This is a genomic window from uncultured Aquimonas sp. (assembly GCF_937888285.1).
Lineage (GTDB): Bacteria > Pseudomonadota > Gammaproteobacteria > Xanthomonadales > Xanthomonadaceae > Aquimonas.
On the sequence record NZ_CALART010000109.1, the window covers coordinates 1 to 57,419 of the forward strand.

Annotated in this window: 50 protein-coding genes and 3 tRNA genes (1 of these 53 running past the window's edge); 35 read left to right on the forward strand and 18 right to left on the reverse strand. The window is 69.1% G+C overall.

Going from position 1 to position 57,419, the window contains the following annotated elements; genetic code table 11:
- From Q0654_RS19315 to Q0654_RS19350, 8 genes are all read left to right on the forward strand, one after another.
- A partial coding sequence (locus tag Q0654_RS19315) for a biotin/lipoyl-containing protein (RefSeq protein WP_298856633.1) occupies window positions 1-1,047 on the forward strand: 1,047 nt, incomplete at its 5' end.
- Entirely contained in the window at window positions 1,047-1,670 is a 624-nt protein-coding gene (locus Q0654_RS19320; protein WP_298856634.1) for a hypothetical protein, read from the forward strand. The genes Q0654_RS19315 and Q0654_RS19320, both read left to right, overlap by 1 nt.
- A gap of 14 nt (window positions 1,671-1,684) precedes the next feature.
- Window positions 1,685-2,593, forward strand: a complete 909-nt coding sequence (locus Q0654_RS19325) for a hydroxymethylglutaryl-CoA lyase (protein ID WP_298856635.1) — start codon at window positions 1,685-1,687, stop codon at window positions 2,591-2,593.
- 60 nt (window positions 2,594-2,653) lie between these two features.
- Window positions 2,654-2,899, forward strand: coding sequence for a hypothetical protein (locus tag Q0654_RS19330; RefSeq protein WP_298856636.1), 246 nt, complete (start codon window positions 2,654-2,656; stop codon window positions 2,897-2,899).
- 175 nt (window positions 2,900-3,074) lie between these two features.
- Window positions 3,075-5,393, forward strand: a complete 2,319-nt coding sequence (locus Q0654_RS19335) for a serine/threonine-protein kinase (protein WP_298856637.1) — start codon at window positions 3,075-3,077, stop codon at window positions 5,391-5,393.
- Window positions 5,394-6,119, forward strand: a complete 726-nt coding sequence (locus Q0654_RS19340) for an ATP-binding protein (RefSeq protein ID WP_298856638.1) — start codon at window positions 5,394-5,396, stop codon at window positions 6,117-6,119. It abuts the gene before it with no gap.
- Between the two features lies 1 nt (window position 6,120).
- Complete coding sequence (locus Q0654_RS19345) at window positions 6,121-6,792, forward strand: response regulator transcription factor (RefSeq protein WP_298856639.1); 672 nt, start codon at window positions 6,121-6,123, stop codon at window positions 6,790-6,792.
- Between the two features lie 232 nt (window positions 6,793-7,024).
- Window positions 7,025-7,651, forward strand: a complete 627-nt coding sequence (locus Q0654_RS19350) for a trimeric intracellular cation channel family protein (protein WP_298856640.1) — start codon at window positions 7,025-7,027, stop codon at window positions 7,649-7,651.
- A gap of 74 nt (window positions 7,652-7,725) precedes the next feature.
- On the opposite strand, the gene Q0654_RS19355 is transcribed toward Q0654_RS19350, so the two are convergent.
- The 6 genes from Q0654_RS19355 to pmbA form a co-directional block, all read right to left on the reverse strand.
- Window positions 7,726-7,802: transfer RNA gene (locus tag Q0654_RS19355), tRNA-Arg, on the reverse strand.
- A 180-nt stretch (window positions 7,803-7,982) separates the two neighbouring features.
- Window positions 7,983-8,075 (reverse strand) — tRNA-Ser (locus Q0654_RS19360).
- Between the two features lie 83 nt (window positions 8,076-8,158).
- A complete protein-coding gene (gene csrA, locus Q0654_RS19365) occupies window positions 8,159-8,368 on the reverse strand; it encodes a carbon storage regulator CsrA (protein ID WP_298856641.1) in 210 nt (69 codons plus the stop codon).
- 208 nt (window positions 8,369-8,576) lie between these two features.
- Window positions 8,577-9,065: an 8-oxo-dGTP diphosphatase gene (locus tag Q0654_RS19370; RefSeq protein WP_298856642.1), complete on the reverse strand. Its 489-nt coding sequence runs from the start codon at window positions 9,063-9,065 to the stop codon at window positions 8,577-8,579.
- Between the two features lie 112 nt (window positions 9,066-9,177).
- Window positions 9,178-9,603, reverse strand: a complete 426-nt coding sequence (locus Q0654_RS19375; RefSeq protein WP_298856643.1) for a DUF4870 domain-containing protein — start codon at window positions 9,601-9,603, stop codon at window positions 9,178-9,180.
- A 90-nt stretch (window positions 9,604-9,693) separates the two neighbouring features.
- Window positions 9,694-11,019 carry a metalloprotease PmbA gene (gene pmbA / locus Q0654_RS19380; protein WP_298856745.1) on the reverse strand — a complete coding sequence of 442 codons (1,326 nt, stop codon included), beginning with the start codon at window positions 11,017-11,019 and terminating at the stop codon, window positions 9,694-9,696.
- A gap of 73 nt (window positions 11,020-11,092) precedes the next feature.
- Between pmbA and yjgA the strand changes: the two genes are divergently transcribed.
- The 18 genes from yjgA (at window position 11,093) to Q0654_RS19470 (ending at window position 29,304) form a co-directional block, all read left to right on the forward strand.
- Window positions 11,093-11,683, forward strand: a complete 591-nt coding sequence (gene yjgA / locus Q0654_RS19385) for a ribosome biogenesis factor YjgA (RefSeq protein WP_298856644.1) — start codon at window positions 11,093-11,095, stop codon at window positions 11,681-11,683.
- A gap of 45 nt (window positions 11,684-11,728) precedes the next feature.
- Window positions 11,729-12,886, forward strand: coding sequence for a methyltransferase domain-containing protein (locus tag Q0654_RS19390; protein WP_298856645.1), 1,158 nt, complete (start codon window positions 11,729-11,731; stop codon window positions 12,884-12,886).
- Window positions 12,887-12,963: 77 nt separating this feature from the next.
- Complete coding sequence (gene htpG, locus Q0654_RS19395) at window positions 12,964-14,853, forward strand: molecular chaperone HtpG (RefSeq protein WP_298856646.1); 1,890 nt, start codon at window positions 12,964-12,966, stop codon at window positions 14,851-14,853.
- Window positions 14,850-15,269 (forward strand): S4 domain-containing protein, encoded by a 420-nt coding sequence (locus tag Q0654_RS19400; RefSeq protein ID WP_298856647.1) that lies wholly within the window; start codon window positions 14,850-14,852, stop codon window positions 15,267-15,269. Before htpG ends, Q0654_RS19400 begins: the two co-directional genes overlap by 4 nt.
- Window positions 15,270-15,625: 356 nt before the next feature.
- Window positions 15,626-16,354 (forward strand): UMP kinase, encoded by a 729-nt coding sequence (gene pyrH, locus Q0654_RS19405; protein WP_091238000.1) that lies wholly within the window; start codon window positions 15,626-15,628, stop codon window positions 16,352-16,354.
- A gap of 106 nt (window positions 16,355-16,460) precedes the next feature.
- Window positions 16,461-17,018 carry a ribosome recycling factor gene (gene frr, locus Q0654_RS19410; RefSeq protein ID WP_298856649.1) on the forward strand — a complete coding sequence of 186 codons (558 nt, stop codon included), beginning with the start codon at window positions 16,461-16,463 and terminating at the stop codon, window positions 17,016-17,018.
- A 27-nt stretch (window positions 17,019-17,045) separates the two neighbouring features.
- On the forward strand, window positions 17,046-17,804 hold the full coding sequence (gene uppS / locus Q0654_RS19415) for a polyprenyl diphosphate synthase (protein WP_298856650.1): 759 nt from the start codon (window positions 17,046-17,048) through the stop codon (window positions 17,802-17,804).
- Window positions 17,801-18,622, forward strand: a complete 822-nt coding sequence (locus tag Q0654_RS19420) for a phosphatidate cytidylyltransferase (protein WP_298856652.1) — start codon at window positions 17,801-17,803, stop codon at window positions 18,620-18,622. Before uppS ends, Q0654_RS19420 begins: the two co-directional genes overlap by 4 nt.
- Window positions 18,607-19,788, forward strand: coding sequence for a 1-deoxy-D-xylulose-5-phosphate reductoisomerase (locus tag Q0654_RS19425; RefSeq protein ID WP_298856746.1), 1,182 nt, complete (start codon window positions 18,607-18,609; stop codon window positions 19,786-19,788). Before Q0654_RS19420 ends, Q0654_RS19425 begins: the two co-directional genes overlap by 16 nt.
- Before the next feature lie 28 nt (window positions 19,789-19,816).
- Window positions 19,817-21,184, forward strand: a complete 1,368-nt coding sequence (rseP, locus tag Q0654_RS19430) for an RIP metalloprotease RseP (RefSeq protein WP_298856653.1) — start codon at window positions 19,817-19,819, stop codon at window positions 21,182-21,184.
- Between the two features lie 163 nt (window positions 21,185-21,347).
- Complete coding sequence (bamA, locus tag Q0654_RS19435) at window positions 21,348-23,723, forward strand: outer membrane protein assembly factor BamA (protein ID WP_298856654.1); 2,376 nt, start codon at window positions 21,348-21,350, stop codon at window positions 23,721-23,723.
- A gap of 34 nt (window positions 23,724-23,757) precedes the next feature.
- Window positions 23,758-24,339, forward strand: coding sequence for an OmpH family outer membrane protein (locus tag Q0654_RS19440; RefSeq protein WP_298856655.1), 582 nt, complete (start codon window positions 23,758-23,760; stop codon window positions 24,337-24,339).
- Complete coding sequence (gene lpxD, locus Q0654_RS19445) at window positions 24,336-25,388, forward strand: UDP-3-O-(3-hydroxymyristoyl)glucosamine N-acyltransferase (RefSeq protein ID WP_298856656.1); 1,053 nt, start codon at window positions 24,336-24,338, stop codon at window positions 25,386-25,388. Before Q0654_RS19440 ends, lpxD begins: the two co-directional genes overlap by 4 nt.
- Complete coding sequence (gene fabZ / locus Q0654_RS19450; protein ID WP_298856657.1) at window positions 25,385-25,852, forward strand: 3-hydroxyacyl-ACP dehydratase FabZ; 468 nt, start codon at window positions 25,385-25,387, stop codon at window positions 25,850-25,852. The genes lpxD and fabZ overlap by 4 nt, the downstream gene beginning before the upstream one ends.
- Window positions 25,849-26,622, forward strand: a complete 774-nt coding sequence (gene lpxA, locus Q0654_RS19455; RefSeq protein WP_298856658.1) for an acyl-ACP--UDP-N-acetylglucosamine O-acyltransferase — start codon at window positions 25,849-25,851, stop codon at window positions 26,620-26,622. Before fabZ ends, lpxA begins: the two co-directional genes overlap by 4 nt.
- On the forward strand, window positions 26,622-27,785 hold the full coding sequence (lpxB, locus tag Q0654_RS19460; protein ID WP_298856659.1) for a lipid-A-disaccharide synthase: 1,164 nt from the start codon (window positions 26,622-26,624) through the stop codon (window positions 27,783-27,785). Before lpxA ends, lpxB begins: the two co-directional genes overlap by 1 nt.
- A complete protein-coding gene (gene rnhB / locus Q0654_RS19465; protein ID WP_298856660.1) occupies window positions 27,775-28,407 on the forward strand; it encodes a ribonuclease HII in 633 nt (210 codons plus the stop codon). Before lpxB ends, rnhB begins: the two co-directional genes overlap by 11 nt.
- A gap of 84 nt (window positions 28,408-28,491) precedes the next feature.
- A complete protein-coding gene (locus Q0654_RS19470; protein WP_298856661.1) occupies window positions 28,492-29,304 on the forward strand; it encodes a GGDEF domain-containing protein in 813 nt (270 codons plus the stop codon).
- 3 nt (window positions 29,305-29,307) lie between these two features.
- Here Q0654_RS19470 and Q0654_RS19475 read toward each other — a convergent pair whose 3' ends face one another.
- The 4 genes from Q0654_RS19475 to proB are packed head-to-tail and all read right to left on the reverse strand — an operon-like array spanning window position 29,308 to window position 36,110.
- The gene (locus Q0654_RS19475; RefSeq protein ID WP_298856662.1) at window positions 29,308-31,575 is read right to left on the reverse strand and encodes a GGDEF domain-containing protein; all 2,268 of its coding nucleotides are present in this window, start codon (window positions 31,573-31,575) and stop codon (window positions 29,308-29,310) included.
- Window positions 31,572-33,686, reverse strand: coding sequence for a GGDEF domain-containing protein (locus Q0654_RS19480; protein WP_298856663.1), 2,115 nt, complete (start codon window positions 33,684-33,686; stop codon window positions 31,572-31,574). Before Q0654_RS19480 ends, Q0654_RS19475 begins: the two co-directional genes overlap by 4 nt.
- Window positions 33,687-33,711: 25 nt before the next feature.
- Window positions 33,712-34,992: a glutamate-5-semialdehyde dehydrogenase gene (locus Q0654_RS19485; protein WP_298856664.1), complete on the reverse strand. Its 1,281-nt coding sequence runs from the start codon at window positions 34,990-34,992 to the stop codon at window positions 33,712-33,714.
- Window positions 34,989-36,110 carry a glutamate 5-kinase gene (gene proB / locus Q0654_RS19490; RefSeq protein ID WP_298856665.1) on the reverse strand — a complete coding sequence of 374 codons (1,122 nt, stop codon included), beginning with the start codon at window positions 36,108-36,110 and terminating at the stop codon, window positions 34,989-34,991. Before proB ends, Q0654_RS19485 begins: the two co-directional genes overlap by 4 nt.
- A gap of 142 nt (window positions 36,111-36,252) precedes the next feature.
- Here proB and dnaE point away from each other — a divergent pair, with 142 nt between their 5' ends.
- Window positions 36,253-39,792, forward strand: coding sequence for a DNA polymerase III subunit alpha (gene dnaE / locus Q0654_RS19495; protein ID WP_298856666.1), 3,540 nt, complete (start codon window positions 36,253-36,255; stop codon window positions 39,790-39,792).
- Window positions 39,793-40,294: 502 nt separating this feature from the next.
- Here the strand turns inward: dnaE and Q0654_RS19500 are convergent.
- From Q0654_RS19500 to pdxH, 4 genes are all read right to left on the reverse strand, one after another.
- Window positions 40,295-41,728, reverse strand: coding sequence for a hypothetical protein (locus Q0654_RS19500; protein WP_298856667.1), 1,434 nt, complete (start codon window positions 41,726-41,728; stop codon window positions 40,295-40,297).
- 90 nt (window positions 41,729-41,818) lie between these two features.
- The gene (phaZ, locus tag Q0654_RS19505; protein WP_298856668.1) at window positions 41,819-43,102 is read right to left on the reverse strand and encodes a polyhydroxyalkanoate depolymerase; all 1,284 of its coding nucleotides are present in this window, start codon (window positions 43,100-43,102) and stop codon (window positions 41,819-41,821) included.
- Between the two features lie 220 nt (window positions 43,103-43,322).
- Complete coding sequence (locus Q0654_RS19510) at window positions 43,323-44,135, reverse strand: ABC transporter substrate-binding protein (protein ID WP_298856747.1); 813 nt, start codon at window positions 44,133-44,135, stop codon at window positions 43,323-43,325.
- A 5-nt stretch (window positions 44,136-44,140) separates the two neighbouring features.
- On the reverse strand, window positions 44,141-44,734 hold the full coding sequence (gene pdxH, locus Q0654_RS19515) for a pyridoxamine 5'-phosphate oxidase (RefSeq protein ID WP_298856669.1): 594 nt from the start codon (window positions 44,732-44,734) through the stop codon (window positions 44,141-44,143).
- Window positions 44,735-45,027: 293 nt separating this feature from the next.
- Between pdxH and Q0654_RS19520 the strand changes: the two genes are divergently transcribed.
- From Q0654_RS19520 to Q0654_RS19530, 3 genes are all read left to right on the forward strand, one after another.
- Window positions 45,028-47,184 (forward strand): thioredoxin family protein, encoded by a 2,157-nt coding sequence (locus Q0654_RS19520; protein WP_298856671.1) that lies wholly within the window; start codon window positions 45,028-45,030, stop codon window positions 47,182-47,184.
- A 35-nt stretch (window positions 47,185-47,219) separates the two neighbouring features.
- Window positions 47,220-47,846, forward strand: a complete 627-nt coding sequence (locus Q0654_RS19525; protein WP_298856673.1) for a redoxin domain-containing protein — start codon at window positions 47,220-47,222, stop codon at window positions 47,844-47,846.
- A gap of 349 nt (window positions 47,847-48,195) precedes the next feature.
- Window positions 48,196-48,735: a DUF2062 domain-containing protein gene (locus tag Q0654_RS19530; protein ID WP_298856675.1), complete on the forward strand. Its 540-nt coding sequence runs from the start codon at window positions 48,196-48,198 to the stop codon at window positions 48,733-48,735.
- 256 nt (window positions 48,736-48,991) lie between these two features.
- On the opposite strand, the gene Q0654_RS19535 is transcribed toward Q0654_RS19530, so the two are convergent.
- A tRNA-Ser gene (locus Q0654_RS19535) sits at window positions 48,992-49,082 on the reverse strand.
- Between the two features lie 236 nt (window positions 49,083-49,318).
- Between Q0654_RS19535 and Q0654_RS19540 the strand changes: the two genes are divergently transcribed.
- Window positions 49,319-50,020 (forward strand): PP2C family serine/threonine-protein phosphatase, encoded by a 702-nt coding sequence (locus Q0654_RS19540; RefSeq protein WP_298856676.1) that lies wholly within the window; start codon window positions 49,319-49,321, stop codon window positions 50,018-50,020.
- Between the two features lie 202 nt (window positions 50,021-50,222).
- On the opposite strand, the gene Q0654_RS19545 is transcribed toward Q0654_RS19540, so the two are convergent.
- Window positions 50,223-50,903 (reverse strand): M24 family metallopeptidase, encoded by a 681-nt coding sequence (locus Q0654_RS19545; RefSeq protein WP_298856678.1) that lies wholly within the window; start codon window positions 50,901-50,903, stop codon window positions 50,223-50,225.
- A gap of 149 nt (window positions 50,904-51,052) precedes the next feature.
- Between Q0654_RS19545 and rnt the strand changes: the two genes are divergently transcribed.
- A complete protein-coding gene (rnt, locus tag Q0654_RS19550) occupies window positions 51,053-51,721 on the forward strand; it encodes a ribonuclease T (protein ID WP_298856680.1) in 669 nt (222 codons plus the stop codon).
- A gap of 141 nt (window positions 51,722-51,862) precedes the next feature.
- Here rnt and Q0654_RS19555 read toward each other — a convergent pair whose 3' ends face one another.
- On the reverse strand, window positions 51,863-53,215 hold the full coding sequence (locus Q0654_RS19555) for a hypothetical protein (RefSeq protein WP_298856757.1): 1,353 nt from the start codon (window positions 53,213-53,215) through the stop codon (window positions 51,863-51,865).
- A gap of 1 nt (window position 53,216) precedes the next feature.
- Between Q0654_RS19555 and thiD the strand changes: the two genes are divergently transcribed.
- From thiD to Q0654_RS19570, 3 genes are read left to right on the forward strand one after another with little or no spacing between them, the layout of a single operon-like run.
- Window positions 53,217-54,092, forward strand: a complete 876-nt coding sequence (gene thiD / locus Q0654_RS19560) for a bifunctional hydroxymethylpyrimidine kinase/phosphomethylpyrimidine kinase (protein WP_298856748.1) — start codon at window positions 53,217-53,219, stop codon at window positions 54,090-54,092.
- 17 nt (window positions 54,093-54,109) lie between these two features.
- The gene (locus tag Q0654_RS19565) at window positions 54,110-54,481 is read left to right on the forward strand and encodes a hypothetical protein (RefSeq protein ID WP_298856682.1); all 372 of its coding nucleotides are present in this window, start codon (window positions 54,110-54,112) and stop codon (window positions 54,479-54,481) included.
- Window positions 54,478-56,805, forward strand: coding sequence for a hypothetical protein (locus Q0654_RS19570; protein ID WP_298856684.1), 2,328 nt, complete (start codon window positions 54,478-54,480; stop codon window positions 56,803-56,805). Before Q0654_RS19565 ends, Q0654_RS19570 begins: the two co-directional genes overlap by 4 nt.
- Window positions 56,806-56,922: 117 nt before the next feature.
- Here the strand turns inward: Q0654_RS19570 and Q0654_RS19575 are convergent, their stop codons facing one another.
- A protein-coding gene (locus Q0654_RS19575; protein ID WP_298856686.1) for an isocitrate dehydrogenase crosses the window boundary here: on the reverse strand, window positions 56,923-57,419 show its 3' end. It continues 514 nt past the right edge of the window; only the last 497 of its 1,011 coding nucleotides appear in the window; its start codon lies off the right edge, out of view — the gene reads right to left on this strand; it ends in the stop codon at window positions 56,923-56,925.

The following is a 57,419-nucleotide window of genomic DNA, read 5'->3' on the forward strand; positions in this document are numbered from 1 at the left end:
CCCCTGCCGAAGTCGCAGGCGCAGATCGAAAGCCGCGGCCACGCCATCGAAGTGCGGCTGTATGCGGAAGACCCCGAGGCCGGCTTCCTGCCGGGCTCGGGCCGCATCGAGCGACTGCAGCTGCCGCAGGGCCTGCCGGGCGTGCGCATCGACGGCGGCGTGATCGAGGGCGACACCGTCAGCGTGTTCTACGACCCGATGATCGCCAAGCTCATCGTGCACGCGCCCGACCGCCCGCAGGCGCTGGCGCGATTGGCCGATGCGCTGGCGCGCTCGCGCATCGAGGGCCCGAAGTCGAACATCGAATTCCTGGAGCGGCTGGTCCGCCATCCGGCGGTGGTCGACGCGACCATCGACACCGGCTACCTCGATCGTCATCTCGACCAGGTGCTGCCGGGCGCGCGCATGGCTTCGCCTGAGCTGCTGGCTGCGGGCGCCGCCGCCCTGCTGCTCGCCGAGGCGGCACAGGTGCACGCCGAGGCCGCGCGCAGCGCCGAGCCGGATTCGCCCTGGTCGCTGGCCGACAGCTGGCGCGGCGGCCATACCGGCGACCGCCTGCTGGTGCTGGAGGCGCCCGGCGGCCGCGTCGAGCTGCATGTCGCCGGCAGCGCCGGCAGTTACGACATCCGCCTTGGCGGCACCCGCATCGAAGTCCGCGACGCCCAGCTCGGCGCCGACAGCCTGAGCCTGCGCATCAACGGCCAGCTGCGGCGCTTCCTCTGCCAGCTCGATGGCTCGCGCGCGCTGCTGCACGACGGCGTCGAGCGCTGGAGCCTGCAGCAGCGGCCCTCCTTCGAGTTCGAGGGCGAGGCCAGCGGCGGCGACGAGGACCGCCTGCGCGCGCCGATGCCCGGCCGCATCGTGCTGGTGCACGTCGAGGCAGGCGCCAGCGTTGAAGGCGAGCAGGTCCTGCTGGTGATGGAGGCCATGAAGATGGAGCTGAGCCTGCGTGCGCCGCGTGCCGGTGTGGTCGAGGCCGTGCAGGTCGCGGCCGGCGATTTCGTCGAGGCCGATGCGGTGCTGCTGCGGCTGGAGACCGCCGAATGATGCGCCCGCTGCTGCTCGCGCTGTGTGCGCTGATGCTCGCGGGCTGCGTCGAAACCCGCTTCGAATCGCCGCCGGGCGAGCGCATCCAGCGCTGCGACGAGACCTGGAAGGGCGTCTGGCTGGATCGCTCCGAGGACAGCCAGGTGGCCGGCCTGCTGGTCGACGAGCAGTGCCGCAGCTTTTTGCTCTCCCAGCTCGAAGACGGCGGCCCGCTGCGTCAGGCGCCGGTGCCGCTCAACTACGTCGAGCACCGCGGCCAGCGCTACGTGGTCGTGGCTGATGCCGCCCTGCAGGATCTGGTCACGCTGCCGCCCGTGCATGGCGTGTCGCCAGTGCCTACGCGCAACTTCTTCATCGCGCGCTACCGCCTGCGCGGCGCGAAGCTCGAGATCCACAAGGTCGACGACCGCGCGGCAGCACGCATGATCATCGACGGCGTGCTCGAAGGCACGGTCTCATCCACGCTCAACGAGCTGCACGTCTATGTACGCGGCACCCGCGGGGACATGCTGCGCATCGTCGAAACCCCCGGCCTGTTCGAGCGCAAGGCCTCGATCGTGCTGGAGCGCAGCCGCCGCACGCTGGCCGAAATCGAGGCCGAGCTGATGCGCGCGCGGCGCTGAACCAAGGAACTCGAATGGACCACGTACGCATCGTCGAAGTCGGCCCGCGCGACGGGTTGCAGAACGAGAAAACCCTGCTGCCGGCCGCACTCAAGATCGAGCTGATCGAGCGCCTCGCCGCCACCGGCCTTCAAACCGTCGAGGCCACCAGCTTCGTCAGCCCGAAGTGGGTGCCGCAGCTGGCCGATGCCGCCGAGGTGTTCAGCGCGATCGCGCGCCGGCCCGGCGTGCGCTACCCGGTGCTGGTGCCGAACCTTCAGGGCTATGAGCGCGCCAAGGCGGTCGGCGTCGAAGAGATCGCGGTGTTCGGCGCGGCGTCGGAAGTCTTCTCGCAGAAGAACATCAACGCCAGCATCGAAGAGAGCCTGCAGCGCTTCGCGCCGGTGATCGAGGCCGCGCGCGCGGACGGCATCGCCGTGCGCGGCTATGTCTCGACCGTGCTCGGCTGCCCCTACCAGGGCGAGGTGCCGGTGGCGGATGTCGTGCGCGTCGCGCAGCGCCTGCACGCAATGGGCTGCTACGAGATCTCGCTGGGCGACACCATCGGCGTCGGCACGCCGCGGAAGGCCCGCGCGATGCTCGAAGCGGTCGCGGCGGTGGTTCCCATGCAGGCGCTGGCCGTGCACTTCCACGACACCTATGGGCAGGCCATCGCCAACATCGCCGCCTGCCTTGAGGCCGGCGTGCGCGTGGTCGATTCAGCCGTCAGCGGCGCCGGTGGCTGTCCCTATGCCAAGGGCGCTTCGGGTAATGTCGCCAGCGAGGACGTGCTGTATCTGCTGGAAGGCATGGGCTTCATATATGGCGTCGATGCCGATGCCCTCGCCTCGACCGGCCAATGGTTGGCCGAGGCGCTGGGCAGGCCCAACGGCAGCAAAGCCGGGCGGGCGCGGATCGCTAACCGCGCCGCCCAGCATGCATAAGGTCTCCCTCGAAGGCTTACCAACACAACTTGTTTCGCCCCAGTCCTAGGAGAATCCAGAATGAATCGCATCTCCGTTGCCATGTTCGCCCTGTTGCTGGCTGTTTCCGGCGCGCAAGCCGCCAACGCGCAAGAAGGCACTTCCTGGAACGCATCCGAGCACTCTTCGAGCTATCTCGAGTGGCTCGTGAACTGGTTGCTCGGAAACACCGAGGGAACGCCGGAGGATGAGATGACTGTCCAGCAACGAACCGAATCCGCCGAGATCCAGGACGAGTCTCGCTCCTTCACCTCCATCATCCGATGAACTTCGCGAACTGATTCCGACCGGCTGTCGCGCCCGAACTTGGGCGGCAGTCGGCCAAGTCAGCAAGGCGGCTCTTCTGAACCCGGGCTAGGAGACACAGGTGACCACGCCAAAAAGGGAGCCATCCACCACGGCAATCTCTGAGGGCGAAGCCTGTCGGCCATCACTTCCCGACGTGATCGGCCCTTACCGCATCCTCGGCCTGCTCGGCGAGGGCGGCATGGGCCGTGTCTACCGCGCGCTGGAGCGCTCGCCGCCGCGCGAAGTCGCGCTGAAGGTCGCCGGCCTGCCGACCCGTGCCGCGCTGGAGCGCTTCGAACGCGAGATCGAGCTGCTGGCCCAGCTGGAACATCCCGGCATCGCGCGCCTCTACGCGACGGGCGTCGATGCGAGCAGCGGCCTGCCCTGGCTGTCGATGGAGCTGGTGCCCGGCGAGGATCTCGGCCGCTGGGCCGCGCGCGTGCAGCCCGATCGCGAGGCGATCGTGGGCGTGCTGCTGTCGATCTGCGCGGCCGTGCAGTACGCGCACGGGCGCGGCGTGCTGCACCGTGACCTCAAGCCCTCCAACGTCTTCGTCACGCCGGACGTCAGCACCCGCGTGCTCGACTTCGGCATCGCCCGCCTGCTGCAGCCCACCGGCGGCTTGGACCCGACGCTGACCGTGGCCGGCCAGATCCTCGGCACCCTGCCCTATATGGCGCCGGAGCAGCTAGCCGGCGAAGCGGTAGATGCGCGCGGCGACGTGTATGCGCTGGGCGTGATCGCCTATGAGCTGCTGGGCGGCCAGCTGCCCTATCCGCGCCTGCGCACGGCTTCGGCCTTCGAGGCCCTCGATATCGTCCGCGCGGGCGATCCGCCGCCGCTGGCGAGTCTGAGTCGGCGCGCCCAGGGCGACCTCGGCGAAGTAGTGATGAAGGCGATCGCGCCAGAGCTCGAGCGTCGCTACGGCAGCGTCGACGCGCTCGCCGCCGATTTGCGCGCGGTGATGGAGAGCCGCCCGGTCAGCGCGCGTGCGCCGACGCCAGGCTATCTGATCGGCCGCTTTGTGAAGCGGCATCGCGCCCTGAGCGCGGCGGTGGCGAGTATTGCCCTGGTGCTGCTGGCCGCCACCGGCATCTCCCTGCGCTTCGCCTGGTCGGAAGCCAGCGCCCGCGCGGACGCCGAATCGCGCGCAGCGGAGGCGCAGGCGATCAGCGGCTTCCTCACCGACATGCTGCAGTCGGCCGACCCCGAACGCAGCCTCGGCAATGAGCTGCGGGTCAGCGAGCTGCTTTATGTCGCCGGTGAATCCCTGCGTTCGGGCACGACAATGCCGGAAGCCACGCGTGCCCGGCTGATGACCACGCTCGCGCGTGCGCATCTTGGGCTGGCCGATGCGGAGCGAGCGACCGAACTGCTGGACTCGGCGCTAGCTCTGCCCGACATCGCCGCCCTGGCGGAGCAACGCACGAGCGCCGCGATCGAGCGTCTGAACGCCGATCTGGTGGGCGGACGTTTCGACCAGATCGAGCCTACTGTCACCCGATTGTTCGCCCCGGATGAGCTTGCTGGCGAATCGCCCACCGCGCTCGATGTCGAGCAGATCCGACTGCGCGCACGCATCGAGCAAGGAGAGCGCGAGTCGGCCGTCGCTGATATCAAGAACGCTCTCTCGCGCTCGGAACTCGCTCTCGGCCCCTCGCATCGCATCAGTCTGGCCCTGCGCCACGATCTCGCGTCGGTACTGCAGCTGCTGGGCAGTTTCCAGGAGGCCGCGGACGTCAACGCCGAAGCTGTACGCCTGCGCGAGCAGGCGCTTGGCGAGAATCATCCGCAGACTCTGTTCACCCGCAACCTCGCGGCAACCCTCAAGTTCCGCCTTGGCGACGAAGCCGGAGCGCTCGCCGATCTGGAGTCCATCCATGCGGCGCGCCGTCGAGTGCTGGGCGAAGTCCACCCTTCGACCCTGAGCAGCGGACTGAATCTGGCGACCGCACTGGTCAATCAAGGCGAAGCGGAACGCAGTTCGACGCTTGCGCGAGCCGCGCTCGATGGACTGAGCGCGCGCTTTGGACCGACCCATCGGCTGGCACTGAATGCACGTGACACGCTTGCACTCGCGCTGGAGCGACTGGGCAAAGTCGAGGAAGCAGCGGACATGCATGCAGGAACCCTGGAACTCTATGAGGACCTGGGGAAGCTGGATGCACCCGAGGCATTAGGTGTGCTCAACAATCTCGCCATGCTGCGGATGGACGCAAAGCAGTTCGAGCTCGCATTGCGGCATTTCGATCTTCTCGTCGAGCGTGCGCATGCGGCCCTCGGCGCAGAGCACGTTTATTCCGGAATGTTTGCCGGCAATCGCGCTCAGTGCCTGGCCGAGCTGGGCCGCCTTGCGGAGGCGCGCAGCGAATTCGCGTCCAGCCTTGCAGTCCTGCGCGGCACGCTGGGCGATGCGCATCCGCGCACGCAGCGCGTGCAGGCGCAGTTCGACGCCATCGCCAAGGCCCATTGAGTGAGTTGGATTGCCTGGGTAGCTGCAAGCATCGCCGCAGCTTGCTGCGCGTGGCTCTGGCAGGAACGCAGCCGCCTCATCTCACGTCTCGCCGCCCAGCAGGCGCTGTTCACCGAACAAGCGAAGTCCGAACGCGCCCGCATCCGCCAGCAGACCGCACTCGAAGAGCGCGAGCGCATCTATCGCGACCTGCATGACGATCTCGGATCGCAGCTGCTGCAGATGATCTACACCGCGCCCACGCCGGAGTTCGCCGACCAGGCGCGCGCCGTGCTGCAGAACCTGCGCGACGTGGTCAGCCGCTCGCGTGGCGAGCCGGGCAGGCTGTCGGACGTGCTGGGAGACATCGAAGCGGAAGCCCGGCAGCGGCTCTGGGCGGTCGAGGCGGAGCTGCTCTGGGAACAGGCCGGTGACTTGCCCGATCCGCAGCTCGATTCCGGCCAGGCCCTGCACCTGCATCGCATCGTCCGCGAGGGCATCAGCAATGCCATCCGCCATGCCCGCGTGCGCCGACTGCGCGTGCGCGTGCGGCCAGATGGCGCACAGCTGCTGCTGGACGTCACCGACGATGGCTTCGGCACACCTGTGGATGTACAGGAAGGGCGCGGCATGGACAGCATGCGCAGCCGCGCCGCCGAGCTGAAGGGGCGCATCGACTGGACGCCGGGAACCCAGGGCGGCACCAAGATCGTGCTGCGTTTTCCTCTGCCCGAAGGCGAGCACTGACGTGAGCGCACCCGCCGCACCTCGCACCGCCCTGCTGGTCGACGATCTGGCGCCGGCGCGGGCATGGCTGCGCAGCGCACTGCTGGACGCTTTCCCCGAGATCCGGATCACCGAGGCCGGCAGCCTTGCAGAAGCGCGCACCGCGCTGGCCGCCCTTGGCGCCGCGCCGGATCTGGCCCTGGTCGATCTGGGCCTACCCGACGGCAGCGGCCTGCGCATCATCGAAGGGCTGCAGCGCGAGCAGGCCCCCACCCTGTGCGTGGTCAGCACGGTCTTCGACGACGACGCGCATGTCTTCCCCGCCCTGCGCGCCGGCGCCCAGGGCTATGTGCTGAAGGACCTGCCGGCAGCTGCGCTGGCGCGGATGCTGCGCGGCATCCTCGACGGCCAGCCGCCGCTGTCGCCGAGCATCGCAAGGCGCCTGCTGCGGCAGTTCCAGCCAGCGACAGCGACCCCACAGCTAGCCACCGCAGAAGCGCTGACCGCGCGAGAGACCGAGGTCCTGCAGCTCATCGCCAAGGGTTACACCGTGCAGCAGACCGCCGCGGCCCTGGGCCTGTCGCCGCATACGGCCTCGGGCTACGTCAAGGAGATCTACCGCAAGCTCAGCGTCAATTCGCGCGCGGAAGCGACGCTCGAAGCGGCGCGTCGTGGCCTGGTCGATCCGCGCTAGGCACCCCCGTCGTAGCCTTGATGGGTCCGCCAGCGCGCAGCCCCCGGCGCGCCGGTGCGCGCAAACCCGTGCGACCTGAACCCGCGTCCCCTTGCCTGGGCAAAGAAGCAGCCACCACACTCGTGACGCGCGCCTCCCGGAGTGCAGGGGTGCGCGCATGCCTTGACCGCGCATCGCCGATGCAGGCCATTGATGCCGCAGCCCATCGCACTCGCCTTACGGCCCGCCCTGCATGACCGCCACCTTCATCACCCTGCTCGACTTCATCGGCACGTTCGCGTTCGCGATCAGCGGCGCCCTGGTGGCCGTGCGCCATCGCCTCGACCTGTTCGGGGTGCTGGTGCTCTCGTTCGCTGCAGCCACGGCCGGCGGCATCATGCGCGACGTCTTGCTGGCCGCGACACCACCCACCTCGCTGGTCGACTGGCGCTATCTCGCGGTGTCCAGCGCCGCCGGATTGCTGACCTTCTTCCGCCATGCCGACGTCGAACGCATGCGCAATCCGGTGCAGTTCTTCGATGCCGCAGGGCTGGGCCTGTTTGCTGTGCTCGGCACCAGCAAGGCGCTGGCCGCAGGCCTCGGGCCGGTGGGTGCGGTGATGATCGGCGTGCTGACCGGCGTGGGCGGCGGCGTGGTGCGCGACATGCTGGTGGCGCAGATTCCCAATGTGCTGCGGCGACAGGAGATCTACGCCGTCACCGCCATGACCGCGGCGCTGGTGGTGGTCGCCGGTGATGCCCTGGCTCTGCCGGCGGCACCTGTCGCGGTGGGCGGCGCGCTGCTGTGCTTCGTGCTGCGCCTGCTGGCGATCCGCCGCGGCTGGAAGCTGCCCGAGTCGGGGAGTGGTGTCGACCGCTGAACCGCAGCGGCTCGGCAGGGCTGTACGCAACAAAAAAGCCAGCATCCGAGGATGCTGGCTTTCTTGTTCTCGTATGGCGCGCCCGGAAGGATTCGAACCTCCGACCCCCAAGTTCGTAGCCTGGTGCTCTATCCAGCTGAGCTACGGGCGCGTAGAAGCGAAATTATGCGGGGTGTTTTTGGATCCGTCAACACTCGTCGTTCGATCTTCTGAAGCGACGTGTAAACATTCCTTACCCGCTCCAGATGCTTCCTTGGCCGAACAGTTCCCATGCAGGAAACCGTGTCGCCGTGGAAACCGAAGGGGGCCTTTCGGCCCCCTCGGATGCATCTGGCGGAGAGAGAGGGATTCGAACCCTCGATAGAGCTTTTGACCCTATACTCCCTTAGCAGGGGAGCCCCTTCGGCCTCTCGGGCATCTCTCCGGGTTTGCTGGCAACTGGCCTGGGAGACCCGTCGCCGCAGAGCGCGCAACTATAGACGAGTGCGTCGCACTGGTAAAGCCCGTTCAGGCCGTGTGATCGCCCTCCGGCTCCGGCTTCGCACCTTCGGCCGACTCCGAGCGGATGCGCTGGTAGATCTCTTCCCGATGCACGGCGACATCTTTCGGCGCACCGATACCGATACGCACCTGGTTGCCCTTGACCCCGAGCACGGTCACCGTGATCGAGTCTCCGATCATCAGCGTTTCGCCTACGCGGCGAGTCAGAATCAGCATGCCACCTCTCCTTGCGCCTGTTTCGCAGGGCCTTGGGCGCCTCACCCCCCGACGCGACACTCTCGATGCGCCTGTGAGCGCGGTGCCTTGCGTCGCCCAACGGCCATGCCGGCCTTCCCTAGTGCACACGCAGCGCGTGTGACATGTCTCAGCGACTATAGCCAAGGCCCCCAGCCTTAGCAATTCCTGAACAAGCCATGCCCGCCGCCTACAGGCGGCTGTAGCTCCAGCTCTGCATGCGGCCTTCACGGTAAGGCATCACGCCGTGGAAGGGGCGTGGATCCGCATCGAAGACCAGGGGCAGGAAATGGCGGTCGCCCTCCCACATCGGCAGGGCCATCAGGCGTTCGCGCTCGACCCAGACCAGGTCGCCCTCGGCGTTGCGCGGCGGCACCTCGCCGCTGAAGCGATCGATCAGGAAAATGAAGCCGAGCCAGTCTTCGCCCTGCTTGCCGAAGCCCGGCCAGTTGAGCGTGCCGCGCAGCTGCATGGACAGGCACTCGATGCCGGCTTCTTCGAGGATCTCGCGGCGCATGCCTGCAGCGATGTCCTCCATCGGCTCCAGCTTGCCGCCAAGCCCGTTGAACTTGCCGATGTGCTGGTCGTCGGGGCGCGCATTGCGGTGGATCATCAGCACGCGTTGGCGGTCGGGCGAGAGCACGTAGCCAAGCGTGGCGACGATGGGGGTGTAGGGCATGCGGATCTTCACTCGGACGGCTGGGCTTGCAAGCATAGCGACAGCCGCGCCCGGCAGAAACGCGAACGCCCCGCGCGGGGCGGGGCGTTCGCGGCCGGGCTGAGCAGCCCGGTTACTTGATGAGACGCAGGATGTAGGGGTAGCGGTAGGCGATGCCTTCGTTGGCCTTGATGCCCGCGAGGATCGCGAAGATCAGCCAGGCAACGCACAGCGCAAGGCCCAGCGGAACCGTCAACAGGGCGCCGAGCCCGAAGGTGATGAGGGTCAGCAGCACCAGCGCCAGGCCGACCAGCAGCAGCGTCAGGTTGAAGTTGACCGCTTCCTTGCCCTGATCGTCGATGAAGGCGGATTCATTCTTTTTGATCTGCCACATCACCAGCGGCGCGATGATGTTGCCCAACGGAATGAAGAAGCCCAGCAGCGCCGACAGATGCACGAACAGCGCGAACTGCTTTTCGCTGTTGTCAGGGCTGAGACCGGCCGGCGGCTCCGGCGGCTGAGCAAAGGGAATATTCGAGGGTTCGGGCGTGTCGCTCATCGTCAGCTCCTTGCAGGGATGATTCGGTTCGGGCGGTGTCCGTTCAGCCCGCACGTTGTCGCGCCGGACGCCACGGATGTCAAGGAAAGCTCAAGAGCCTTCACCGCCGCCCGCAACCGTCATGCGCCCGATCAGGATGGAGCCGGTGCGGATATGTGACCTCGGGTCGATGTCGCCGCCGACCGCCTCGATGGCCTGGTACATGTCGCGCAGGTTGCCGGCGATGGTGAACTCGTCGACCGGCCAGGCGATCTCGCCGTTCTCGACCCAGAAGCCCGCCGCACCGCGCGAGTAGTCGCCGGTGATTGTGCTGACGCCCTGCCCCATCAGCTCGGTGACCAGCACGCCACGGGCGACGCCGCCGAGCAGGTCCTCGAAGCGCTCGCCGCGCCCGTCGACGATCAGGTTGTGCACGCCGCCGGCATTGCCGGTGCTGGCCAAGCCGAGCTTGCGCGCGCTGTAGCTGCCGAGGATGTAGCGCGTCAGCACGCCGTCGCGCACCAGATCGGAATCGAGCGTGGCCACGCCCTCGGCGTCGAAGTTCGCCGAGCGCAGACCGCGCGGGATATGCGGGCGCTCGCGCAGCTGCATCCAGGCCGGCAGGATCTGCTGGCCGCAGGCGTCCAGCAGGAAAGAGGCGCGGCGGTAGAGGGCGCCGCCCGAGGCGGCTGACAGCAGGTGCCCGATCAGGCTGCGCGCCACTTCCGGCGCGAACAGCACCGGGAACTCACCGGTCGGCGCCTCGCGCGGATCCAGTCGACGCAGGGCGCGCTCGCCCGCGCGGCGGCCGATGCTTTCCGCGGCTTCGAGGTCCTCGGCGGCGCAGGCGCTGCTGTACCAGTAGTCGCGCTGCATGTCCTCGCCCTTGCCGGCGATCAGCGAGCAGCTGATCGAATGGCTGGTGCTGCGCTCGGCGCCGAGGAAGCCATGCGTGTTGGCATACAGGCCAAGACTGGTGCCGGTGCTCACGGAAGCGCCATCGGAATTGGCCAGGCGCGGATCCAGCGAACGCCCGGCCGCCTCGCAGGCGAGCGCAAGCTCGACCGCGGCATCCGCGCCGAGGCCCCAGGGGTGCCAGAGGTCGAGATTTGGGAACTCGCGCGCCATGCGCTCGGCATCCGCGAGACCCGCGCAGGGATCGGCCTCGGTATGGCGGGCGATGGCGATCGCCTGCTGCACGCTGGTCTCGATCGAGGATGGATCGAGATCCGCCGTGCTGGCGCTGCCCTTGCGTCCGCCGACATAGACGGTGATGGACAGGCCGCGGTCACGGGTGTGTTCGACGGTCTCGACCTCGCCCATGCGGACGTTGACGGCGAGGCCGGAATCCTCGTTGACGCCGACCTCGGCCTGATCCGCACCAAGTACCCGGCAGCGCTTGAGCGCGTCCTCGGCCAGCTGCGCCAGACGGGCCATCGATTCGTCGCTGGAAAGAGCCTGTGCGCCCACTCACGTATCCTTGCTGTTTGGAACTCCGCCAGCGCACGCCATGAACCGCCACGACGACAGCGAAGAATTTGATCTGGAAGACCGCGGCCCCAGCCGCAGCCAGCAGCGCCGCGACGCCCTGGCCGTGTTCGAGCTGGCCGAGCGGCTGGTGGCATTGTCCGACACCCAGCTGAAGAAGGTGCCGATGGACGATGCCCTGCGCGCGGCCGTGCAGCATACGCGACGCATCACCCAGCACATCGCCCGCAAGCGCGAGACCCAGTACCTGGCCAAGCTGCTGCGTCGCGACGAGGACGCCGTCGACGCCATCCGCGCCCATCTGGAAGTCGACCGCGACACCCAGCGCCGCGAGAATGCACGCTTCCATCGCCTCGAAGCCCTGCGCGACCGGCTGATCGACGACGAGTCGGCGCTGACCGAAGTCATCGAAACCTATCCCGAGGCCGACCGCCAGCAGCTGCGCCAGCTGATCCGCAAAGCCCGCGACGAGCGCGCCGCCGAACGCCCGCCGGCCGCCTACCGCGAGCTCTTCAAGCTGCTGCGGGGGCTGGATGACGCGCAGCTCAAGGCCAGCCAGGCCGACGCGGGTGACGAGGACGCGGACGCGGACGACGAGGACGCGCGCGCCTGAGCCCAGCCCCCGGCTGGCCCCACCTCGCGCTCGAACCTGTCGGCTGTGAGTCCCCACTCCCCAATCCCCGATCCCGGCCTGCACTGCCCGCACTTCGTCGCGGCCCGCTGCCGCTCCTGCGCCTGGATCGAGCGCGGCTATGGCGAGCAGCTGGCGGAAAAGCAGTGGCAGGCCGAGTCGCGGATCCGCGGCTCGCGCCTGCGCTGGCTGCCGCCGATGGCAAGCGCCCTCAGCGGCTTCCGCAACAAGGCCAAGATGGCGGTGGGCGGCACGGTCGAGGCACCCGTGCTGGGCCTCGTCGATATCGAAGACCATGCGGTCGACCTGGCCGACTGCCTGCTCTACCCCCCTGCCCTGCAGTCCGCCTTCGAGCCCCTGCGCGAGTTCATCCGCGCAGCCCGGATCACACCCTATTCGCTGGCCAAGCGACGGGGCGAACTGAAGTATCTGCTGCTGACCATCGCACCCTCTGGCGAACTCGGCCTGCGCTTTGTCCTGCGTTCCCGAGAGCCGCTGTCGCGCATCGAGAAGCATCTGCCCGCGTTGCGATCCGAGTTGCCTGCGCTGGGCCCGGTCTCGGTGAACCTGCAGCCCGAGCACAAGGCCGTGCTGGAAGGCGACACCGAGATCCTGCTGCCGGGGCCGGACAGCCTGCGCATGGTCCTGAACGGCATTCCGCTGCATCTCAAGCCGCGCAGCTTCTTCCAGACCCACACGGAGCTGGCCGCGGCGCTGTACGCGCAGGCAGCGCGCTGGGTCGCCGCACTCAAGCCTGCGCGCCTGCTCGACCTGTACTGCGGGGTGGGCGGCTTCGCCCTGCACTGCGCGCCGCATGCAGGCGTGGTCATCGGCCGCGAGATCAGCGCCGAGGCCATCGCCAGCGCACAGCGCTCGGCCACCGAGCTGGGCCTGTCCAATGCGCGCTTCGAGGTGGCGGATGCCAGCGCCGCGGCGGCCGTGGCCGGCGCGGTCGACGCCATCCTGGTCAATCCGCCGCGGCGCGGCATCGGCGTCGAGCTCTGTGCCGCCATCGAGGCCAGCCCGGCGCGGACGCTGATCTATTCCAGCTGCAACGCCGACAGCCTGGCCGCGGATCTGGCCCGCCTGCCGTCGTTCGAGCCCCTCGAAGCGCAGGTGCTGGATCTGTTTCCGCATACCGCGCATTTCGAGACTCTGGTGCTGCTGCAGCGCCACCCCGCTTGAAAACGCCCCCGCCCCGCCCCATTCCGGGGCGGCCGGTGCTCACGCACCCTTGATCCCCACCTGAACCCGGAGGCCCCATGAGCCAGGTCGAGACCCATGCCTTCCAGGCCGAGACCCGCGAGGTCCTGAAGCTCGTCATCCATTCGCTGTACTCGCACAAGGAAATCTTCCTGCGCGAGCTGATCTCCAACGCCTCGGATGCCTGCGACAAGCTGCGCTTCGAAGCGGTCACCGACGCCCGCCTGCTGGGCGGCGACGGCGACCCGGCGATCGAACTGGTGGTGGATGCCGAGGCGCGCACGCTGGAGATCCGCGACACCGGCATCGGCATGAGCCGGCAGGAGCTGATCGAGCACCTCGGCACCATCGCGCGCTCGGGCACCCGCGCCTTCATGGCGCAGCTGTCCGAAGCGCAGAAAGGCGATGCCCAGCTGATCGGCCAGTTCGGCGTCGGCTTCTATTCGGCCTTCATCGTCGCCGACCGCGTCGACGTGGTCAGCCGCAGAGCCGGCAGCGACGAAGCCTGGCGCTGGAGTTCGGACGGCAGCGGTGAGTTCACCGTCGAGCCGGCCGAGCGCGCCCAGCGCGGCAGCTCGGTGATCCTGCACCTGAAGCCCGAGGAAGACGAGTTCCTGCAGGCCTGGACGCTGAAGTCGCTGGTGCGTCGCTACAGCGACCACATCGCGTTCCCGATCCGCATGGCCAAGCCGGTCGAGGCCAAGGAGGGCGAGGAAGCTGCAGCGCCCGAGCTGGAAACCCTCAACGAGGCCAAGGCGCTGTGGACCCTGCCCAAATCCGAGATCAAGGACGAGGACTACCAGGCCTTCTACAAGCACATCAGCCACGACTTCGCCGATGCGCTGGCCTGGACCCACAACCGCGTCGAAGGCAACCAGAACTTCACCAGCCTGCTGTTCGTGCCCGAGCGCGCGCCCTTCGACTTCCAGTTCGACCGCGACCAGCGCAAGGGGCTCAAGCTCTACGTCAAGCGCGTCTTCATCATGGATGCGTCCGAGCAGATGCTGCCCAGCTACCTGCGCTTCGTGCGCGGCGTGGTCGATTCCGACGACCTGCCGCTGAACGTCTCGCGCGAACTGCTGCAGAACAACCGCCAGATCGAGAAGCTCAAGTCGGCGGTCTCCCGCCGCGTCCTCGACCTGCTGGATCGTCTGGCCCGCGAGGACGGCGCGAAGTACCTCAAGTTCTGGAACGCCTTCGGCAGCGTGCTGAAGGAAGGCGTCAGCGAGGACACCGCCAACGCCGAGCGCATCGCCAAGCTGCTGCGCTTCGCCAGCACCAAGAGCGCCAAGTCGGACGAGCTGCATGCGCTGGAGGACTACGTCGCGCGCATGCCGGCCGGACAAAAGGCGATCTACTACCTCACTGCCGATGGCTGGGCGGCAGCGTCGAACAGCCCGCAGCTGGAAGCGCTCAAGGCGCGCGGCATCGAGGTGCTGCTGATGCATGAGCGCATCGACGAGTGGATGAGCGGCTATCTGCGCGAGTTCGACGGCAGGCCGATGAAGAACATCGCCAAGGGCGAGCTCGACCTCGGCGACCTGCCCGACGCCGAGGAAGCGAAGAAGCAGCACGAGGAGGCCAGCAAGGCCGCGGCGCCGCTGCTGGAAGGCCTGAAATCCGCGCTGGGCGAGCGCGTGCGCGAGGTGCGGGTGTCGCAGCGCCTGACCGAGTCTCCGTCCTGCCTGGTGCTGGAGGAGTACGACATGGCCCTGCACCTGCAGCGGATGATGCGCGCCGCCGGCCACGACGTGCCGACGCCCAAGCCGATCCTGGAAATCAATCCGCAGCACGCTCTGCTCAAGCGCTTCGAGGGCGAAAGCGATGGCGAGCGCCGCGAGGAGCTGGCGCTGGTCCTGTTCGAGCAGGCCCAGCTGGCCGAGGGCGCGCCGCTGGAAGATCCGGCCGGCTTCATCCGCCGCGTCAACCGCCTGCTGCTGGCCGCGTGAGCGGGCCCGGTTCGACGGACACGGTCGGGGCGGACAGCGTCCGCCTCGACGTCTGGCTGTGGGCCGCGCGCTGGTTCAAGACCCGCGCCCTGGCCAAGGCGCAGATCGAGGCCCACCGGATCGAGGTCGACGGCCAGCCGGCCAAGCCTTCGCGCGGCGTGCGCATCGGCACCCGGCTCACCATCGAACGCGGCGGCGACCGCCACGATGTCGAGGTAACGGGCCTGTCCGACACCCGCGGCCCGGCCCCGGTGGCGCAGGCCCTCTACCTCGAATCCGAAGCCTCGAAAGCGCGTCGCCTCGAACTGGCCGCGCAGCGCGCCGCCGAGCGCGCCGGCTACCAGCCGCCGGAAACCCGCCCGAACAAGAAAGCGCGCCGCCTGATCCGCGCGCTCGGCGACATCGAGATGCTGTAGGGTGGGCCCCGGCCCACCATAGGCCCCACACCGCCCCACCTTTGAGCTACCACGCTTCGCACGCGCCGCGCGTCCAGCCCTTGCGCTGCGCATCCGACATCCAGAGCCATGACGGCGTAAAGGACTCCCGGGCCCCGAGCCCATGCACGAGGCGTTGTCGATGCCATGGTGGGCCAGGGCCCACCCTATGAGACGGCGGAATGGCTCAGCGTGCCCACGTCTGCCGGCAGACCGCTCACGCAGCCCTCGAAACGTCCGACACAGCACCGATTTCTTCGCATTCCCTGCACTGCTGTGCAGCAGAGATCACGGCGACCCGCTAGAATGCGGCGGTTTTGTGCCGTCGGAGAGCCCCAGTGAACAGCGCCCCCCTGAAGTATCGACGCGTCCTGCTCAAGCTCTCCGGTGAAGCCCTGATGGGGCGTTTCGACTACGGCATCGACCCCGAGGTCATCCGCGGGCTGGCGCAGGAAGTGCTGGACGCCAGCCGCGCCGGCGCCGAGATCGGCCTGGTCATCGGCGGCGGCAACATCTTCCGCGGCGCCGGTCTCGCCGCCGCCGGCATGGACCGCGTGACCGGCGACCACATGGGCATGCTGGCAACGATCATGAACGCGCTGGCCATGCAGGACGCGATCGAGAAGATCGGCGGCTACGCACGCGTGATGAGCGCCATCAAGATCAACGCGGTCGCCGAGGACTACATCCGCCGCCGCGCCGTGCGCCACATCGAAAAGGGTCGCATCGCGATCTTCGCCGCCGGCACCGGCAACCCCTTCTTCACCACTGATTCCGCCGCCGCCCTGCGCGCGGTCGAGATCGGCGCCAACCTGATGCTGAAGGCCACCAAGGTCGACGGCGTCTACGACTCCGACCCGAAGAAGAACCCCGAGGCCAAGCGCTACGAGCGCCTGAGCTACGAAGACGTCATCACCCGCAACCTGCAGGTGATGGACACCGCCGCCATCGCCCTGTGCCGCGACTACGGCATGCCGATGCGGGTCTACGACATGGGCGTGCCCGGCAACCTGATGCGCATCCTGCGTGGCGAGCCGATCGGCACCCTGGTCGACCGCGGCGCCTGAGGCGCGGGTTGCGCTGCGCATTGCCAGCCCGGACGCTGGCGCCTATAAACCACCACCCCATCCGAACAGGCCGGCGCCCCGCCGCCGACCGACCGAGGCCACCGCCATGCTCAACGACATCAAGAAGAACGCCCAGGAACGCATGCAGAAGAGCGTCGAAGCCCTGCGCTTCGAGCTGACCAAGCTGCGCACCGGCCGCGCCACCACCGCGCTGGTCGACCACCTCAAGGTCAACTACTACGGCTCGGACATGCCGCTGACCCAGGTTGCCTCGGTGGCGATTGCCGATGCCCGCTCAATCACGATCACCCCGTGGGAAAAGCAGATGGTGGGCCCGATCGAGAAGGCCATCCACGCCTCCGACCTCGGCCTGACCCCGAACACCGCCGGCACGGTGATCCGCATCAACCTGCCGCCGCTGACCGAGGAGCGCCGCAAGGAGCTGTCCAAGCACGTGGCCGGCGAGGGCGAGAACACCAAGGTGGCGATCCGCAACATCCGCCGCGATGCGATCCAGCAGGTCAAGGAGCTGCTCAAGGCCAAGACCATCAGCGAGGACGAGGAGCGTCGCGCCGAGACCGACATCCAGACCCTGACCGACCGCTTCGTCAAGGACGTCGACGGCGTGGTCAAGGCCAAGGAAGACGAGCTGATGGCGGTCTGAGCGGGCGCCCTTCTGGCTCCCGCCGGCATGAGTGCCGCCCCGCCGACCGAGGCCACCGCCGCGACGGTGCCCCGCCATCTCGCCGTCATCATGGACGGCAACGGGCGCTGGGCGAAGCAGCGCGGCCGGCCGCGCACGCTCGGCCACCGCGCCGGTGCGCGCGCGGTCAACCTGTGCATCGACTGGTGCATCGAGCGCGGCATCGGCGCGCTGACCCTGTTCGCCTTCTCCAGCGAGAACTGGCAGCGCCCGGCCGAGGAAGTCTCGGCCCTGATGGGCCTGTTCCTGCGCGCACTCGACCGCGAGGTCGAGGAGCTGCACCGGCGCCGCGTGCGCCTGCGTTTCATTGGCGAACGCAGCCACTTCAAGGCCGACCTGCAGGCCCGCATGGATCGCGCCGAGCTGCTGACGGCCGGCAATGGCGGGCTGCAGCTCAGCATCGCCGCAAGCTACGGCGGCCGCTGGGACATCGCGCGCGCGGCGCGACGGCTGGCCGAACGGGTGGCGCGCGGCGAATTGGACCCGGCGCAGATCGATGAAGCGCTGCTGCAGGCCGAGACCTGCCTCGCCGAGCTGCCGCCGCCGGACCTGTTCCTGCGCACCGGCGGCGACCAGCGCATCAGCAATTTCCTGCTCTGGCAGCTGGCCTACACCGAGCTGTACTTCACCGAAACCCTGTGGCCCGACCTCAGCCGCGACGCGCTGGACGAGGCGCTCGCCGCCTATGCCAGCCGCGAGCGCCGCTTCGGCCGCACCAGCGAACAGCTGAAGGAGACCCCCCCATGAACCAGCGCGTGCTCACCGCGCTGCTGATGGCACCGCTGGCGATCAGCGCGCTGCTGTGGCTGCCCACCTCGATCCTGATGCCGCTGGTGGCCGTGATTTTCCTGCTCGCCGCCTGGGAGTGGGCCGCGCTGATCGGCATCGAAGGCGCTGCCGGTCGCGCCGCCGTGCTGCTGCCGCCGGCAGCGCTGATGGCCTGGCTCTCGCACCAGAGCAGCCATCTGCACAACCTCTATCCGCTGGTCACCCTGATCGGCTGCGTGTGGTGGTTGCTGGCCACACTGTGGCTGCTGCGCCCGCGACTGCTGGCCGGCAACGCGCCGGTCAAACGCGGCGCCAAGCTGCTGATCCTGGTGCTGCTGATCGTGCCGGCCTGGGCAGGACTCGCGCTGCTGCATGCCGATGAGCCGGTCGGCCCGCGCTGGGCCCTGTTCGCGATCGCCCTGGTGTGGGCAGCGGACACCGGCGCCTTCTATGCGGGCACGCGCATCGGCGGGCGCAAGCTGTGCCCCTCGATCAGCCCCGGCAAGACCTGGGCGGGCTTCTGGGGCGGGCTGACGGCTGCCCTGCTGCTGTCGAGCGCCTGCTTCGCCCTGCTGGGCCTCGGCATCGCCCAGCTGCCGGCCCTGCTGCTGCTGACTCTGGTGACCGCACTGGCCTCGGTGCTGGGCGATCTGTTCGAAAGCGTGATCAAGCGCCAGGGCGGAGCCAAGGATTCGGGTCACTTGATTCCCGGCCACGGCGGCGTGTTCGACCGCGTCGACAGCGTCGTCGCGGCCCTGCCGGTGTTCGCGGTCGGCAAAGTCTGGCTGGGCCTGTGAGGCGGGTCGCGGTCTTCGGCGCCACCGGCTCGATCGGCGGCAGCGCGCTGGATGTGATCGGCCGCCACCCCGAGCGTTTCCGCGCCAGCATTCTCAGCGCCAACGACCAGGTCGACGCGCTGCTCTCGCTCTGCGAGCGGCATCGCCCCGAGCTGGCGATCATCGCCAATCCGCTGCACTACGTCGCGCTCAAGCACGGCCTCGCCCAGCGCGGCCTTGCCACCGAAGCGGCCGCCGGCCCCGACGCGCTGGAAGCGGCCGCCCGCTCTGGGCTGTGCGACACAGTGCTGGCCGCGATTGTCGGTGCCGCCGGCCTGCGCTCGACCCTGGCCGCCGCCGAAGCCGGCAAGCGCCTGCTGCTGGCCAACAAGGAAAGCATCGTCGTCGCCGGCGCCCTGCTGCTGGACGCAGTGCGTCGCAGCGGCGCCGAGCTGATTCCGGTCGACTCCGAGCACAGCGCACTGTTCCAGTGCCTGCCCCAGCCCGCGGTCGGACACGGCTTCGATGCGCGCCTCCGCCGGCTGGTGCTGACCGCCTCGGGCGGGCCGTTCCGCGGCCGCAAGCGCGCGGAGCTTGCGCAGATCACCCCGGAGCAGGCCTGCGCGCATCCGAACTGGAGCATGGGCCGCAAGATCTCGGTCGATTCGGCCAGCCTGATGAACAAGGGCCTGGAAGTCATCGAGGCGCACTGGCTGTTCGGCGCACCCGCCGAGCGCATCGAAGTGGTGGTGCATCCGCAGAGCATCGTGCACTCGCTGGTCGAGTATCTCGACGGCTCGCTGCTGGCCCAGCTCGGCCCGCCGGACATGCGCACCGCCATCGCCTGCGCCCTGGCGTGGCCGGAACGGGTCGAGGCCGGCGTCTCCGCGCTGGATCTGGTGAAGATGGGTCGGCTCGACTTCGAGGCACCCGACACCGAGGCCTTCCCCTGCCTGCGGCTGGCATTCGAGGCCCTGCGTACGGGTCCGGCGGCGACGACCTGCCTGAACGCGGCCAATGAAGAGGCGGTTTCAGGCTTTCTTCAGGGCCGCTTGGGCTTCCTAGGCATCCCCGAGCTGATCGATGCCTGCCTGCAGCGGTTCGGGGGCGAACGCGCCGACGATCTGCCGGCGCTCCTCGCTCTGGACGCCCGGGTGCGCGAACATGCGCGCAGCGGCCTCTGCTGAAGGCCCCCTCTAGGACGCGCAGCCCGCAATGCAGGACATCGTAGGTTCCATCTGGTGGCTGATCGTCAGCCTCGGCATCCTGGTCACCTTCCACGAGTTCGGCCACTACTGGGTCGCGCGCCGCTGTGGCGTGCGCGTGCTGCGCTTCTCGGTGGGCTTCGGCAAGCCGCTGTGGACGCGCATCGGCCGCGACGGCACCGAATACGTGGTGGCCGCCCTGCCGCTGGGCGGATACGTCAAGATGCTCGACGAGCGCGAGGCCGAGGTGCCCGCCGACCAGCTCGACCAGGCCTTCAACCGCAAGCCCCTGCGCCAGCGCGTCGCCATCGTCGCCGCCGGCCCGATCTTCAACCTGCTGCTCTGCCTGCTGCTGCTGTGGGGCATGTTCCTGGTCGGCAAGGGCGACTACCAGCCGCTGGTGGGGCGCGCCGACAAGATCGCCGCCGAGGCCGGATTCCGTGAAGGCGACCGCATCCTCAGCGTCGACGGCGAGGCCATGCAGACCTGGACCCACGTCGGCATGGGCCTGATCGGCGCCGCACTGGACCGCCGCAGCGTGGCGGTGGAGGTGCTCGATGCCGAGGGCAACGCGCGTACGCGTCAGCTCGACCTGAGCCGCCTGCCCGAGGGCGTCAAGGAGTCCGCGCTGATGCCGGCGATCGGGCTGGTGCCGCAGCAGGTGCTGCTGGCGCCGGTGATCGGAGAGGTGTCCGCGGGTGCGCCCGCCGCGCAGGCAGGCCTGCAGGCGGGCGACCGGATCCTCGGCATCGACGGGCAGCGCATCGCCTCCTGGGACCAGGTGACCCCTCGCGTTCTCGAGGCGGCCGAGGCCGGGCGCCCGGCACGCCTGAGTTTCGAGCGCGCCGGCTCGATCCAGGAAGTGACGCTGACGCCTGCGCCCAACCCGGAGGCGCAGACCAACCCACAGGCGCCGCCCTTCATCCTCGGCCTGCGCGCCCAGCCGGCCTCTGCCCCGCACGATGCCGTGCTGCGCTACGGGCCCATCGAGGCAGTGGCTGCGTCGTTCCGCGAGACCTGGCGCCTGACCACGACCACCTTCGGCATGCTCTACCGCATGGTGACCGGCGTGGCCTCGCTGCAGAACCTGTCGGGGCCCATCTCGATCGCCCAGTACGCCAACGACTCGGCCCAGCGCGGCCTCGCCTGGTTCCTGTTCTTCCTGGGCGTGCTCTCGCTCAGCCTGTGCATCATGAACCTCCTGCCCATACCGATCTTGGACGGGGGTCATCTGCTGTATTACCTTATCGAAGCGATCAAAGGCGCGCCGGTCAGCGAGAAGTCCCTGATCCTCGGCCAGTACGTCGGCTTGGCAATGCTGGGCGGCCTGATGGCCCTCGCGTTCTACAACGACATCCTGCGCCTGTTCAGTTCTTGAGCCGGAAAGACGCCTCCGCCGTGCGGGCACGCCCTACCCGCCCGGCACCCCCCAGCCCCTTCCCGGGGAGCGCCCGCCGAACGGGACTCTCCGCCGAGGGTGTGTATGCCTGCAGCTGCGCTATCCAGTCGCGGACGGGCGCCTTTGAACGGAAACGGACCCGATGAGCAACCGATACACCGCGCTCCCCCTGCTGGCCTTCGTGATTGCCGCCCCCGTGCAGGCCCAGAGCTTCGAGCCCTTCGTCATCTCGGACATCCGCGTCGACGGCCTGCAGCGGATCTCGGCGGGCACGGTCTTCACCTACCTGCCGCTGGAGCTGGGTGACCGCGTCGGCCGCGCCGAGGCCTCGGATGCCATCCGCGCGCTGTTCCGCACCGGCTTCTTCAGCGACGTCAAACTGGATCGCCAGGGCGACGGCATCCTGGTGGTGACGGTCACCGAACGACCGGCCATCAACAGCATCACCCTGACCGGCAACAAGGACATCAAGACCGAGGAGCTGACCAAGGGCCTGTCCGGCATCGGCCTGTCCGAGGGCGAGACCTTCAACCAGCTGCAGCTGGACAAGGTCACCCAGGAACTGACCCGCCAGTACAACAACCGCGGCAAGTACAACGTCTCGATCAGCCCGACGGTCAGCCAGCTCGACCGCAACCGCGTCGACATCAAGATCGACATCAAGGAAGGTCGCGCTGCCAAGATCAAGCACCTGAACCTGGTCGGCAACAACACCTTCAGCAACGAGGAAATCCTCGAAGAGTGGGAGTCGGGCACCACCAACTGGCTGTCCTGGTACCGCCAGGATGACCAGTACTCGCGCGAGAAGCTCTCGGGCGACCTGGAGAAGCTGACCTCGTTCTACCTCGACCGCGGCTATGTCGACTTCAACATCGAGTCGAGCCAGGTCTCGATCAGCCCAGACCGCCGCGACATGTACATCACCGCCAGCGTCAGCGAGGGCGAGGTCTACACGGTGTCCGACGTCAAGGTCTCGGGCGACACCGTGATCCCGGTGGAGGAGATGGAGAAGCTGGTGTTCATCGCCGAAGGTCAGACCTTCTCGCGGCGTCTTCTGGAATTCACCTCCGACGCGATGACCAACACCCTGTCGAACATCGGCTACGCCTTCGCCAACGTGAACCCGGTGCCGACCGTCGACCGCGAGAAGCGCACGGTCTCGATCAATTTCGTGGTCGATCCGGGCAAGCGCGTCAACGTCCGCCGCATCGTGTTCAAGGGCAATACGCGCACCTCCGACGAGGTGCTGCGCCGCGAGATGCGCCAGTTCGAGGGCATGTGGTTCTCGCAGGCGGCGATCGATCGCAGCAAGATCCGCCTGCAGCGACTGGGCTTCTTCGACGACGTCACCATCGACACGCCGCAGGTGCCGGGCACCGAGGACCAGGTCGATGTCGAGATCAGCGTCACCGAGCGGACTTCGGGCAGTTTCCAGTTCGGCCTCGGCTATTCGCAGTATTCGGGCCTGATCACCACCGTGTCGGTGCAGCAGAGCAACTTCTTCGGCACCGGCAACCAGATCGGCGTGACGGTGCAGAACAACAGCTTCGTCAAGCGCATGGATTTCTCCTACTTCGACCCGTACTTCACTGAAGACGGCGTCTCGGTGGGCTACAACATGAGCTACCGCGAGCTCGACCAGGGCGACGCCAACCTCGCCAACTTCAGCTCGGACTCCGGCAGCTTCCGCGCGATCTTCGGCCTGCCGATCACCGAAACCGACACCGTCGGACTCTCCTTCGGCATCGACAGCAACAGCATCACGCCGTTCGAGGGCTTCACGCCGCAGGAGATCGTCGACTACATCAACGCGCTGGAACGCCGTACCTTCAACTCCTGGCGCTCCGAGCTGTCGTGGTCGCGCAACACCACCAACGCCTTCTTCAACCCCACCCGCGGCACCTTCCAGCGGGTCGCGGCGGAAGTGACCCTGCCGGGCTCGACGGTCGAGTACTACAAGCTCAGCTACGAGTTCAACCGCTACTGGCCGCTGTCCCGCCATCTGGTGCTGCTGACCCGCGCCGACATCGGCTACGGCGACAGCTACGGCGAGCGCAAGGAACGCACGATCGACTTCACCGATGCCCAGGGCAATCCGGCGCAGCGTGTCGTCGTGGCGGACGGCCTGCCCTTCTTCGAGAACTTCTACGCCGGCGGCGAACGCTCGATCCGCGGCTTCGAGACCAACACCCTGGGCCCGGTCGGCTTCGGCACGCTGGCGCCCGACACGCGCCAGCCGCTGGGCGGCTCGCTGAAGACCGCCGGCAGCTTCGAGTTCATCTTCCCCACCCTGCTCGACTCGAACAGCGCACGCGTGTCGGCCTTCATCGACTACGGCAACGTCTTCGCCGGCACCGACAACTTCAGCGCCAGTGAACTGCGCGCCAGCGCCGGCATCGCCCTGCAGTGGCAGGCGCCAATCGGCCCGATCACCATCAGCTGGGCGCAGCCGCTGAAGTACGACCGCGAGATCGATCGCGTCGAGAAGCTGCAGTTCACCTTCGGCACCCTGTTCTGAGCACGGCCCTGGAGCCCTGCCGGAACCGCCGCCGATGCTCCGACGCCCGCGCGTCCACAGGCCTCCCTTCGCCGCGGGCAAGCGCGGCCGGGGCTGGCGCGCCCTGCCCCTGCTGATCGGCCTGATCGCAACGATGGCATTGGCGACGGCGGCCGTGGCACAGCAGGCGGCCGCCACTCGCATCGCCTACGTGGACATGAAGCGGCTGATCGACGATTCACCGCAGGTGCGCGAGGCCCGCGCGCGCCTGCAGCGTGAGTTCGACGCCTCGATCGCCCTGCTGCGCGAGGATGAGCAGCGCGTCGCTGCCCTGCAGTCGAGGCTGCTGAGCGCAGAGGGCGAGCAGGCTACCGCCCTGCGCGCCGAACTGGATCCCCTGCGCCGCTCCGTCGAGCGCACCCGCGAGCGACTGCGCTCGGAACTGGAGAACCGCAGCGAGCAGGAAGTGCAGCGCGCCTGGCCGGTACTCAACGAGGCCATCGCCCAGTACGCGCGGAGCAACGACCTCGATCTGGTGGTGTCCAGCGGTGCGCTGTATGTTTCCGGCCGCGTCGACATCACCGACCGCGTGCTCGACCTGCTGGAGCGCGAGCGCAGGCTGGACGGCGAACCGTGAACGCAGCACCCGTCTTCACTCTGGAAACGCTGGCGCAGCGCTTCGGGCTGGAATACCGCGGTGCCGGCGCGACCCGCATCGACGGCGTGGCGACCCTGGCAGGTGCCGGCGACGGCAAGCTGGGTTTCCTGGCCAACAGCGCGTACCGGCGCGACCTCGCCGGCACCCTCGCCAGCGCGGTGGTGCTGCGCGCGGCCGACGCCGACGCCGCGCCCTGCCCGGTCCTGATCGCCCGTGACCCCTACGTGGCATTCGCCGAGATCGCCGCGCTCTTCGAGGCACAGCCCGAAGCGGTCGCCGGCGTACATCCAACGGCAATCATCGATCCAAGCGCAAACATCGCGGCGGACGCCAGCGTCGGGCCGCACTGCAGCGTTGGCGCCCGCTCGCGCATCGAAGCTGGCGCCGTACTCGGCCCGGGCTGCGTGATCGGCGAGGACTGTACCGTCGGCGCGCACAGCACACTGGTCGCGCGGGTGACCCTGGTGACCCGCGTGCGCCTGGGCCGACGCGTGCGTATCCATCCGGGCGCCGTGCTGGGCGCCGACGGTTTCGGGCTCGCCATGAAGGCCGGCCAGTGGATCAAGGTGCCGCAGCTCGGCGGCGTCGAGATCGGCGACGACTGCGAGATCGGGGCCAACACCTGCATCGACCGCGGCGCGCTGGAGGACACCCGCCTCGGCGTGGATGTCCGCATCGACAACCTGGTGCAGGTCGGCCACAACGTGGTGATCGGCGACCATACGGCGGTGGCAGGGTGCGCGGCGATCGCCGGATCGGCGAAAATCGGCAGCTACTGCCTGATCGGCGGTGGCGTCGGCATCGTCGGCCACCTCAGCATCTGCGACAAGGTCACCCTGACCGCACGCTCGCTGGTGACCAGCAGCATCGATCAGCCCGGCCAGTACTCCTCCGGCGTCCCGCTGCAGGAAAGCCGGCAGTGGCGACGCAACGCCGCGCGCTTCCGCCAGCTCGACCAGCTCGCGCGCCGCGTGCTGCGCGAGGGGCGCGAGAACAACAACAACGACAAGGACCCATCGAGCTCATGAGCGAGCCCTACCTGCCCGAACTGCCGGTCGACGTGACCCGGATCATGGGCATCCTGCCGCACCGCTACCCCTTCCTGCTGGTCGACCGGGTGATCGAGCTGGAGCCGCGCGCGCGCATCCGCGCGATCAAGAACGTGAGCATCAACGAGCCCTTCTTCCAGGGCCACTTTCCCGGCCATCCGGTGATGCCGGGCGTGCTGGTGGTCGAAGCCCTGGCCCAGGCCTCGGGTCTGTTGACCCAGCTGTCCGAGCCGCCCAAGCCCAAGGGCGAGGAACCGATCTTCTACCTGGTCAAGGTCGACAAGGCGCGCTTCGCGCGCACCGTGGTCCCCGGCGACCAGCTGGTGCTTGAGTCGGTGCAGAAGCGCATGCGCATGGGCATGGGCCAGTACGAGTGCGTGGCCACGGTCGACGGCCGTGAAGTGGCCTGCTGCGAGATCCTGTGCGCGGAGCGCGCGTCATGAGCGTGCATCCGAGCGCCGTCATCCACCCGGGGGCGAAGCTCGGCGAAGGCGTCGAGATCGGCCCCTTCTGCGTGATCGGCGACGAGGTGGAAATCGGCGCCGGCACGCGCATCGACTCCCACGTAGTGATCCACGGCCCCACCCGCATCGGCCGCGACAACCGAATCCACAGCTTCGCCGCGATCGGCGGCGAGCCGCAGGACAAGAAGTTCCGCGGCGAGCGCTGCGAGCTGGTGATCGGCGACCGCAACCTGATCCGCGAGTTCGTCACCATCAACCGCGGCACCGCGGATGATGCAGGCATCACCTCGATCGGCGACGACAACTGGATCATGGCCTACGTGCACATCGCGCACGACTGCCGGATCGGCAACCACAACACCTTCGCCAACGCCGCCTCGATGGCGGGTCACGTGCACATCGGCAACCAGGTGATCCTCGGCGGCTTCAGCCTGATCCACCAGTTCTGCAAGGTCGGTGACCACGCCTTCACCGCAATGGGCGCCTCGGTCAATCGCGACGTGCCTCCGTACGTCATGGTCGCCGGCGAGTACGCACAGCCGCGCGGCATCAATGCCGAGGGCCTGAAGCGCCGCGGCTTCAGCACCGAGCGGATCGCCGCGATCAAGCGCGGCTACCGCACCCTCTACATGGCCGGCCTGCCGCTCGCCGAGGCGCGCGCGAAGATCGCCGACGAGGCCCAGGCCTCGGAGGATCTCAAGCTGCTGCTCGACTTCATCGACGGCAGCACGCGCAGCCTGATCCGCTGATGGACGCAGCGAGGCCCGCGCCGGTCATCGCGCTGGTGGCGGGCGAGGCCTCGGGCGACCTGCTCGGCGCCGACCTGATCCGCGCCCTGCGCCGGCGCCATCCGCAGGCGCGCTTCGTCGGCGTTGGCGGCCCGCAGATGCGCGCCGAAGGTTTCGAGGCCTGGTGGGACTGCAGCGAACTCGCAGTGATGGGCCTTGCCGAGGTGCTGCGCCACCTGCCGCGCCTGCTGAAGCTGCGTCGCCAGCTGCGCGCGCGCCTGCTGCAACTGCGGCCCGACGTCTTCATCGGCATCGATGCGCCGGACTTCAACCTGGGCCTGGAGCGTCGCCTGAAGCAGACCGGCCTGCGCACCGTGCATTACGTCAGCCCTTCGGTCTGGGCCTGGCGCCGCGAGCGCGCGGCCAGGATCGGTGCCTCGGCCGACCGCGTGCTGTGCCTGTTTCCGATGGAGCCGCCGATCTATGCCGAGTACGGCGTCGACGCCCGCTTCATCGGCCATCCGTTGGCCGAGCAGTACCCGCTGCCACATGAGCGCCTGACCGCGCGCGCCGAGCTCGGGATCGCGCCTGAAGCCAAGGTGCTGGCCCTGCTGCCCGGCAGCCGGCTTGGCGAGATCGGCCGCATCGGCGCCGACTTCATCGCCACCGCCGCACGCCTGCAGGCCGCGCGTCCGGAGCTGCATGTCGTCGCACCGATGGCGAATCCAGCCTGCCGCGCGGCTTTCGAAGCGCAGCTCGCACGCGCCAGCTCATCGCCGCGCATCCGCCTGCTCGACGGCCAGTCGGCGCTGGCCCTGCGCGCTGCCGATGCGGTGCTGCTGGCCTCGGGCACCGCCGCACTCGAAGCCCTGCTGGCCGGCACGCCGATGGTCGTGGGCTACCGCATCAGCGCGCTGACGCACTGGATCGTGCGGACCTTCGGCCTGCTCAAGGTGAGCCACTTCAGCCTGCCCAATGCACTCGCCGGCCGCGCGCTGGTGCCCGAGTGCCTGCAGGACGACTGCCGGCCCGAAGTGCTGGAGGGCGCGCTGGCGCCCTTGCTGGACTCCCCTGCGGCTGCAGCCGCGCAGACGGGAGCCTTCGCCGACATCCACGCCACCCTGAGACAGGGCGCCAGCGTCAGCGCCGCGGCCGCGATCGCCGAGCTGATCGATGCGCGTTGATCCTGGCAGCAACGCGCCCTGCAGCGCGCGCACGCCCGGCATCGCCGGCGTCGACGAGGCCGGGCGCGGCCCGCTGGCGGGCCCGCTGGTGATGGCAGCAGTGATCCTCGATCCGGCGCGGCCGATAGAGGGGCTGGGCGACTCCAAGCAGCTCAGCGAGAAGCGCCGCGAGGCCCTGTTCGATCAGATCATCGAGCGGGCCCTCGCTTGGCGGATCGTGTACATCGAGCCGGCCGAGATCGACGCGCTCAACATCTACCGCGCCACCCTGGAGGGCATGCGCCGCGCGGTCTGTGGCCTGCCGATGCAGCCAGCGCTGGCGCGGATCGACGGCAACGCCATCCCGCCCGGCCTGCCTTGCCCCGCCGAGGCCTGGGTCAAGGGCGATGCCCGTGATCCGGCCATCGGCGCGGCCTCGATCCTCGCCAAGGTCAGCCGCGATCGCAGCCTGCTGGAACTCGATCGCCGCTATCCCGGCTATGGCTTCGCCGCCCACAAGGGCTATCCGGTGCCTGTGCATCTGGAAGCCCTGGCAAAGCTGGGCCCCTGTCCTGCCCATCGCCTCAGCTTCCGGCCGGTGCGCGATGCCTTGACCGCTCGGCAATCGGAACTGCCCTTGTAGACCCCTTCGCATGGTCAAGCCGGGCCAAGGCGGGTAGGATCGCGCGCTGCCCGAGGCCGCCGTGCGGCCCGTCACGGACTCCGCATGAAGTTGCAGACAATCGTGACAGACGCGCCTGCACTGCGGAGGCTGCCGCCCCTGCTCCTGCTCGTCGTTCCTGCGGCTGCGCTCGCGCAGAGCGGCGGTAGCGGGGCCCAGTTCTGGCAGGGCTTCGCCTGGGCCTCGCTGCTGGCCGTACTGGCCCTGGTCCTGCAGAGCGTGAGGCACCGTCACCACCTGCAGCAGCTGCGCAGGCTGCGCCAGCAGGAGCTCGACCAGGTGGTCGCGCGGCGCACCGCCGACCTGGTCAGCGCCAACCGCACGCTGCGCGACCTCGCCGATACCGATGCGTTGACCGGCGTGTCCAACCGCCGGCATTTCGACCGCCTGCTGCGCGAGGGCTTCGAGCGCGCCTTGCTTACAGGGCGCCGGCTCTCGGTGCTGCTCATCGATGTCGACCACTTCAAGCAGGTCAACGACAGCGAAGGCCATCTCGCCGGCGACAGCCTGCTGCGCGAGCTCGGCCAGCTGCTGCAGCGCGCGGTGCGCAGCGACACCGTGGTCGCACGCTTCGGCGGCGAGGAGTTCGCGGTGATCTCGCCCAGCGGCCTGCGCGAGGCCGTGGGTCTCGGCGAGCGCCTGCGGCGCGCGGTCGAAGCGGAATCGAGGATTCGAATCAGCATCGGCGTTGCCAGCCTGGAGCCCAGCCTGGACCGCGACGAGCCCTCGCTGCTGGCGCGCGCAGACAAGGCGCTGTACGCCGCCAAGGCGGAGGGGCGCAACCGCGTGCAGTCCGACCCCGCCGGTGCCGGCAAGTCGCCGCTCCTGCGTCGCAGCGCGGCGGTCAGCGCCGGCTGAGCCTCAGATGCTGGCCACCACGCTCTGGACCCGCAGCCGACCGCTGCGCTCGGCGGCCTCGAAGTCGATTTCGGGCGCACGCAGGGCGTCGCCGTCCGCGGCGCTGTCGAGCACGCCAACCGCGCGCCCGCGCCCCCGGCTCTTGGCCGCGTAAAGGGCGAGGTCGGCCAGCCGCAGGCGCTCTTCCCAGTTCAGCTGCACCGGGCAGCTCGGCAGGCGGTCCATGCACAGGCCCAATGAGGCCGTCACCTGCAGGCTGCCATTCGCGGTTTCGACGGGATCGCCGGCGATCCGTTCGAGGATGCGCCGCGCCAGGCCCAGGGCGCGCGCGCCGTCCATGCCCGCGACGTGGACCAGGAACTCCTCGCCGCCCCAGCGCACCACCAGGTCCTCGCGGCGCAGGCAGGCAAGGATGCGTCGCGCGACCTCGACCAGCACGACGTCGCCCGCGGCATGGCCGTGGCGATCGTTGATGCGCTTGAAGTGATCGACATCCAGCAGCAGCAGCGCACCCGGCGGTGCGTCGGGCGGCAGCGCCTGCATGCGCGCCTCGAAGGCGCGGCGGTTGCCCAGCCCGGTGAGCGGATCCTGTTCCGATTCGCGGCGCAGGCGTTCGCGACGTTCGCTGAGCAGGCGTTCGCGGCCGCGCAGGCGCCCGTACAGCAGGCCCCCCAGCAACAGCAGCACACCGAGCAGGGCCATCAGCAGCAGCCAGATGCGCAGGGTGAGGTCCTGGCTGGCAAGCTCCTCGTTGCGGGTCGCCACCTGGTCCTGCAGCAGCGCCATGTCGCGCTGGCGCACTTCGGCGTCGAAACTGGCCTGGATCTCGCGCAGCGCGGCCTCCAGGTTCTCCCGGCTGATCTGCGCGGCCAGCGCGCGTTCGCGGTGATAGAGCTCAAGCGCGCCGCGCGCATCACCGGCCGCAGCCAGGGCTTCGCCGAACTCGCGCAGCATGGCGACGCGCTGGCCACTGTTGCCCTCGCTGCCCAGCAGCGCTTCGGACCGCTCCATCTCGCGCTTGCCGGCCTCGACCTGTCCCAAACCGATCAGCGCCAGACCGGCGTTGTTGCGCAGCGCATGCAGCACCCGGACCTCGCCCAGCCGTTCGGCCAGGGGCAGCGCCTCCTCGACGGTGCGCAGGGCCTGCCGTGGCTGGCGCAGGCGCAGCTGGGCGTCGGACAGATTGGTCAGCAGCATCGGCTGCAGCCGCTGCAGTCCTGCCGAGCGCGCCAGCGCCAATGCGCTGCGGATGCGCGCGACCCCGGTGCGGGCGTCGCCCTGCAGGCTGGCCACGGCCGATTCGTTCACCAGGATGCGGATCCTGAGCTCGCTGTCGCCGGCCTGTTCGGCATGGGCGCGCGCCTGGCCCAGCAGTCGGTCGACCTCACTGGCGGGCTCGGCGGCGAGTGCCGCGAGGTAGGCCAGCAGCGACCAGGTCTGGGCGGCACGGTGGGCGTCGCCGGCCGCCAGCGCCAGCGCGAGCCGCGCCTCGGCGCTGGCGCGCGCCTGCGTCTGCACGCCCGAGGTCATGGCCTGGCGCTCGAGGATGCGCTCGGCCTGCCAGATCGCCCGGTAGTCGCAGTGCGGAGAAGTCCGCAGGTCGGGCGCTTCGGGCGCGTCGCCGCGAACGCCAGCGGCCTCGACGCCCGCGCGCAGCGCCGCCGGCAGCGGGCAGCTGGCGCGGTAGAACGTGAGCGCCGCGGATGCACGCTCGGCGGCATCGCGCGGGCGGTTCTCGAGTTCGGCCAGCTGGGCCTGCATCAAGGCGTGGTCGGCCGCTTCAGGGCTGGCGGGGGTGGCCTGTGGCGGCGCCCCCGCCAGCGCTGCTGCCAGTGCCGCGGCATCGCGCGCATCGACCAGCACCTGCAGGCGCGCCCGCGCCAGCAAGCGCAGCAGCGTCGCGTGCTCGGGTACCGACCGGACCGCGAGCCCCTCGTCAGGCGGCAAGACCTGCTGCGCGGGCGGCGGCAGGCCCCACTGCACCGCCAGTGCGTCCAGCGCGGCGAGTGCGCGCCGCGGATCCTCGCTGGCGAGGCGCACGGCGGCATCGATCCGGGCCGCAGGCAGGTCGGGGTCTGCAGAGTTGAGGCCCATGTCCGAATGCACTCGCGCGCCGGCCGGGATGTCCAGCGGGTCCTGCACCGCGGCAGGCGCGCCCAGCCCGTCCGCCGGGCCGGCCAGCGCGATCAGCAGCAGCCCGACGCAGGTGCCGACCCTCTTTCCGCTACGGAAGCAGCCGGTGGCACTATCGTTCTGCGCGTGCGCATTCATGCGGCATCCCCCTCGCCGATCACGAACTGCAGGCCGACCCGGCCCAGGGCCTCGGCGTGCTCGATGTCGGCGATCAGCGCTTCGAGCTTGGCCGCGGCGCTCTCGCGGATCCAGGTGATCCCGCAGGCGCGATGGCGCCCGCGCAGCTTGGCCAGATACAGGCCTGCATCGACCAGCCGCAGGGCCTGCTCGAAAGGCAGCGCCAGCGCGGACGGCGGCAGGGGGATCGCGGCATAGCCGATCGAGGCGCTGATTGGAATCCGCACGCCGTCGACGTCGATCGGCTGCGACAGCTCGCGCAGCAGGCGGGCAGCGAGATGCTCGGCATCGTCCGGCGCCAGCCAGTCCAGCGCCAGCAGGAATTCCTCGCCGCCCCAGCGGGCGGCAAGGTCTTCGCCGCGACACAGGGCACGCAGGCGCCGCGCGGTTTCGACCAGCAGAGCGTCGCCCACTGCATGGCCATGGCGGTCGTTGACCTGCTTGAAGTGGTCGAGGTCGATCAGCAGCAGGGTGCCGCGGAAGCTGCGCCCTCCCTGGGCATGCTGGACCACCGCTTGGACGTGGCGACGGTTCGCCAGCCCGGTCAGCGGATCGCGCTCGCTCTGCAGGCGCAGCTGGGCGTTCACGCCCGCCAGCCGGCGGTTGCTCGCGCGCAGGCGCCTGACGCCGATCACCAGCAGCACCAGGGCCAGTACCAGCAGGACCGAGAGCAGGCGCCAGACCCACTGTTGCAGGCGGTTGCGTTCGACCTCGGCGATCTGGCGCGCGGTCTCGGCCTGCAGCTGCTGGATTTCCTTCTCGCGACGCTGCGCCGCGACCTTCTCCTGGGCCGCCAGCACGGCGCGCTGCTGGTCCTCGCGGAAGATCTCGTCCTGCAGTCGCCGGGCTGCGTGCAGGGCCTGCACCGCTCCGTCGAGGTCACCGGCCTGTTCCAGCGCGGCCCCCAGCTCGGCATGGGTCAGCGCCATCTCGTTGCGCAGGCCCTCCAGCTGGTCGTACTCGAGGCTCTGCGCGACCAGCGCCTTGCCTTCCTCGATACGGCCGAGGCCGATGCGGGACAGACCCAGATTCGCCAGCGCCAGGGCCCGCCCGCGCGTGTCCTCGGACTGCTCGGCGATGTCCAACGCCTCCTGCGAAAAGCGCTCCGCCTCCGCGAACTGCCGCCGGACCAGATGGTAGTGGGCGACATTGCCAAGCAGAACGGACAGCCCCACGCCGTTGTCGGCGCGGCGGGCGTGCTCGATCGCCATCTGCATCGACTGCAGCAGACCCTCGGCGTCGCCGCTGGCTTCCAGCACCACGCCCAGCGTGGTGTAGGCATCGGCGAGCAGGGTGTCGTCACCCAGCTCGCGGGCGAATGCGAGGGCCTCGCGCGCCATCGCCACCGCGCGCTCGTGCTGGCCGAGCTGCGACAGCACTCCGGCCAGCGCCGAACCGACCGTGGATCGCCAGCCCGGGCGCCCAAGCTCATCCGCCAGTTCGTCGGCGGTCTGATAGGCGCGCACCGCATCGCCGAACTCGGCCTGGCTGGCCAGCGCGCCGGCGACGTTGTACCAGTAGCGCAGACGTTCGCGGAGGCTGAGCTCGGTATCGACGCGTGCCGCCATCGCCTGCAGCGGCGCCATCACGCCGGCGAGGCCGTCTCGGCGCGACTGCAGGCGCAGCCGGATCGAGCTGGCGACGAGATCGCTGCCGTCGGCGTGCAGGCGCTGGCGCGCGTCCAGCCCGCTCGCGACCGCTTCGGCAGCCTCGAACATGTCCGCGTTGACATACAGGCGCCCGACCAGACCCAGCAGCTCGCGCCGCAGCGGCGACGCATCGGGCAAGACTTCCACCAGCGCGCTGAGCTTCTCCGCCGCTTCCACCGGTCGCGCCCAGTCTCGGTCCTCGATCTCCAGCGACTGCTGCAGGGAGGACTCTTCCAGGGCGCTCAGGGGCTGCCCCGGCTCTGGCTGGGCGAGCGCCGGCGTCCACGCAAACGCCGCCAGCAGCAGGCAGATCCAATTCAGCAGCAGCGGCAGCGGCAGCGAGCGGGCGTCCAGGGGCGGCAGCCTCGGCGGGGACAGGGGGTCACAGGCAAGCCACGTGCCGCACGCCGCGGCGATCAGCATTCAAGCCGCAGCGACGGCTCGACGGTCAATCGCGTGCCAGATACTCGCCTCGGCCCACCCACTTCCAGCTGGTCAGCTCGGCCGGGCCGACCGGCCCGCGTGGCGCCAGACGCCCCGTGGCCACCGCCACCTCGACGCCCATGCCGAACTGGCCGCCGTCGGTGAAGCGCGTGCTGGCGTTGTGGTAGACCGCCGAGGCGTCGACCGCGTTCAGGAAGCGCGCAGCGGCTTCCGGATCCTCGCTGAGGATGGCCTCGGAGTGCCCGCTGCCGTGTGCGGCGATGTGCGCGATCGCCGATTCGACGTCGTCGACTAGGTCCACGCCCAGTTCCAGCCCCAGCCACTCGCGATCGAAGTCGCCGGGCGCCAAGCCTTCGACGCGCGCGCCGCCGGCCGCCAGCAGGCGGGCGGCCTCGCCTTCGGCGTGGAACACCACGCCAAAAGCCGCGAGGCGCTGGGCCAGCGCCGGCAGCAGGCGCCCGGCCGCTGCAGCCTGCACCAGCAGGGTGTCCAGCGCATTGCAGACCGCCGGGCGCTGCACCTTGGCGTTCTCGATCACTGTCAGCGCGCGCTCAATATCCGCGCTGGCGTCGACGTAGATGTGGACCACGCCGACGCCGCCGGCGATCAGCGGGATGCGGCTCTCGCGCCGGCACAGGTCGATCAGGCCCCGACCGCCACGCGGCACCATCACGTCGATGCAGTCGGCCAGCTGCAGCAGCTCGGACACCGCCTCGCGCTCGGGCGCATCGATGAAGCTGACGATAGCCTCGGGCAGGCCGGCGGCGCGCAACGCCTCATGCAGCAGCGCCGCCAGAGCGAGGTTGGTCTGTCGCGCCTCGCGGCCGCCGCGCAGCACCACCGCGTTGCCTGACTTGAGCGCAGCGGCAGCGATGTCGACGGTGACATTGGGCCGGGCCTCGTAGATCACGCCGACCACGCCGATGGGCACGCGCCGGCGCACGAGACTCAAGCCATTGGCGAGCTCACGGCGGTCGAACTCCTCGGACAGCGGATCCGCCAGCCCGGCCACGGTGCGGACATCGCCGGCCAGCCCGTCGAGGCGCGGCCCGTCCAGACGCAGGCGATCGAGCAGCGCCGGCCCGAGCCCGGCTGCAGCACCGGCTTCGAGATCGCAGGCGTTGGCTGCGATCAGCGGTGCGCGCTGGTCACCGAGCCGCCGCGCGATGTCCAGCAGCAGGGCATCGCGCGCAGGACCTTCGAGTCGCGCGAGCGCAGGCTGGGCGGCGCGAGCAGCGCGGGCCTGGGCGGCAAGACGTTCGGCGCGGGAGGTAGGTTCGGTCATGCGATGTTCTCCGCGGCGCGCGGGGCCAGCACCAGGTCGTTGCGGTGGATGACCTCGTCGCCATAGCGATAGCCGAGCAGGCCCTCGATGTCCTCGGACTTGCGGCGGCACAGGCGGGCCAGATCCGTCGCGCTGTAGGCGGTGATGCCGCGCGCGACCTCGGCGCCGGTGGCGTCCAGCACCTGCACCGCATCGCCGCGATCGAAGCTGCCCGAGACCGTGACCAGGCCCACCGGCAGCAGGCTGCCGCCGCGCAGCAGCGCCGCCGCCGCACCATCGTCGATGCTGAGACTGCCGCGCAAGGCGCCGCCGGTGATGTAGCGCTTGCGCGCGGCCAGTCGCTCGCCCTGCGGAGCGAAGCGGGTGCCGATGGCCTCGCCCGCGAGCAGCCGCGTCAGCACGTCCGGCTCGCTGCCGGCGGCGATGTGCGCCACCGCGCCGCCGCGGCGCGCGAGTTCGGCCGCGCCCAGCTTGGTCGCCATGCCGCCGGTGCCGAGCCTGCCGCTGCCGCCGGCAGCCGCGCGCAGCTGCTCCGGCAAGGCGCCGGGGCCGACCTCGCGGATCAGCTGGGCGGCCGGGTTGCTGCGCGGATCGCTGTCGTACAGGCCGGCCTGGTCGGTGAGCAGGATCAGGCGATCGGCGTCGACCAGGCTGCAGACCAGGGCCGACAGCATGTCGTTGTCGCCGAGGCGGATTTCCTCGGTGGCGACGGTGTCGTTCTCGTTGACGATCGGCAGCACGCCGTGGGCCAGCATGGTCAACAGGGCCTCGCGGGCATTGAGGTAGCGGCGGCGGTTCTCGACGTCGCTGCGGGTCAGCAGCACCTGCGCGACCTCGATGGCGTGTTCGCCGAACAGACGCTGGTAGAGCGCATGCAGGCGCGGCTGACCGACCGCTGCATGCATCTGCTTGACCGGCACGTCGCGGGCCGGCGCTGCATTCAGCGCGCTGCGCCCGGTGGCGACCGCGCCCGAGCTGACCAGCACCAGGTCGTGCCCGGCCGCGCGCAGGGCGGCGAGCTGGCGGCACAGCTCGGTGAGCCGCGGCAGGTCCGGGCCCGGGCCGCCGGCGGTGACCGTGGAGGTGCCGAATTTGACGACGATGCGCTGTCGCGACATGGGCGTGCTGCGCTGCGGAAACAGCGGCGGATGCTACCGGATGTGAAGCGCAGCCACGCGCGGGCGGCGGTCCATATGCTGTCAAGGCTTGTTCGGCTCGGAGTGCGGCCGTAGGCTGGCCGGCCTGCCGGATTGCCCAGCCATGCCCGCGCGCTTCGTCCATCTGCACCTGCACAGCGAGTTCTCGCTGGTCGACTCCACCATCCGCCTGCCGCAGCTGATCAAGCGCTGCGCGGCCCTGGAGCTGCCTGCGGTCGCGGTCACCGACCTGTCCAACCTGTTCGGCCTGATCAAGTTCTACAAGGAAGCGCAGAAGGCCGGCATCAAGCCGGTCGCCGGCAGCGACGTGATCGTGCAGGCCGCCGACGGCAGCCTCTCGCGCCTGACCCTGCTGTGCCGCAATCGCGAGGGCTACCTGAACCTCTCGCGCCTGCTGTCGCGGGCCTTCCTCGATGGCCACCAGGGCGATCACGTCTGCGTGCGTCCGGACTGGGTCGCAGAGCACGCGGGCGGGCTGTTCGCCCTGGCGGGCCCCGGTAGCGACATCGGCCAACTGCTGCGCGAAGGCAAGTCCGAGCTGGCCGAAGCGCGTCTGCGTGAGCTGCAGCAGCGCTTCGATGACCGCCTCTACCTGGAGCTGGTGCGTACGCAGCGCGAAGGCGAGGAAGACTTCATCGCCGGCGCCTGCGACCTCGCCATCCGCCGCGGCCTGGGCGTGGTCGCGAGCAACGACGTGCGCTTTCTCGAAGCCGAGGACTACGAGGCCCACGAGGCCCGCGTCTGCATCTCGACGGGGCGCGTGCTGGGCGACCCGCGGCGGCCGCGCGAGTACTCGGACCAGCAGTACCTGAAGTCCTCCGACGAGATGGCGGCGCTGTTCGCCGACATCCCGGCCGCGCTCGACAACTCGCTGGAACTGGCGCGCCGCTGCAATCTCGAACTTCGCCTCGGCACCTACTTTCTGCCGGCCTTCCCGGTGCCGGACGAGCACACCCTCGACAGCTGGATCCGCAGCACCGCGCACGAGGGCTTGGAGAAGCGCCTGGAGAAGGCGCCGATCGCGCCCGGCCATACGCGCGAGGGCTACTTCGAGCGGCTCGACGTCGAGCTCGGCGTGATCTGCAAGATGGGCTTTCCCGGCTACTTCCTGATCGTCGCCGACTTCATCAACTGGGCCAAGCAGAACGATATCCCGGTCGGCCCCGGCCGCGGCTCGGGTGCGGGCTCGCTGGTGGCCTGGGCGCTGGGCATCACCGACCTTGATCCCATCCCCTATGACCTGCTGTTCGAGCGCTTCCTGAACCCGGAGCGCGTGTCGATGCCCGACTTCGACATCGACTTCTGCATGGACCGCCGCGACGAAGTCATCGACTACGTCGCCCGCAAGTACGGCCGCGACCGGGTCAGCCAGATCATCACCTTCGGCACCATGGCCGCGAAGGCAGCGGTGCGCGACTGTGGCCGCGTGCAGGGCCTGCCCTTCCCCGCTGTCGACGGCGTCGCCAAGCTGATCCCCAACACGCTGGGCATCTCGCTGGACGATGCGCTGGGCCGCAGCAAGGCCGCGCAGGAAGACAAGGAGCTCTGCTCGCCCGAGCTGATCGACCGCTACCAGCACGAGGACGAAGTCCGCGATCTGATGGACCTGGCGCTCAAGCTCGAAGACCTCACCCGCAACGCCGGCAAGCACGCCGGCGGCGTGGTGATCGCGCCCGAGCCCCTGACCGAGTTCAGCCCGCTGTTCGCCGAACCGCCGCCGAAGGAGCCCGGCGCGCTGCGCAGCGTGGTCACCCAGTACGACAAGGACGACGTCGAGGCCGCGGGTCTCGTCAAGTTCGACTTCCTCGGCCTGCGCACGCTGACCATCATCGACTGGGCGGTGAAGGCCATCAATCGGCGCCTCAAGCGCGAGGGCCGCGAGCCGCTCGACATCACCGCTCTGGCACTGGACGACAAGGCGAGCTACGAGCTGTTCGCGCGCGGCGACACGGTGGCGGTGTTCCAGTTCGAATCGCGGGGCATGCGCGAGCTGCTCAAACGCGCGCGCCCCGACCGCTTCGAGGACATCATCGCGCTCGCCGCGCTGTTCCGCCCCGGCCCGCTGGGCTCGGGCATGGACAAGGAATGGTGTGACCGCAAGCACGGCGAAACCGCCGTGACCTATCCGCATCCCCTGCTCGAACCGGTGCTGTCGCCGACCTACGGCGTCATCGTCTACCAGGAACAGGTGATGCAGATCGCGCAGGTGCTGGCCGGCTACACGCTGGGCGGCGCCGACATGCTGCGTCGCGCGATGGGCAAGAAGAAGCCCGAGGAGATGGCCAAGGAGCGCGCCAAGTTCGAGGCCGGCTGCGCCGAGCGGCAGATCGATCCGCAGACCGCGACCTCGATCTTCGACCTGATGGAGAAGTTTGCCGAGTACGGCTTCAACAAGTCGCACTCGGCCGCCTATGCGCTCGTCGCCTACCAGACCGCCTGGCTGAAGGTGCACTACCCGGCCGAGTTCATGGCCGCGGTGCTGTCGTCGGACATGGACAAGACCGACAAGGTGGTGACCTTCCTGGCCGAGTGCCGGGTGATGAAGCTCGAGGTCGCCCTGCCGCATGTGAACCGCAGCAGCTACGCCTTCGAGGCCGACACCCCGCGCTCGATCGTCTACGGCCTCGGCGCGATCAAGGGCATGGGCCGCCAGGCCTGCGAGGCCATCGTCGAAGCGCGCGACAAGGGTGGGTTCGCCAGCCTGTACGACCTGTGCTCGCGGGTCGAGGTGCTGCGCCGCAACCGCCGCAGCCTGGAAACGCTGATTGCCGCCGGTGCCCTCGATGGCCTCGGGCCGAACCGCGCCAGCCTGATGGAGCAGCTGCCCGACGTGCTGCGCGCCTGCGACCAGCAGGCCAAGGCGCGCGAAGTCGGCCAGGTCTCGCTGTTCGACCTGGGCGGCAGCGCGCCGGAGCCGGTGCTGCCACAGCTCCAGAGCGTGCCCGAGTTCCCTTTGGAGAAGCTGCTGGAGGATGAGTACCGCGTGCTCGGCCACTACATCAGCGGCCATCCGATCGACCCCTGGCGTGAGCTGTTGGGCCAGGTCATCACCTGCGATCTCGGCGGCCTCGACAAGGCCTACTCGGAGCGCAAGTTCGCGCGCGGCACCGAGGCCAGCGTGCTGCTCGCCGGCGTAGTCGGCGACGTGCGCCGCAGCGGCGAGAGCCGCGCCTTCGTGCAGCTGCAGGACGGCCGCGGCCAGATCGAGGCCGCCCTGTTCTCCGAGGCCTGCGCGCAGTACGCGCCGCTGATCAAGAGCCGCGAGATCGTGCTGGTCGAAGGCAGCCTGCAGGAAGACCGCATGGGCGACGGCTACAGCCTGCGCCTGCGCCGACTGCTGACGCTCGAAGAACTCTGTGCCAAGCACAGCCGCCACCTGCTGCTGAAGGTCGACAATCGCACGCAGGACGCTCTGGCCAAGGTCGAGGAGCTGCTGGCGAGCCATCGCCCCGGCCACACCGGCGTGCAGATCGAGCTGCTGATTCCCGGCGCGCGCGGGCGCCTGTACGGCGACGGCGGCTTCGCGGTACGGCCCACGCCGCTGCTGCCTCGAATGCTGCGCGAGATTCCCGGCGTCGAAGTCGAGCTGCGCCTGCAGAAGCCCGAACCCACCCCCATGCCTGAGCGGCGCGCGGCGGGTTGAGGCGGCTTGAGGCGGCTTGAGGAAGCTTGAGGCGCGAGGCGGTGCCATGCCTGCGGCAGGTGCTCATCGCGCCCCGCTCTCAGGGCCCGTCCAGGACGAGCATCTGCGTGAGCAGGACTGCAAGCAGTGCGAGGGCAGGCGTGCTCCCAGGGAAAGCGCGGAGGGTGCAGGCAGCGCGCAAGATCAAGCCCCAGGGTGGGCCAGGGCCCACCCTATCCGAGCGCGCGTGCCCCGCTTTCCTAGGGTGGGCCCTGGCCCACCAGAAGCACGAATCTCGCCTCACCCGCCGAGGGCGGGCTCCGGCCTACCAATGCACGAATCTCGCCGCAGCCGCATAGGGTGGGCCCTGGCCCACCAAGAGCCCAAATCTGGACTCATTCGAGTTGGGTAGCCCTGGCCCGCTGATGGCCTTGTCTCGCCCCGGTCGCGAACACCGGCGACATGACTCGGTCGCCTTGCCGCCCGCTGTGCCATGAGCGGGAGCGCGTTGAACCTGCGCCTCCTACTTCCAGAACGTGATCCGCCACGGCGACGGCGCGAACCGCGCCTCACGATCCACCAGCAAGCCATCACGTGCGGCGGTGGGCAGCCGCGCGACTTCCAGCACGTGTTGGCCCGCGGACAGCTGGCGGATCGGGATCATGGCCAGGAAGGCCGGCACCTCGGGCTCCGGACTGACGTGGAAGCTCAAGGGCACCGACAGCGGCTCGCCATCGAGCTGCAGCGCGTGCACGCGCGCCCCGCACTCGAGTACGCGCTGTGCCGCCGCGCTTTCGGAGGCCTCGGCATCGCGCAGGCGTTCGAGCGTGGCGGGGTTCGCGTCCAGCGCCCGAAACGCCGCCTGGCTTTCCTGCGCCGCGGCGCGCAGCGCGGGTTCGGCCCCCGGGCAGACCGATTCCAGCGCCGCAGGGTGCTGCTGCACCTGGTAGGGAATCAGCAGCCGCAGGTAGTCGCCGCGCACGACCAATGACGGAACGTAGGGCAGCAGCGCATGCGCCAGCGGGTCGCGCTGGTCGGCGTAGTGGGCGGGCTCGACGCTGTGCGCGCCGTCAAGCTGGGCGATGAATCGCGCTTCGCCGGCGGAAAGCTTGGCGCGATCCCAGAGCAGATCGACCACGGCGACGCCCATCAGCGCATACAGCAGGGCAAGCAGCGCCAGCGTACCGCGGACGACGCCGAAGCGGCTGGTGAACACCAGCATCAGGCCGGTGCTCATGCGCGACAGCGGCAGCCACAGCTGCAGGCGCTGCATGGGCACGACCCATGCCAGCCAGTGGGCGCCGAGTGACTTGCGCGACACCCTGCGGTCGAGCCAGTTGGCCAGCAGGCTCAAAAAGATCCAGACCGAGATCAGGACGATCAGGATCCACTCGAAGTAGAGACCGTCAAAAGGCAGTGCGAGCAGCCATGCGAGCAGCGTGAACATCGCCATGGTCAGCAGTGAGTACAGGGTCATCACCACCATCAGGGCCGCCACTGCGAACATCTGGCTGGCGATGTCGTCGCTGCGCTCAATCAGGCGCTTGAGCGTGGGCAGCTCACGACGGGCGACCGCACGGAAGCGCGGGCCGTAGCGCAGGCGGCGCCAGCGGATACCGCCCGGATAGACCGAGCGCAGGCCGATGGCCGCCACCCACAGGCCGCGGGTCATCAGATGCGCCACCAGGGTGAAGATCAGCGTGTAGGCAATGATCTTGGCGAACATGCCGGCGAGGCTGACCACCTCCTGCAGGTCGCCGCCCAGGCGCACATCCCAGAACTGCAGTTGCGCGCTGAGCCAACCAGGCACCTGCATGAGCGCGAACACGGTCGCACCCGACAGCAGCAGCTCGACCTCCCAGGTCGGCGCGGTGTCACCCGGCAGCCGGAACGGCGACAGCGCTGCCTTCTCCACCCCGCTTGTGCTGCGTTCTCTGCGTTCCTGCGGATCCGCCATGTCGCCCTCCTGCGCCAAGGCCGCGATGATGCGGCAAGCCTGGCGCAAACACAGCATCACAAGGGGTGCGTGGAACGCGGCAGCCCTGGGTCAGCGCTTGCCCTTGACCCCGTTCGCGGCCGCGGTGGGCTTGGCCACATGCCGACGGATGAAGTCCCGCAGCTTCGGATAGACCGTCTCACGCCAGCGCCGGCCGCTGAAGATGCCGTAATGGCCCGCGCCGGGCACTTCGTAGTGCTCGCGCATGGACTCGGGCACGCCAGTACAGAGGCGGTGGGCAGCGCGGGTCTGGCCGATGCCGCTGATGTCGTCGAGCTCGCCTTCGATCGTCATCAGCGCCACGCCCTGGATGTCCTGCGGGCGCACGCGCTCGCCGGCCACGTCCCATTCGCCCTTGGGCAGCAGGTGCTGCTGGAACACCACGCGGATGGTGTCGAGGTAGTACTCGGCCGGCATGTCGAGCACGGCGTTGTATTCGTCGTAGAAGCGGCGATGCCCTTCCGCGTCTTCCAGATCGCCGCGCACCAGGTCCTCGTAGAAATCCCAGTGCGAGCTCATGTGCCGGCCGGGATTCATGGCGATGAAGCCGGCATGCTGCAGGAAGCCCGGATAGACGCGGCGACCCGCGCCGGGATAGTTCGGCGGCACGGTGTGGATGACCGTGTTCTGGAACCAGCTGTGCGGCTTGTTGACCGCGAGGTCGTTGACCTTGGTCGGCGACTCGCGCGGGTCGATCGGGCCGCCCATCATGGTCAGCGTGCGCGGCAGGGTCTCGCCGCGGCTGGCCATCAGCGAGACCGCCGCCAGCACCGGCACGGTCGGCTGGCAGACCGAGATCACGTGCAGGTTCTTCGCACCGATATGGCGGATGAACTCCTGCACGTAGGCGATGTAGTCGTCGAGATGGAAGGGCCCCGCCGACAGCGGCACCATGCGCGCGTCGATCCAGTCGGTGATGTAGACCTTGTGATCCTGCAGCAGGGTCTTCACGGTGTCGCGCAGAAGGGTCGAGTGGTGGCCCGACAGCGGCGCCACCACCAGCACGATCGGGTCGTCCTTCAGATCGTTCACCACCTCGGCGTCATCGCTGAAGCGCTTGAAGCGCAGCAGCTTGCAGAAGGGTTTGCTGAGCACGCAGTACTCGACGATCGGAATCTCGTGCCCGTGCGCCACCACCGTGCGGATCCCAAACTCGGGCTTCTCGTAGTCCTTGCCGAGCCGGTACATCAGCTCGAAGCCCGCGGCCATGCGGTCGGCGCCAGGCAGCTTCGACATCCAGCTGCCGCCGCTGGCATACATGCGGGCGGTGGCCTCGGAATAGGCGACCAGCGGGCTCAGGAGCGAGCGCTGGAACTCGTGCAGGTGGTAAAGCATGGGTGCCTCCTCGTACAACGACAGGCCCGCTCGCGACGCGTCCTTTCAGGGGCCCTCTGCTCGGGGCACGGACGCTGGCGCGGTGTGGTCGACCTCTGAGGCCGAACGGGCGATGGGGTAGAACATCTGCTGCGATGCAGCAATCATGCCATGCCTGAGCCGACCACACCCTGTGCAGGCGGTCACGGACGCATGGGACCTTGGTCCGGTGGCCTTTCCCTCAAACTGTCGCGTTCTGCAAGGCAGACCAGCGCTGGATATGCCGCGCCAGTTCGGCCACGCCCTCCGTCAGCGCCGCCGGCCCCGGCTGCAGGATCAGCGGCGACTTCACCTCGATCAGGAAGCCGTCGCGCACGGCCGGCACGCTGTCCCAGCCCGGGCGCGCGGCGACCTGTTCGGGGCGGAATTTCTTGCCGCACCAGGAGCCGAACACGATCTGCGGCGCGCGCTCGATGATGGCGTCGTCGTTGGCGAGAATGCGGCGCTTGGCCAGCGACTCGACGGCAAGCTCGGGAAAGATGTCGTCGCCGCCGGCGATGCCGACCAGCTCCGAGACCCAACGGATGCCGCTGATCCGCGGCGCGTCCCATTCCTCGAAGTAGACGCGCGGGCGCACGGCCAGATTTGCGGCCGTTTCGGCGGTCGCGTCCAGCCCCGCGGCAAGCCGATCCGCCAGCGCTTCGGCCTTGGCGGACGCACCCACCAGTGCCCCGAGTCGACGCACGTAGTCAAGGATCTCGGCAACACTGCGGTGGTTGGCGATCCAGACCTCGACGCCGCGGCGGATCAGCTCGGCGGCGATGTCGGCCTGGATGTCGGAGAAGCCGATCGCAAGATCGGGCTTGAGCGCCAGGATGGCCTCGACCTTGGCCGAGGTGAAAGCCGAGACCTTGGGTTTGTCGCGTCGCGCCTCCTTCGGCCGCACGGTGAAGCCGCTGATGCCGACGATGCGGTCCTGCTCGCCCAGCAGGTAGAGCGTCTCGGTGGGCTCCTCGGTGAGGCAGACGATGCGGCGCGGGCCGCCCAGGGGCAGCGCGCTCACGGGTAGAGCAGGCGCTTGGTCCACGCGCCGTCGATGCGTTCGTAGCGGTGGCGGTCGTGCAGGCGCGCCGGCACGCCGTACCAGAACTCGATCGTGTCAGGCACCACGCGGAAGCCCGACCAGTGCGGCGGACGCGCGACCTCGCGGCCTTCGAACTCACGCTCGAGATCGGCAATGCGCGCATCCAGCGTGGCGCGGCTGTCCAGCGTCTCCGACTGCAGCGATGCCCAGGCGCCGATCTGGCTGGCGCGTGGGCGCGAGGCGAAGTAGGCGTCGGCTTCGGCAGCGCTCACCGCCTGCACTGCGCCCTCGATCTTGGCCTGCACCTGATAGCGCAGGGTCTTCCACAGGAACAGCAGGGCGGCCTGTGGATTGGCCTGCAGCTGCTGGCCCTTGCGGCTGTTGAAGTTGGTGTAGAAGACGAAGCCGCGCTCGTCGAACTCCTTGAGCAGCACGGTGCGCGCAGAGGGCCGGCCGGCGGCATCGCAGGTCGCGACCGTCATCGCGGTGGGCTCGGGGTCACCGACCGACCTGGCTTCGTCCAGCAGGTCGCGGAAGGTGATCAAGGCTTCGGCGTAGAGGTCGCTCATGCGGGGCTCCGGGTGGCGAATCGCTGTGGATGTGTACGAACCGTGGTGACAGTGTCGAGGCGATGCGAAATCGCCCGCTTGAGTTGGCGCAAGACGCGCGCAGCCAGTACCAACGGGGGAGGCGTGCAGTGTAGCGCTGCAGGCAGGCTGGACCCGTCGTCGCCTGCGAGGCTGCATCGGGACCAGCGTCAAGCGCTGCCGCTGCTCAAGGCCACACCGGCTGCAGCACTTCTGGCAGGCCACTCAATCCCGACCCCGGACCGCTGTCTGTCTACTCAAGGAAGAATGCCCGCGTGAATGCCTTCGTTCAGCGCTTGATCGCAATGCTCGTGCTGAGTGCGTTGCTCTGCGCGAGCAAGGCCGAGGCTGCCGAGTCCGAGCCCCTGCTCACCGACCATCTGCGCTCGCGTCTGGTCGCCGCCACCGACGCGGCCGTGCCGGGGCAGACGCTCAAGCTGGGCCTGCTGCTGGAGCACGATCCCGGCTGGCACACCTACTGGAAGAACCCCGGCGACTCGGGCCTGCCGACACGGATGGAGTTCGCACTTCCCGACGGGCTTGTCGCCGGCGAGATCGAATGGCCACTGCCGGAGCGCCAGCCCGCGGGCGGTCTGGTCAACTTCGGCTACAGCCACACCGAGCTGCTGCCGGTCAGCGTGGCGGTGCCGGCAGGCATTGCCGCGGAATCGATCGCAATCACGCTCAAGGCCAGCTGGCTGATCTGTGAGCTGGAGTGCATCCCCGGCAGCGGCGAGTACCGGCTGGAGCTGCCGGTCGCCGAGGAACTGCGGCCGAGCGTACACGCCGCCGCGTTCGAGCGCGCCGCCGTGCGACAGGCCCGCACGTTTGATGTCGATGCGCGCTACCTCGCAGAAAAATCGGGTGTGGACATCGCGATTCCACTCGACGGCCCGCTGGCCGCCGCCTTCGCCGCAGGCGTGGAGGGCTGGACCCTGATGCCGGCGACGCCGCAGGTGCTGGCCAATGCCGATCCGCCGCGCTTTGCGATCGCGAATGGTGAGCTCCGCGTCGAGGTTGCGCGCTCGGAGTTCTTCGCCAGCGCCCCCGAGCGCATCGAAGTGCTGCTCAGTGACGGCGAACGCGGCTACACGGTGTTCGCGCGCCACGCGCCCGCATTGCTTTCGGATGCCGCCGGAAACTCCGCCGCGGGATCCTCCGCGCCCAGCAGCACGATCGATGTCGCATTGGCCACCGCTGCGCCCGTCGGCCTGTGGCTGGCCCTGGTGCTGGCCTTCGCCGGCGGTCTGGTGCTGAACCTGATGCCCTGCGTGTTCCCGGTGCTGAGCCTGAAGGCGCTGGGCGCGATCGAATCCGCACACGACTCGGTAGAGATGCGGCGGCACGGCCTGTGGTACTCGCTGGGCGTGCTCGCCAGCGTGCTGCTCGTCGCCGGTCTCCTGCTCGCCCTGCGCGCCGGCGGTGAAGCCATCGGCTGGGGCTTCCAGCTGCAAGAGCCTGGCTTTGTCGCCGCGATCGCCCTGCTGCTGTTCGCGATGGGGCTTTCGTTCTCGGGACTGTATGAGTTCGGCACGGGCATCACCGGCCTGGGCCAGCAGCTCACCGAGGGCGGCGGCCGCCGTGGGGCCTTCTTCACCGGAGTGCTGGCCTGCGTGGTCGCCAGCCCCTGCACGGCGCCCTTCATGGGCACGGCATTGGGTGCCGCACTGGTGCTGCCGACGCACGAGGCCCTGCTGGTGTTCGCCTTCCTCGCGCTGGGGCTGGCCTTTCCGATGTTGCTGCTCGGCTATGTGCCGGCACTGGCGCGGCGGCTGCCGCGGCCGGGCGCGTGGATGCAGACCTTCCGCGAGCTGCTGGCGTTTCCGCTGTACCTGACCGTGCTCTGGCTGGCCTGGGTGTTCGGCCGGCAGACCGGCATGCTCGCACTGACCGCGCTCGGCGCCGGCTTCATCGCCATCGCTTTCGCCCTGTGGCTGCTGCGGCGCGCGCAGAGCCGCGAGCGCGGCGCCCTGCCCCTGCGCGCGCTGGCTGCGCTCGCATTGATCTCGGTGCTGGCGCTCCCTCTGCTCGCGCCGCGCGACAGCGGCCCGACGGGCACGGCCGCAACAGACGCCCTGCACGAGCCCTGGACGCCCGCGCGCTTCGCGGCACTGCGCAGCGAAGGCCGACCGGTGCTGGTCAACATGACCGCCGACTGGTGCATCACCTGTCTTGCCAACGAGCGCGTGGCCCTGTCCTCGACCGAGTTCGCGGACGCGCTGCAGGCGCGCGGGGTGGTCTATCTGAAGGGCGACTGGACCCGTCAGGACGCCGACATCACGGCCTTTCTCGAATCCTTCGGCCGCAGCGGCGTGCCGCTGTACGTGCTGTATCCCGCGCGGGGCGAGCCGATCGTCCTGCCGCAACTTCTGACGCCCGCGCTCGTGCGCGAGGCGCTCGGAGCCCTGCCGCCGGCACGCGCCGACGGCTGAATGTCCCCACCCAAGAAACGCAGCAGGAGACCCGCATGAACCGCATCGCCCTGTCCCGCCTCGCCTTCGCCAGCCTCGCCGCCTTCGGCCTCGCCGTTGGCAGCGCCTCCGCCGCGCCCGAGATCGGCGCCGCTGCCCCGGCGTTCACCCTGACCGACGCCGACGGCAAGACCCACTCGCTGGAAGACTTCCGCGGCAAGACCGTGGTGCTGGAATGGACCAACCACGACTGTCCCTTCGTCAAGAAGCACTACAACGGCGAGAACATGCAGAAGCAGCAGCGCGACGCCGCCGAGACCGGCGTGGTGTGGCTGACCGTCAACTCGTCCGCGCCCGGCAAGCAGGGCCACGTCAGCGCCGAGCAGGCCAAGCAGATCGCCGCCGGCTGGAACGCCGCCAACGCCGCCTATCTGTTCGACACCGACGGCACCGTCGGCCGCGCCTACGCTGCCAAGACCACGCCACACATGTACGTGATCGATGCCGAAGGCGTGCTGCGCTACAACGGCGCCATCGACAGCATTCCCAGCGCCGATGTCGCCGACATCCCCAAGGCCACCCAGTACGTGTCGACCGGCCTGTCCGAGCTTGGCGCCGGCGGCAGCATCAGCACCAGCGTCACCCAGCCCTACGGCTGCAGCATCAAGTACGCGGACTCCTGAGAGAAGGTGGATCGACTCCCTCCGGGTTTCGATCCGTGGACGCGAGTCCGGCACAGGTCCGGACTCGCTCTCTCTGGATAGACCGCTTGCGTGCCGGTGGTGCGGGCGCGCCCATGATGGCGCGCGGCACTTTTCCTCGCTTCGGCCCTGCCCATCCTCCAAAGCCTGGGCGGCCGCCTTCGGCCTCGCTAACCGGCTGAGCCGCTCCAGCTACGCCGGTGTCGACGCTTCCGGGCCAATCCGCGGCGCAGGGCTTGCACGACTTTGGGCGAAGTGGCCGCTTCCGTCAGCCCGCGTTGGCATCGCGAGGTCTAGACTTCGCCGCGCTCCCTACCGATGACCCAGACCCATGGCCTTCCGCACTCCAACGCCCGAGCAGATCCGCAGCGGCAAGCTGGGACGCCTGTTCGGGCCGCGACTGGCGGATCAGCGGCTGTGGACGCGGCGTCGCCGCAGCGTGGCATTGGGCATGGCGGTCGGCGTGTTCTTCGGTTTCCTGATACCGCTGGGCCAGTTCCTGTTCGCTGGCGCGCTTGCGATCGTGCTGCGCGCCAACGTGCCGGCAGCGATGGTCAGCACCCTCGTGACCAACCCGTTCACCTTCGGCCCGGTGTATTACGCGGCCTACCTGGTCGGTAGCTGGCTGCTGGGCAGCGCGCCCAGCGAAGCCGAGGCGCAGGGCGCACTGGCAGCGGCGGAAGCAGCGAGCAGCGGATCCACGTGGATGGATGGAGTGGGCGCGCCGCTGCTGACGGGCCTGGTGCTGTTCGCCTGCGTAGGCAGCGTGCTGGCGTACTTCAGCGTGCGCTGGCTGTGGCTGCTGGGCGTGCTGCGCAAGCGTCGTCGGCTGCGTCATGCGCGTGCGGCGCGCGCCGTCGAAGCGACCTAGGAGCCTCTCGGGCTTTGGTGGTCGAGGCGATAGTTCGGCTGCCTGAGGACAGTTCCCGGCGATGTGCGGGCCCGTAGCAGCGCTATGGGTCAAGAATCGGCGGAGAGACGGACCGCGCAGACGAAATCAAGCGATGCCGCGGGCGGGCAGCGTCTCAGCGCGAGGCGTTCGTGCGGTTCTGCGCACCGCATCCTGCGCGGTGGATACGATCAGGGCCACCCGGCTCTACCCGTAACGGCCCTGAAACGCTTGTAACTGGCGGAGAGGGAGGGATTCGAACCCTCGATACGCCGGAGGCGTATACCGGATTTCGAGTCCGGCGCATTCGACCACTCTGCCACCTCTCCAGGTGGTCTTGCTCGTCGACGCTGCGGCCGTCGCGAGGTCGCGCATCATACGGACAGCTCCAACGTCACACAAGCCCGATCGGCTGCGGCAGGTGGCGGTGCATGGCCGCGGCGGCACGGCCGCCTTCGCAGCGCCTGACGGGCATAGGCCTCTTTCTCCGTATACGATTGCATGAACCCCCAGGATGTCCGCGCCGATGCCGGCCATCACCACATGCCACACCAGGTCTGCACGCATGATCGAATTCGGACTGCTGAGTCACGTCGGGCTGCGTCGCGAACACAACGAAGACACCTTCTACGGCGACAGCGAGCTCGGCCTGTGGCTGGTGGCCGACGGCATGGGTGGCCATGAGTTCGGCGAGGTCGCAAGCGCGATGGCGCGCGATGCGATCGTGCGCGAGGTGCGCGCCGGCGCCAACCTGAGCACCGCCATCCAGCGCGCCGACGAGGAACTGATCGACCACAGCCGCCAGCGCAGCGACGCCCTGCCCATGGGCACCACCGTGGCCGCCGTGCGCGTGCAGCGGGACCGCTTCGAAGTGGCCTGGGTTGGCGACAGCCGCGCCTATTTGTGGAACGGTCGCCTGCAGCAGCTCTCGCAGGATCACAGCTACGTCCAGGAGCTGATCGAACAGGGCGCAATCACTGCCGAGCAGGCGCGCAGCCATCCGCATCGGAACGTGGTGACGCAGGCGCTGGGTGTCACCGACCCAGACAATCTGCGCGTGGAGACCATCAGCGGCGAGCTCAAGCCAGGAATGCAGCTGCTGCTGTGCAGCGACGGCCTCACCGAAGAAGTCGATGACAGCGAGATCGAGCGGACGCTTTCGCGCAGTGACCTCAGCGCGCAGGAATGCGTCGACCAGCTGATCGTCGCCGCCCTCGATGGCGGCGGCTCGGATAACGTCACCGTGGTGCTGGTGCGGCGGCACTGAGGGCGTCGGGGACACGCCTCCTCCGGCTGCAGCCGCAGACAGATCCTTTGGCTTTACGGCAGCCTTGCGGCTCCCCCGCAGGCGGTCGGTGGTCCGCTACGCCAGTGGCTGTTGCGCATCGCGCGGGCAAAGTGCGCCGATGATCTTCACGCAGAGGACGCACAGCGGATCCGGCGGTGCGGACGCAGCTCACCGCACGCGATCACTCCAGCAGCAAATCCTCGAAGAACGCGCCAATCGGCAGCTGCGGATGGCGGATCTGGATCTCCAGCACCCACAGCCCGGGAGACGGTACGAACTCGGCTGCGGCCAGCTTGCCGGCCTTGTGCACCGCGTGTGGGAAGTCGCCCAGACGATGCCCAGGTGCGCCCAGGTTCAGCACGTAGCCGCGCGCGCGCGTCGCCTCCTCGGCAAAGGCATAGAGCTCACGACCACTGCAGCCAGTACGCCAGCGCGCCGCGACCTCGTGGAAGATCTCTCGAGCAGCCGCTGCGATGGCGTGGTGTTCAGGTGCATCGCCGAGGACGTAGGTGTCGCCGTAGTCACCTTCGTGGCCGTCCCAGACCGGGCCGATGTCGATGAAGAACAGATCGCTGTCGCCCAGCACGATCTCCGGATCCGAAGACTCCTTGTACAGCTTCAGCGTGTTCGCGCCGAAGCGGATGTGGGTCGGATGCCAGATCCGCTCGAAACCAAGGTCGGCGAACACCTGTGCCGCAATCGCGTTGGCCTGCTCCTCGCGCATGCCGGGGCGCAGGGCGTCCGCAATCCTCCGGGTGGCCTCGATCGACCTTGAGCGCGCCGCGAGCAGCGCCGCAGCGTCAAAGCCCGGACCTACGCCTTCCCCCGCATGCGGCCCCGGGGCCCGCAGATGAATTCCCATGACTCCACCTCGCCGCCGCGGCGGCATGAACTTCCAGGCCCGGCACCTTGGCCGCGCGCGACAGAGCCGTCAAGGCAGGTTGACGAACCCAAGCTGGTATCCTCGCGACCGATGAGCCCCTTCTTTTCGCCGCCAGGCAGCGTGCGCACATGAGCACGCCGTTCCCAGCGCGCTCCATGCCGGAACGCTTCCGTGGTTTCCTGCCCGTGGTCGTCGATGTCGAGACCGGCGGCTTCGACGCCGAGCGCCATGCCCTGCTTGAGATCGCCGCCTCTCCGATCGAGATGGATGCGGAAGGCAGGGTCTTTCCGGGCCCCGTGGTCTCGACCCACGTGATTCCATTTGCGGGTGCGGAGATCGACCCCAAGGCGCTGGAGATCACCGGCATCGATGTCGACCATCCCCTGCGCGGCGCGATCAACGAGCGCGCGGCTCTGGACCACCTGTTCGCACCGATCCGCCAGGCCATCAAGCGGTACGGCTGCCAGCGCGCGATCCTGGTCGGCCACAACGCGGCCTTCGATCTCGGCTTCCTCAACGCGGCGGTGCGACGCACCTCGCACAAGCGCAACCCCTTCCATCCGTTCAGCTGCTTCGACACCGCCACCCTGGCGGGACTGGCGTTCGGGCAGACGGTGCTGAGCCGCGCCGTGCAGGCTGCGGGCATCGCCTGGAACAGCGCCGAAGCCCATTCCGCGGTCTACGACACCGAACGCACCGCCGAGCTGTTCTGCGCCATCGTCAACCGCTGGCGCGCGCTGTCCAGCCTCGACGCGGCGGGTGTCGACCATTCGCTGCTGGTCGCGGATGAGGGCTGAGCGGGCCAAAGGCCCGCTGCGCCCTGCCGTCCGGTTTGTCGAGCGACAGGCAAAAAAGAGGGCTCCATTTGCATGGAGCCCTGCGAGATCAAGCCCTGTTAACTTGAGTACTCAGGAGTGCGCCGCCAGGGGCGGCAAAAACTAGAACGCGACTGACCAGTTCAACTCCACTTCCACCTGCGATCCTTCGCGATAGCGGTTGCGGAATGGATTGGGACCCAGGATGTACTGCGCCGGCGCATAGCTCGCGCCGATGCTCAGATTCGATGCGCTGCCCAGCTGCCGCTGGTAGCCGATGGAGTAATGGTTGCCGGCGTAGAGGTCGCTCAAGGCGAGCTCGAACAGTGCCGAAGTGGGGGAGGGTTGCTGCCGGGTGCTGACCCGGACGTCCCACTGACCCCCTGCCCCGTCGGCGAGTTCCGCCCCCGCGCTGTAGACGTTCAGGTCGCGCCATGCGAAGACAGGGGCCGAGCCGTCGCCGAGCAGGGCCAGCAGCTGGGTCGGCAGGGCATAGGTCGTGAACGCGGCAACGTCGCTGTAGAACACCCGCTCGGCGCCGAGCGAGAGGGTCAGCCCCGCGGCGGGACTGAGGCCGAAGGAGACGCCTGTCCGCGCCGGCATGTCGAAGTCACCCGGCTCGCTGAACAGGCCACGATAGGTTTTGAACGCGTCCATGTCGACGCGCGACTGCGCGCTCAAGCCAAACAGCAGACGCTCGCCGATCGCGGTGTCGAAACCCAGCTGCACGCCCTGGCCGTAGGACTGTTCCACGGCACCCGACGTCCCGGCGCGCAAACCCATCTGCGGCAGCCAGTGCGAGGAGGCGACCGCCTCGCCGAAGCCGGGAGTGGCGAAGCGTTGGCTGGCAATGGTCAGGCCGAAGCGGACCGATGACGCTGCACCAACGCGCGCTTCCAGCTGCGGCGCGAAGGTCGAGGCGCTGAAGCGCGAAGCGTCGACTGCGAGGCGGCCCAGCGGTGACTCGGACTCGAAGCCGATGCGCGGCGCAGGCAGAGCCTGCAGCATGGGCGAGGGGGCAAACGTGGCCTGCACGCTGAGCGAAAGGCGGTTCATCGCACCGCGCAGCGCCTGCCCCTGTGATGCGGCCTCAGGTCGCGCAGACTGAGCGTCGTTCATACCCAGCGGAAGGGCCAGGCCGACCTGCAGGCTCTGTCGGGCATACTCGCGCCAGCCCGAAGCCTCGTCGGGAAGCTCAAGCGCGAGCGCGCTGGCCGAGGCAAGCAGAAGAGGCGCAGCAAGCATCGAAGCCGTCAGCGGACGAACCTTTGCATGACGTGTTTCAAGGCAGCGATACACCGTGCATTTCCCCTGGAAACCGCACTTCCCGTGCGCGGCCGACGCAGTATGGACAAAACGCAACAGCCGCACAAGCACCTGCAGCGCGAGCGCAACACATGATGCGCCGCAGAATCCGGCCGACGCGCCGGCTGCGGGCAAGACCCCCGCGAACTTCATCCATCGAGACAGGCTCAAGATGTCGCATATTCACAACACCGCAGCGACCCGCGCGGTCTCCGTGCTCAGCATCGCCGGCTCCGATTCCGGCGGCGGCGCGGGCATCCAGGCCGATCTCAAGACCTTCGCGGCGCTCGGCGTGCACGGCCTCACCGCCATCGCCGCGCTGACCGCACAGACCAGTCGCGGCGTCCACGCCGTGCACCTGCCCCCGGTCGAGTTCCTGCGCGACCAGATCCTGTGCCTGCTCGAGGACTTCGACGTCCGCGCGGTGAAGATCGGAATGCTCGCCGATGCCGCACGCATCCGCTGCGTGTCGGAGGCCCTCGCCCTGCATCCGGCGATTCCGGTGGTGCTGGATCCGGTGATGGTGGCCAGCTCAGGCGCGCGCCTGCTCGCCGAAGAGGCAATCGAAGCCCTGCGCGACGAGCTTCTGCCGCGGGCCCACGTGCTCACGCCGAACCTGCCTGAGGCTGAAGTCCTCGTCGGCAGGGCGTTGACGGATGCGGAAGCCGTCGCCGCGGCCGCCGCCGATCTGCTGGCGCTCGGCCCCTCCTGGGTCCTGATGAAGGGCGGCCACCTGAACGAGGGCGCACAGGTGTGCGATCGTCTGTACGGCGGGTCGGGCTTGCGGGTCTGGACCCAGCCCCGCCTCGACCTGCAGCCGCACGGCACCGGCTGCACCCTGTCCTCGGCCGTCGCCGCCCTGCTGGCTTGCGGCATCGACGTCCCGCAGGCGGTCGAAGGGGCGGTGGGCTATGTGCGCAGGGCGCTGTCCGGAGCGTACCGACCGGGGCTCGGCGCACTTTCCGTGCTCGACCATCAGGGAGCCAGCGCACAGTACCGGCGCGAACACGAATCCCGCGGCGCGGAGCCGGATCCAACCGATCACTGATGCACGAACCGCGATCCATGAACCCTCACAGCCCGAGGCTGATCGGTCGATGTAGGCTTCCCCCCGTCCACCAGATCAACGCCCAGCGAGCGGACCCGATGAGCAATCCTTGCAAACCAATCACCTGCCTTGCCCTGCTGGCTACGCTGGCCTCCTTGGTGACGGTTGCGGCGGCCTCGTCCGGCAAGACGGAGCCCGAGTTCCATCCGATCTGGGTCCCTCCCGGCAAATCCGCGGGGGAACAGAAGCCACGAGTCGAAGTCCGCGCCGAGACTCCGGTCGTGCTTGAGCTGCGCGGCCATCGCCACGCCGATGGCAGCCTGCACTTCCAGTGTGATCACCTGCCGCAGCGTGTCTCCGATCGGGGCGGCGCGGAGGATCGGCGATGAGCAGGCGGCTGATAGCTGTGCTCGCGATGGCATTGGCAGGCCTGCTTTCAGCCCCCGCAGGCGCGCAGTCGACAGCAATCCCGCTCACGCCTGGCCAGCCGCAGCAGATCACGCTGCCCGCTGGACAGATCACCACCTCCTGGGTCGTTGACGTCCCCGCTGGCATCACCCATATGCGACTGGAGCTGGCCGCCACCAACCCCAGCCACGATGTCGACCTGCTCCTGCGCAAGCACACGCCGTTCGAGCTGCGAGCCGAGGCCAACCTGGGCGTTGACGTCAACCAGCTGTTCGATCAGGCGCACTACCGCTCGGCCGGAGAGCTCGGCGACGAATTCCTGGTGATCGACGCCGCCAACGCCATCCCCTTGAGCGAAGGTCGCTGGTACCTCGGCCTTATCAATTTCGCCAGCGTCGCCGCCGACGCGCGGCTGTCGCTGAGCCTTGCCGCGCAGGCGCCGGTCGCCGACATCCAGTTCGTGTTCGACAGTGCTGGCAGCAGCCAGCGCCCCTGCGACACCAGCGGCTGGAACAGCAGCGAACCGCGCACGCCCGAACGCGGCAACCCCGGCACCACGCTGGGTGAGCAGCGGCGCTTCGCGGCACAGGAAGCGGCGCGCCTGCTGACCCAGCAGGTACGGCCGCGCGTGCCCGTGCGCGTCGAGGCCTGCTGGAACGACCTCGGCGACGCCAGCGGCACCCGCTTCACTCTGGCCCAGGCCGGCCCACAGAATCTGTTCGTCAACGACATCGGCTTCGGGTCCTACCTGCCCGGCTTCGAGCGCGGCTACACCTGGTACGCCTCGGCCGCCGCCGCGCAGCAGCTGGGAACCACCAGCTGCCGCTTCAGCGGAGGCAGCTGCGCAACGACGTTCGACCTCCGCGCGACCTTCAACAACCGTCTTGACCAGGCCGGTGCGGCCGCCTTCGACTACGGGCTGAGCGCTGGAGGATCGGGCAGCAGCTTCATTTCGGTGGCGATGCACGAGGTGCTGCATGGCCTCGGCATCTTCGGTCTGCTGAATCTGGAGGAGGGCGAGGACGGCCCGGTCGGCGCCAAGCTGCGGCTGAATGACGGCCTGCCCATCTGGGATGACATCTACGGCGCACGCTCGGTGGCGCTTGACGCGGACGCCAGCGGCTACCGCGAACTCCTCCGGATTTCGGACGCCGAACGTGCGGCAGCGCTGTCCACGCCGTGGCGCCTCCGTTTCGCCGGACCGTCGGCAATCGCTGCAGCGCCCACGCTCAACTTCGCTCCGCCCGACAGCTTCATCCGCCTGCATGCTCCGACCAGCATCGCCCCGGGATCGACCTACTCGCACATCGCCAGCCAGTCCAGCTATGGCGTGCAGCTGATGTATCCGACCATCGGCGCGGCCGCACCACGCGAACTCGGCATCGCCGGCGGCATGCTGCGCGATCTCGGCTGGCGGACCGCCGCGCATCCGGGCCGCGCGTTCGGTCGCGCGCCGAGCTACCAGTTCTACGATCCCAGCCGCAGCGGGCACGGCATCGATTTCCGCCTGATTTCGCCGGCGATCAGCAACCGCCCCGCCGAGTACTTTCTGGGCTTCTACACCTTCGACGCGAATGGCGCCCCGGAGTGGTACATCGCCACAGGCCCGATTGTCGACGGCGTCTTCATCCCGCGCCGCAACCAGTTCGGCGACTCGCTGCTGCGCCAGACCTATCTTGGCCCCAACAACTCCGTCTCCGACAGCAGCGCGGGTTATGCCGGCAGCGTGCGCATCGACTTCAACGACGCGAGCGTGCACCCTGCCTGCCACGACGGCCACCCCTCGCGCCGCCTCGATGGGCCCCTGGCGGTGATGTCGGTGCGCATCAACCAGGAGCGCTTCCAGTGGTGCATGCAGCCGGTGGTGACGCCCACACGGGTGCAGCGCGACTTCAGCAGCATCTGGTATTCGCTGGGCGACAGCGGCTGGGGGCTGGCCCTGCAGAGCTTCGACGGCAGTGGCTCGGGCGGTGCGCCGGCCGACGGTCTGTTCTCGATCCTGTTCTACGCCGACGCGAGCGGAAAACCGCGCTGGGCCATCGGTCAGGTGACGGACTTCGTGCCGGGCCAGGCGCAGCCGCTGCGGCAGGTGCAGGGCTATTGCCGGAGTTGCCCATCCACCAGCGGCATCGTGCTTTCCGAACCCATCGGCAGCATGAGCCTCGACCTGGTGCAGGGCGGCGCAGCTGCGCAGGGCAACCGGATCAGCTTCGACCTGACCTATCCGGGCGCCGAGGGCGGGCGCTTCCAGCGCAGCGCGGTCAACCTGTTCCCGAACAGTGACCCGACCCTCGGCGGCAATTGAGCGCCGATGCCACGCCGCCTGCGCACCCGTGCACAGGCGGCCCAGAAGAATGAAGGGGCGACGTGCCTGGCACGTCGCCCCTTCTGTCTGCAGGGCGTGCGACTGCCCGGTCGCCGTTCAGGCGACAACCCGCTCCGCGATCGCCCGCGCGAAATCCATGGTGTTGCCGCTGCCGCCGAGGTCGGGCGTGACGCGGTCGCGCGCCTCCAGCGTCGCCACGATCGCCGCGCGCAGCCGCTTGGCCTGGGGCTCCATGCCGAGATGGCCGAGCATCTGTGCGGCACCCAGCAACAGGGCGCAGGGGTTGGCGATGCCCTGGCCAGCGATATCCGGCGCCGAGCCGTGCACGGCCTCGAAGATCGCCGCCTTCTCGCCGATGTTCGCGCCCGGCGCGAGTCCCAGCCCGCCGACAAGCCCCGCACAGAGGTCGGAAACGATGTCGCCGAACAGGTTGGTGGTGCAGATGATGTCGAATTGCTCCGGACGCATCACCAGCTGCATGCAGGTGTTGTCGACGATCATCTCGTTGCACTCGATGTCCGGGTACAGCTTGGCCACCTCGCGGGCGATCTTCAGGAACAGGCCCGAGGTACTCTTCAGGATGTTCGCCTTGT

Coding starts and splice junctions, on each gene's coding strand:
- Q0654_RS19320 (WP_298856634.1), top strand. CDS start 1,047: ATGCGCCCGCTGCTGCTCGCGCTGTGTGCGCTGATGCTCGCGGGCTGC.
- Q0654_RS19325 (WP_298856635.1), top strand. CDS start 1,685: ATGGACCACGTACGCATCGTCGAAGTCGGCCCGCGCGACGGGTTGCAG.
- Q0654_RS19330 (WP_298856636.1), top strand. CDS start 2,654: ATGAATCGCATCTCCGTTGCCATGTTCGCCCTGTTGCTGGCTGTTTCC.
- Q0654_RS19350 (WP_298856640.1), top strand. CDS start 7,025: ATGACCGCCACCTTCATCACCCTGCTCGACTTCATCGGCACGTTCGCG.
- csrA (WP_298856641.1), bottom strand. CDS start 8,368: ATGCTGATTCTGACTCGCCGCGTAGGCGAAACGCTGATGATCGGAGAC.
- Q0654_RS19370 (WP_298856642.1), bottom strand. CDS start 9,065: ATGCCCTACACCCCCATCGTCGCCACGCTTGGCTACGTGCTCTCGCCC.
- Q0654_RS19375 (WP_298856643.1), bottom strand. CDS start 9,603: ATGAGCGACACGCCCGAACCCTCGAATATTCCCTTTGCTCAGCCGCCG.
- pmbA (WP_298856745.1), bottom strand. CDS start 11,019: ATGGCCCGTCTGGCGCAGCTGGCCGAGGACGCGCTCAAGCGCTGCCGG.
- yjgA (WP_298856644.1), top strand. CDS start 11,093: ATGAACCGCCACGACGACAGCGAAGAATTTGATCTGGAAGACCGCGGC.
- htpG (WP_298856646.1), top strand. CDS start 12,964: ATGAGCCAGGTCGAGACCCATGCCTTCCAGGCCGAGACCCGCGAGGTC.
- frr (WP_298856649.1), top strand. CDS start 16,461: ATGCTCAACGACATCAAGAAGAACGCCCAGGAACGCATGCAGAAGAGC.
- uppS (WP_298856650.1), top strand. CDS start 17,046: ATGAGTGCCGCCCCGCCGACCGAGGCCACCGCCGCGACGGTGCCCCGC.
- Q0654_RS19420 (WP_298856652.1), top strand. CDS start 17,801: ATGAACCAGCGCGTGCTCACCGCGCTGCTGATGGCACCGCTGGCGATC.
- rseP (WP_298856653.1), top strand. CDS start 19,817: ATGCAGGACATCGTAGGTTCCATCTGGTGGCTGATCGTCAGCCTCGGC.
- bamA (WP_298856654.1), top strand. CDS start 21,348: ATGAGCAACCGATACACCGCGCTCCCCCTGCTGGCCTTCGTGATTGCC.
- Q0654_RS19440 (WP_298856655.1), top strand. CDS start 23,758: ATGCTCCGACGCCCGCGCGTCCACAGGCCTCCCTTCGCCGCGGGCAAG.
- fabZ (WP_298856657.1), top strand. CDS start 25,385: ATGAGCGAGCCCTACCTGCCCGAACTGCCGGTCGACGTGACCCGGATC.
- lpxA (WP_298856658.1), top strand. CDS start 25,849: ATGAGCGTGCATCCGAGCGCCGTCATCCACCCGGGGGCGAAGCTCGGC.
- lpxB (WP_298856659.1), top strand. CDS start 26,622: ATGGACGCAGCGAGGCCCGCGCCGGTCATCGCGCTGGTGGCGGGCGAG.
- rnhB (WP_298856660.1), top strand. CDS start 27,775: ATGCGCGTTGATCCTGGCAGCAACGCGCCCTGCAGCGCGCGCACGCCC.
- Q0654_RS19470 (WP_298856661.1), top strand. CDS start 28,492: ATGAAGTTGCAGACAATCGTGACAGACGCGCCTGCACTGCGGAGGCTG.
- Q0654_RS19475 (WP_298856662.1), bottom strand. CDS start 31,575: ATGAATGCGCACGCGCAGAACGATAGTGCCACCGGCTGCTTCCGTAGC.
- Q0654_RS19480 (WP_298856663.1), bottom strand. CDS start 33,686: ATGCTGATCGCCGCGGCGTGCGGCACGTGGCTTGCCTGTGACCCCCTG.
- Q0654_RS19485 (WP_298856664.1), bottom strand. CDS start 34,992: ATGACCGAACCTACCTCCCGCGCCGAACGTCTTGCCGCCCAGGCCCGC.
- proB (WP_298856665.1), bottom strand. CDS start 36,110: ATGTCGCGACAGCGCATCGTCGTCAAATTCGGCACCTCCACGGTCACC.
- dnaE (WP_298856666.1), top strand. CDS start 36,253: ATGCCCGCGCGCTTCGTCCATCTGCACCTGCACAGCGAGTTCTCGCTG.
- Q0654_RS19500 (WP_298856667.1), bottom strand. CDS start 41,728: ATGGCGGATCCGCAGGAACGCAGAGAACGCAGCACAAGCGGGGTGGAG.
- phaZ (WP_298856668.1), bottom strand. CDS start 43,102: ATGCTTTACCACCTGCACGAGTTCCAGCGCTCGCTCCTGAGCCCGCTG.
- pdxH (WP_298856669.1), bottom strand. CDS start 44,734: ATGAGCGACCTCTACGCCGAAGCCTTGATCACCTTCCGCGACCTGCTG.
- Q0654_RS19525 (WP_298856673.1), top strand. CDS start 47,220: ATGAACCGCATCGCCCTGTCCCGCCTCGCCTTCGCCAGCCTCGCCGCC.
- Q0654_RS19530 (WP_298856675.1), top strand. CDS start 48,196: ATGGCCTTCCGCACTCCAACGCCCGAGCAGATCCGCAGCGGCAAGCTG.
- Q0654_RS19540 (WP_298856676.1), top strand. CDS start 49,319: ATGATCGAATTCGGACTGCTGAGTCACGTCGGGCTGCGTCGCGAACAC.
- Q0654_RS19545 (WP_298856678.1), bottom strand. CDS start 50,903: ATGGGAATTCATCTGCGGGCCCCGGGGCCGCATGCGGGGGAAGGCGTA.
- rnt (WP_298856680.1), top strand. CDS start 51,053: ATGAGCACGCCGTTCCCAGCGCGCTCCATGCCGGAACGCTTCCGTGGT.
- thiD (WP_298856748.1), top strand. CDS start 53,217: ATGTCGCATATTCACAACACCGCAGCGACCCGCGCGGTCTCCGTGCTC.
- Q0654_RS19565 (WP_298856682.1), top strand. CDS start 54,110: ATGAACCCTCACAGCCCGAGGCTGATCGGTCGATGTAGGCTTCCCCCC.
- Q0654_RS19570 (WP_298856684.1), top strand. CDS start 54,478: ATGAGCAGGCGGCTGATAGCTGTGCTCGCGATGGCATTGGCAGGCCTG.